48 protein-coding genes and 4 pseudogenes (2 of these 52 only partly in view) are annotated in these 55,970 nt (G+C 72.6%); 15 read left to right on the top strand and 37 right to left on the bottom strand.

Going from position 1 to position 55,970, the window contains the following annotated elements; genetic code table 11:
- A protein-coding gene (locus GSY65_RS20335; protein WP_159770814.1) for an SgcJ/EcaC family oxidoreductase crosses the window boundary here: on the bottom strand, positions 1-398 show its 5' portion. It extends 103 nt beyond the left edge of the window; only the first 398 of its 501 coding nucleotides appear in the window; it begins with the start codon at positions 396-398; its stop codon lies off the left edge, out of view.
- Between the two features lie 253 nt (positions 399-651).
- On the opposite strand from GSY65_RS20335, the gene GSY65_RS20330 reads away from it, so the two are divergent.
- A complete protein-coding gene (locus GSY65_RS20330) occupies positions 652-1,509 on the top strand; it encodes an alpha/beta fold hydrolase (RefSeq protein ID WP_159770811.1) in 858 nt (285 codons plus the stop codon).
- Between the two features lie 215 nt (positions 1,510-1,724).
- Here the strand turns inward: GSY65_RS20330 and GSY65_RS20325 are convergent, their stop codons facing one another.
- The 6 genes from GSY65_RS20325 to GSY65_RS20300 form a co-directional block, all read right to left on the bottom strand.
- Complete coding sequence (locus GSY65_RS20325) at positions 1,725-2,660, bottom strand: M56 family metallopeptidase (protein ID WP_159770808.1); 936 nt, start codon at positions 2,658-2,660, stop codon at positions 1,725-1,727.
- Positions 2,661-2,782: 122 nt separating this feature from the next.
- The gene (locus GSY65_RS20320) at positions 2,783-2,938 is read right to left on the bottom strand and encodes a hypothetical protein (protein WP_159770805.1); all 156 of its coding nucleotides are present in this window, start codon (positions 2,936-2,938) and stop codon (positions 2,783-2,785) included.
- A gap of 27 nt (positions 2,939-2,965) precedes the next feature.
- Entirely contained in the window at positions 2,966-5,326 is a 2,361-nt protein-coding gene (locus GSY65_RS20315; protein ID WP_159770802.1) for a tetratricopeptide repeat protein, read from the bottom strand.
- A gap of 123 nt (positions 5,327-5,449) precedes the next feature.
- Positions 5,450-6,112, bottom strand: a complete 663-nt coding sequence (locus GSY65_RS20310) for a DUF5063 domain-containing protein (protein WP_159770799.1) — start codon at positions 6,110-6,112, stop codon at positions 5,450-5,452.
- Positions 6,105-6,704 carry a recombination mediator RecR gene (gene recR / locus GSY65_RS20305; RefSeq protein WP_055536881.1) on the bottom strand — a complete coding sequence of 200 codons (600 nt, stop codon included), beginning with the start codon at positions 6,702-6,704 and terminating at the stop codon, positions 6,105-6,107. The genes GSY65_RS20310 and recR overlap by 8 nt, the downstream gene beginning before the upstream one ends.
- A 108-nt stretch (positions 6,705-6,812) precedes the next feature.
- Positions 6,813-7,157 carry a YbaB/EbfC family nucleoid-associated protein gene (locus tag GSY65_RS20300; protein WP_159770796.1) on the bottom strand — a complete coding sequence of 115 codons (345 nt, stop codon included), beginning with the start codon at positions 7,155-7,157 and terminating at the stop codon, positions 6,813-6,815.
- 262 nt (positions 7,158-7,419) lie between these two features.
- On the opposite strand from GSY65_RS20300, the gene GSY65_RS20295 reads away from it, so the two are divergent.
- Entirely contained in the window at positions 7,420-8,190 is a 771-nt protein-coding gene (locus tag GSY65_RS20295) for an SLATT domain-containing protein (RefSeq protein ID WP_159770793.1), read from the top strand.
- 182 nt (positions 8,191-8,372) lie between these two features.
- Here the strand turns inward: GSY65_RS20295 and GSY65_RS20290 are convergent, their stop codons facing one another.
- Positions 8,373-10,574: a serine/threonine-protein kinase gene (locus GSY65_RS20290; RefSeq protein ID WP_159776191.1), complete on the bottom strand. Its 2,202-nt coding sequence runs from the start codon at positions 10,572-10,574 to the stop codon at positions 8,373-8,375.
- Between the two features lie 839 nt (positions 10,575-11,413).
- On the opposite strand from GSY65_RS20290, the gene GSY65_RS20285 reads away from it, so the two are divergent.
- The 4 genes from GSY65_RS20285 (at position 11,414) to GSY65_RS20270 (ending at position 16,970) form a co-directional block, all read left to right on the top strand.
- Entirely contained in the window at positions 11,414-12,769 is a 1,356-nt protein-coding gene (locus GSY65_RS20285; protein ID WP_159770790.1) for an aspartate aminotransferase family protein, read from the top strand.
- Between the two features lie 334 nt (positions 12,770-13,103).
- Positions 13,104-13,790 (top strand): GntR family transcriptional regulator, encoded by a 687-nt coding sequence (locus GSY65_RS20280; RefSeq protein WP_159770787.1) that lies wholly within the window; start codon positions 13,104-13,106, stop codon positions 13,788-13,790.
- Positions 13,787-16,264 (top strand): dolichyl-phosphate beta-glucosyltransferase, encoded by a 2,478-nt coding sequence (locus GSY65_RS20275; RefSeq protein ID WP_159770784.1) that lies wholly within the window; start codon positions 13,787-13,789, stop codon positions 16,262-16,264. Before GSY65_RS20280 ends, GSY65_RS20275 begins: the two co-directional genes overlap by 4 nt.
- Positions 16,265-16,319: 55 nt before the next feature.
- Complete coding sequence (locus GSY65_RS20270) at positions 16,320-16,970, top strand: hypothetical protein (protein WP_159770781.1); 651 nt, start codon at positions 16,320-16,322, stop codon at positions 16,968-16,970.
- 228 nt (positions 16,971-17,198) lie between these two features.
- On the opposite strand, the gene GSY65_RS20265 is transcribed toward GSY65_RS20270, so the two are convergent.
- Positions 17,199-18,482 carry an adenylosuccinate synthase gene (locus tag GSY65_RS20265; RefSeq protein ID WP_159770778.1) on the bottom strand — a complete coding sequence of 428 codons (1,284 nt, stop codon included), beginning with the start codon at positions 18,480-18,482 and terminating at the stop codon, positions 17,199-17,201.
- A 199-nt stretch (positions 18,483-18,681) separates the two neighbouring features.
- Here GSY65_RS20265 and GSY65_RS20260 point away from each other — a divergent pair, with 199 nt between their 5' ends.
- Positions 18,682-19,677, top strand: a complete 996-nt coding sequence (locus GSY65_RS20260) for a diacylglycerol kinase family protein (protein WP_159770775.1) — start codon at positions 18,682-18,684, stop codon at positions 19,675-19,677.
- Between the two features lie 444 nt (positions 19,678-20,121).
- On the opposite strand, the gene GSY65_RS20255 is transcribed toward GSY65_RS20260, so the two are convergent.
- Positions 20,122-20,457 carry a hypothetical protein gene (locus tag GSY65_RS20255; protein ID WP_159770772.1) on the bottom strand — a complete coding sequence of 112 codons (336 nt, stop codon included), beginning with the start codon at positions 20,455-20,457 and terminating at the stop codon, positions 20,122-20,124.
- A 253-nt stretch (positions 20,458-20,710) separates the two neighbouring features.
- Between GSY65_RS20255 and GSY65_RS20250 the strand changes: the two genes are divergently transcribed.
- Entirely contained in the window at positions 20,711-21,217 is a 507-nt protein-coding gene (locus tag GSY65_RS20250) for a DNA-binding protein (protein ID WP_159770769.1), read from the top strand.
- A gap of 72 nt (positions 21,218-21,289) precedes the next feature.
- On the opposite strand, the gene GSY65_RS20245 is transcribed toward GSY65_RS20250, so the two are convergent.
- Positions 21,290-21,817 carry a GbsR/MarR family transcriptional regulator gene (locus tag GSY65_RS20245; RefSeq protein WP_159776190.1) on the bottom strand — a complete coding sequence of 176 codons (528 nt, stop codon included), beginning with the start codon at positions 21,815-21,817 and terminating at the stop codon, positions 21,290-21,292.
- Between the two features lie 295 nt (positions 21,818-22,112).
- Between GSY65_RS20245 and GSY65_RS20240 the strand changes: the two genes are divergently transcribed.
- Together GSY65_RS20240 and GSY65_RS20235 are read left to right on the top strand one after the other, a co-directional pair.
- Entirely contained in the window at positions 22,113-23,093 is a 981-nt protein-coding gene (locus GSY65_RS20240; RefSeq protein WP_236579924.1) for an ABC transporter ATP-binding protein, read from the top strand.
- The gene (locus tag GSY65_RS20235) at positions 23,090-24,763 is read left to right on the top strand and encodes an ABC transporter permease (protein ID WP_236579922.1); all 1,674 of its coding nucleotides are present in this window, start codon (positions 23,090-23,092) and stop codon (positions 24,761-24,763) included. Before GSY65_RS20240 ends, GSY65_RS20235 begins: the two co-directional genes overlap by 4 nt.
- Positions 24,764-24,813: 50 nt before the next feature.
- Here the strand turns inward: GSY65_RS20235 and GSY65_RS20230 are convergent, their stop codons facing one another.
- The 14 genes and pseudogenes from GSY65_RS20230 to GSY65_RS20165 form a co-directional block, all read right to left on the bottom strand.
- Complete coding sequence (locus GSY65_RS20230; protein ID WP_159770766.1) at positions 24,814-26,034, bottom strand: cytochrome P450; 1,221 nt, start codon at positions 26,032-26,034, stop codon at positions 24,814-24,816.
- Positions 26,035-26,121: 87 nt separating this feature from the next.
- Positions 26,122-26,253 (bottom strand): annotated as a pseudogene (locus tag GSY65_RS33890) (alpha/beta hydrolase); the annotation flags it as partial.
- Positions 26,254-26,411: 158 nt separating this feature from the next.
- Positions 26,412-27,077 (bottom strand): response regulator, encoded by a 666-nt coding sequence (locus GSY65_RS20220; protein ID WP_159770763.1) that lies wholly within the window; start codon positions 27,075-27,077, stop codon positions 26,412-26,414.
- Positions 27,074-28,435 carry a sensor histidine kinase gene (locus GSY65_RS20215; protein ID WP_159770760.1) on the bottom strand — a complete coding sequence of 454 codons (1,362 nt, stop codon included), beginning with the start codon at positions 28,433-28,435 and terminating at the stop codon, positions 27,074-27,076. The genes GSY65_RS20220 and GSY65_RS20215 overlap by 4 nt, the downstream gene beginning before the upstream one ends.
- A 149-nt stretch (positions 28,436-28,584) precedes the next feature.
- A pseudogene (locus GSY65_RS20210) lies at positions 28,585-29,217 on the bottom strand (acyltransferase family protein); the annotation flags it as partial.
- A pseudogene (locus tag GSY65_RS20205) lies at positions 29,210-29,964 on the bottom strand (alpha/beta hydrolase). The pseudogenes GSY65_RS20205 and GSY65_RS20210, both read right to left, overlap by 8 nt.
- Before the next feature lie 527 nt (positions 29,965-30,491).
- Positions 30,492-31,397: an alpha/beta hydrolase gene (locus tag GSY65_RS20200; protein ID WP_159770754.1), complete on the bottom strand. Its 906-nt coding sequence runs from the start codon at positions 31,395-31,397 to the stop codon at positions 30,492-30,494.
- Between the two features lie 393 nt (positions 31,398-31,790).
- A complete protein-coding gene (locus tag GSY65_RS20195) occupies positions 31,791-33,335 on the bottom strand; it encodes a kynureninase (protein WP_236579921.1) in 1,545 nt (514 codons plus the stop codon).
- Positions 33,328-34,173, bottom strand: a complete 846-nt coding sequence (locus GSY65_RS20190; RefSeq protein ID WP_159770751.1) for a tryptophan 2,3-dioxygenase family protein — start codon at positions 34,171-34,173, stop codon at positions 33,328-33,330. Before GSY65_RS20190 ends, GSY65_RS20195 begins: the two co-directional genes overlap by 8 nt.
- A 170-nt stretch (positions 34,174-34,343) precedes the next feature.
- A complete protein-coding gene (locus GSY65_RS20185; RefSeq protein WP_159770748.1) occupies positions 34,344-34,757 on the bottom strand; it encodes a DUF3151 domain-containing protein in 414 nt (137 codons plus the stop codon).
- Positions 34,758-34,996: 239 nt separating this feature from the next.
- Positions 34,997-36,472, bottom strand: a complete 1,476-nt coding sequence (locus GSY65_RS20180; RefSeq protein WP_159770745.1) for an MFS transporter — start codon at positions 36,470-36,472, stop codon at positions 34,997-34,999.
- A gap of 428 nt (positions 36,473-36,900) precedes the next feature.
- Positions 36,901-37,923: a class II fructose-bisphosphate aldolase gene (fbaA, locus tag GSY65_RS20175; protein ID WP_159770742.1), complete on the bottom strand. Its 1,023-nt coding sequence runs from the start codon at positions 37,921-37,923 to the stop codon at positions 36,901-36,903.
- A gap of 165 nt (positions 37,924-38,088) precedes the next feature.
- Complete coding sequence (pyrE, locus tag GSY65_RS20170) at positions 38,089-38,643, bottom strand: orotate phosphoribosyltransferase (RefSeq protein ID WP_055540402.1); 555 nt, start codon at positions 38,641-38,643, stop codon at positions 38,089-38,091.
- 46 nt (positions 38,644-38,689) lie between these two features.
- Complete coding sequence (locus GSY65_RS20165; protein ID WP_159770739.1) at positions 38,690-39,484, bottom strand: aldose epimerase family protein; 795 nt, start codon at positions 39,482-39,484, stop codon at positions 38,690-38,692.
- 445 nt (positions 39,485-39,929) lie between these two features.
- On the opposite strand from GSY65_RS20165, the gene GSY65_RS20160 reads away from it, so the two are divergent.
- On the top strand, positions 39,930-40,148 hold the full coding sequence (locus GSY65_RS20160; RefSeq protein WP_159770736.1) for a hypothetical protein: 219 nt from the start codon (positions 39,930-39,932) through the stop codon (positions 40,146-40,148).
- 17 nt (positions 40,149-40,165) lie between these two features.
- Here the strand turns inward: GSY65_RS20160 and GSY65_RS20155 are convergent, their stop codons facing one another.
- The 5 genes from GSY65_RS20155 to GSY65_RS20135 form a co-directional block, all read right to left on the bottom strand.
- Positions 40,166-41,251 carry an SRPBCC family protein gene (locus GSY65_RS20155; protein ID WP_201452602.1) on the bottom strand — a complete coding sequence of 362 codons (1,086 nt, stop codon included), beginning with the start codon at positions 41,249-41,251 and terminating at the stop codon, positions 40,166-40,168.
- Positions 41,252-41,362: 111 nt separating this feature from the next.
- A complete protein-coding gene (locus GSY65_RS20150; protein WP_443043241.1) occupies positions 41,363-43,099 on the bottom strand; it encodes a polyamine aminopropyltransferase in 1,737 nt (578 codons plus the stop codon).
- 402 nt (positions 43,100-43,501) lie between these two features.
- On the bottom strand, positions 43,502-44,023 hold the full coding sequence (locus GSY65_RS20145) for a DUF2617 family protein (RefSeq protein ID WP_159770733.1): 522 nt from the start codon (positions 44,021-44,023) through the stop codon (positions 43,502-43,504).
- Between the two features lie 504 nt (positions 44,024-44,527).
- Entirely contained in the window at positions 44,528-44,923 is a 396-nt protein-coding gene (locus GSY65_RS33350; protein ID WP_201452601.1) for a hypothetical protein, read from the bottom strand.
- A 91-nt stretch (positions 44,924-45,014) separates the two neighbouring features.
- Positions 45,015-45,239 carry a hypothetical protein gene (locus GSY65_RS20135; RefSeq protein ID WP_159770730.1) on the bottom strand — a complete coding sequence of 75 codons (225 nt, stop codon included), beginning with the start codon at positions 45,237-45,239 and terminating at the stop codon, positions 45,015-45,017.
- A 496-nt stretch (positions 45,240-45,735) separates the two neighbouring features.
- On the opposite strand from GSY65_RS20135, the gene GSY65_RS20125 reads away from it, so the two are divergent.
- A complete protein-coding gene (locus GSY65_RS20125; protein ID WP_159770727.1) occupies positions 45,736-46,956 on the top strand; it encodes a pyridoxal phosphate-dependent aminotransferase in 1,221 nt (406 codons plus the stop codon).
- 298 nt (positions 46,957-47,254) lie between these two features.
- Here the strand turns inward: GSY65_RS20125 and GSY65_RS20120 are convergent, their stop codons facing one another.
- The 3 genes from GSY65_RS20120 to GSY65_RS33880 form a co-directional block, all read right to left on the bottom strand.
- Positions 47,255-49,342: a hypothetical protein gene (locus tag GSY65_RS20120; RefSeq protein ID WP_159770724.1), complete on the bottom strand. Its 2,088-nt coding sequence runs from the start codon at positions 49,340-49,342 to the stop codon at positions 47,255-47,257.
- A gap of 305 nt (positions 49,343-49,647) precedes the next feature.
- Positions 49,648-49,977, bottom strand: coding sequence for a Uma2 family endonuclease (locus tag GSY65_RS33885; RefSeq protein WP_236580231.1), 330 nt, complete (start codon positions 49,975-49,977; stop codon positions 49,648-49,650).
- A complete protein-coding gene (locus tag GSY65_RS33880; protein ID WP_236579919.1) occupies positions 49,920-50,201 on the bottom strand; it encodes a hypothetical protein in 282 nt (93 codons plus the stop codon). Before GSY65_RS33880 ends, GSY65_RS33885 begins: the two co-directional genes overlap by 58 nt.
- A gap of 126 nt (positions 50,202-50,327) precedes the next feature.
- Between GSY65_RS33880 and GSY65_RS33875 the strand changes: the two are divergent.
- Positions 50,328-50,704 (top strand): annotated as a pseudogene (locus tag GSY65_RS33875) (aminotransferase class I/II-fold pyridoxal phosphate-dependent enzyme); the annotation flags it as partial.
- A gap of 130 nt (positions 50,705-50,834) precedes the next feature.
- Here the strand turns inward: GSY65_RS33875 and GSY65_RS20105 are convergent.
- Together GSY65_RS20105 and clpB are read right to left on the bottom strand one after the other, a co-directional pair.
- A complete protein-coding gene (locus GSY65_RS20105; protein WP_159770721.1) occupies positions 50,835-51,365 on the bottom strand; it encodes a YbjN domain-containing protein in 531 nt (176 codons plus the stop codon).
- A 117-nt stretch (positions 51,366-51,482) separates the two neighbouring features.
- The gene (clpB, locus tag GSY65_RS20100) at positions 51,483-54,080 is read right to left on the bottom strand and encodes an ATP-dependent chaperone ClpB (RefSeq protein WP_159770718.1); all 2,598 of its coding nucleotides are present in this window, start codon (positions 54,078-54,080) and stop codon (positions 51,483-51,485) included.
- 117 nt (positions 54,081-54,197) lie between these two features.
- Between clpB and GSY65_RS20095 the strand changes: the two genes are divergently transcribed.
- Positions 54,198-54,611: a pyridoxamine 5'-phosphate oxidase family protein gene (locus tag GSY65_RS20095; protein WP_159770715.1), complete on the top strand. Its 414-nt coding sequence runs from the start codon at positions 54,198-54,200 to the stop codon at positions 54,609-54,611.
- A 174-nt stretch (positions 54,612-54,785) separates the two neighbouring features.
- Here the strand turns inward: GSY65_RS20095 and GSY65_RS20090 are convergent, their stop codons facing one another.
- Both GSY65_RS20090 and GSY65_RS20085 read right to left on the bottom strand, forming a co-directional pair.
- A complete protein-coding gene (locus GSY65_RS20090; protein WP_159770710.1) occupies positions 54,786-55,121 on the bottom strand; it encodes a hypothetical protein in 336 nt (111 codons plus the stop codon).
- A 21-nt stretch (positions 55,122-55,142) separates the two neighbouring features.
- Positions 55,143-55,295 (bottom strand): hypothetical protein, encoded by a 153-nt coding sequence (locus tag GSY65_RS20085; RefSeq protein WP_201452872.1) that lies wholly within the window; start codon positions 55,293-55,295, stop codon positions 55,143-55,145.
- Positions 55,296-55,423: 128 nt separating this feature from the next.
- Between GSY65_RS20085 and GSY65_RS20080 the strand changes: the two genes are divergently transcribed.
- On the top strand, positions 55,424-55,970 hold the 5' portion of the coding sequence (locus tag GSY65_RS20080) for a helix-turn-helix transcriptional regulator (RefSeq protein ID WP_380967114.1). It continues 470 nt past the right edge of the window; only the first 547 of its 1,017 coding nucleotides appear in the window; it begins with the start codon at positions 55,424-55,426; its stop codon lies beyond the right edge, outside the window.

The raw sequence follows: 55,970 nt of genomic DNA, 5'->3' as shown, positions 1-55,970 counted from the left end.
CCGGTCTTCGGGTCGGTGAGCGTGAACTGGTAGACACCGGTGTCGATCGCGGAGTTGCCGTCCAGGACGTTGATGATCGTCTGGACCTTCTTGCCCCGGGGCTTGTTCTCCAGGAAGTGGTGGAAGTAGTCGACGATGCCCGCGCGGTCCGTGCGGACCTCGTTGGAGACCGTCGGCAGCAGAACCGCGTCCTTCGCGTAGCGGTCGGCCACCTTCTTCGGGTCCCCGGTCCGCAGCGACTTGTTCCAGCCGTCGAAGAGCGCCGCGATCTCCCTCTTGGAGGGCTTCTTCGGGGCGGACTCGGCACCGGCCATGCTGACGCCGGCGGTCACCGTGCCGGCCGTGACGAGGGCGGTGGCGGTGACGACGGCGGCGCGTATGCGGTTCTTGCGGGTCATCGTTGACTCCCGTACGGATGTGGGGTTTTCCTGCCTCCGCCTGGTGTGCGGGGGAAGTGACTCCAGATTCGCGGGGAGCCGGTTAGGGTCCGTGCAACGGAGATGCAGCGGGGGGACAGGGATCGTACAAAGCACGCGCCGCGACGCCGTGATCACCCTCGGTGCGACGCGTGGACATCTGAAAGTCCGTGCGACGGAACGGAGTTGCCGCTCGGCACCGTGACGGCGGCGTCCACCGGGGTAGCAGACAGCCATGAGCGAAGTGCTGCTGACCGAGACCTTCCGTAGTACGTCGGGGGACGTGCGGTGGGGCAGGGTCGGGGAGGACGGGCAGGAGCCGGTCGTGCTCTGCCACGGGACCCCGTTCTCCTCCTACGTCTGGCGCGGCATCGCCCAGGCGCTGGCGGGCACCGGCCGCCACCAGGTGTTCGTGTGGGACATGCCCGGGTACGGCGAGTCGGACATGCACACCGGCCAGGACGTCTCCCTGGCCGCCCAGGGACGGGTCCTCGCCGAGCTGCTGGCCCAGTGGCAGCTCCACGAACCCTCCGTGGTGGCCCACGACTTCGGCGGGGCGGTCTCCCTGCGGGCCCATCTGCTGCACGGGGCCCGCTACCGCGCGCTGGCCCTCGTCGACCCCGTGGCGCTCGCGCCGTGGGGCTCCCCCTCCTTCCGGCTGCTCGGCCGGCACGCCGACGTCTTCGCACAGCTGCCCTCCGCGCTGCACCGAGCCCTCGTCCGGGAGTACGTGAGTTCCGTCGGCGGCCCCGGACTGCACCCGGCGGTCATCGACCGGCTCGTCGAGCCGTGGCTCGGCGAACACGGGCAGCCCGCCTTCTACCGGCAGATCGCCCAGGCGGACCAGGCCCACACCGACGAGATCCAGGACCGGTACGGGGAGATCGGCATCCCGGTGCTGGTGTGCTGGGGCGAGGACGACGGCTGGATCCCCCTGGCGAAGGGGCGGGAGCTGGCCGCCCGCATCCCGGGCGCGCGGTTCGCGCCGATCACGGGCGCGGGACACCTCGTCCAGGAGGACAACCCCGCCGAACTCACCGCCGCACTGATGGACTTCCTGCGCGAGCCGGCGGCCCAGTGCCGCGGCAGGTGACGTTTGCCCGTCGAGGAGCGGCGTCCGGTGCGTGCTCTCGGCGTGCCGGGCACACGTCCTCGTACTGGACTGTACTTGGGCTTGTGCCCGGTGCGGCGAGAGTGCGTGCCGGACGTCGCGACGGGGCGAACGTTGCCTGACGGGGCACCAGACACGGCCCTCACGCCTTGCCCGCCCCGCGTCACCTGCCCGGCGCCGACGAGAGCCTGCCGGCACTACAGCGTGCCCAGCGCCGGTGCGAAAGCGATGAGGAGGGGCAGGAGGGCGAGCAGCGCGGCGGCGGCCGTGGTTCCGGCGCGGCGGAGGCGGTCCAGGCGGGGCGGCGGCGACAGGAGCCGCTCGACGCGGTCGCCGAGCAGGCGCCGGGTGCCGGCGCAGCTCAACACGCCCCGGTGCTGGTTCAGTTCGATCAGCGCGAGCGCGGTCGTGAGGTGGCCGCAGCGGCGGGACGCCGTGTCGTCGGCGGCGAGTTCGACGAGACGGTGGGTCTGGTCGGCGAAGTGCGCGAAGAGCGGGACGCGGGGGAAGCCGGTCGCGAGGGCCGTGGAGAGGTGGAGCAGCCAGTCGTGGCGGGCGCGGGCGTGGCCCAGCTCGTGCGCGAGCACGGCGTCCAGCTGACGGTCGGTGAGTCTGCCCAACGCGCCCGTGGTGACGACCAGTTGGGGAGGCGAGCCGGGCAGCAGCCAGGCGTCCGGGTACTCGTCCTCCAGCACCAGCAGCGGGCCCTGCGCGTCGGGCAGACCGGCCGGCAGCTCGGGCACGCGCTCACGCAGATGGGCGCGGCGCAGGAGGCGACGGCGCCGGGCCTCGACGACCTCCCGGGCGAGCATGGCCCCGCTCCACGCGGCGCCACAGGCCAGCAGCAGCGTGAGGACGGCCGTCCAGGGCGGCGCGGCCGTCAGGTCGTACGCGGCGGTCACGGCCGGCGGCGCGGGCGCGAAGGCATGCGTGCGGACCGTCTCGAACACGGCCGCCGCGCCCAGCACCAGCGCCGCGAGACAGCTGAGCAGCGCCGCCGCGACCAGGCACTGCCACGCCCACAGCGCGACCACGGGTTCGCGCTCCGGCCACCGGGCCCGGAGCAGCGCACGGGGGCCCAGCACGGCGGCGGTCGACGCCACGGCGATGAGAAGGAGCAGGAGGACGGTCACGTCGATGACTCCGGTTCCTTGACGGGGGCGGGGCAACGGTACGGCTAGCGGGGCCGGGGGGACACGCTACCGGGAACGGAACCGATCGGATCCGCCGAAGCGACCCGGCGGCCTGCGAACGCTCAGTCGACGCGCGGGGGCGGGAACGTCCGGAGCAGCTGCGTCATCGCCTCACGCAGGGAGTCGGGGACGCGTGAGTCCCCGACCACGCGACGCCACCGTGCGACCGTGACGAACAGCAGCACACTCTGTTCCGTGTCGGGTTCGCCGTTTCCCATACACGCATTGTGGGGGCAGAGTCGGGCTTAAGGGGCGGAGTCACCCAAGTCCGTACGGTCGGTGCGCGCCGTCTCGTCCTCGAAGAGTCGTGTGAGCCCAGGAGACCGATGCTCTTCGAGGGAGAGGTGTTCCCCGAGGACCGTGCCCAGGACCAGCAACAGGCCCTCCACCATGGTCGTCACATGTTGGTCGTCGCCGAACGCCGACAACACCTCCCCGAGGAGCCGAGCCGCGCGTTCCACCTGACGTTCGTCCTGAGTGGCCGCGTACACCTGGGCGAGCGCCAGCTTCGCGGCGAAGGTGTCCGCGTGGTCCTCACCCAGGACACGCAGGCAGGTCTCGAGGGTTCGCTCTGCGACGGCCACCTCTTCCTCGGTGGCCCTGGGGATGTCGATCGGCCCCCAGGAGTCGAACTCGTCGACCATCCCGCGCACGGCGCCGACCAGGTCCCCGCCGTCCTGCAGGACCGCGAACACCCTGGTGGCCGCTGTCAACGGCGCCACCGGGAAGTCGGCTTGGTGCGCCAGAACCGTGGCCACGGCTCTCGCGGCGAGCGTCTCGGGGTGCTCCTCGCCCAGGACACGGACGCAGTCGGCGAGCAGTTGCGTGATCAGGGCGTGCGCCTCGTGGACGTCGCCGGTCTCCGCCGTGGCGAGAATCACCGCTTGGCGGGCGCCGAACGTCAGGGGATGCGCGTCGCCCAGGGTGCGCACGCGGCCCGCGAACGTCTCCCGCGCGAGCCGCAGCGCCCGCTCGTGGTGGCCTGTCAACGAGGCCACCCGGTAGGCGCTCATCCGGGCCGACGACGTCACCCGGTGGTCGGGGCCCAGTGCCCGTTCGCAGTCGTCCAGGACTTCTTCGACGAGCGACGCGATCTGCCGGGGTTCACGCAACATCCGCTGCGCATCAGCCACATGGACCCGGGCTTCGAGCAACTCCACGGAGTCCGGGGGAAAAAGACGCCCACAGGACGACACCGCTCGCTGGAGCAGGCCGAGGGCACGGGGCGCGAGCCCCACCCCCGCGCCGAGCATGTAGTCCCCGGTGCGGGTCAGGAGGCGTGTCATCGCCTCCGTGTCGTCCTCGGGCCGCGTGCGCCGGGCGAGTTCCTCGACATGGGGCAGCAGTGACCGCATGACGGGCCAGGTCGAGGGGTCGTCGATGTCGTCGGGGACCGCCCGGCACAGCGCCTGGGTCGCCGCCGTGCACGCGTCCGCGACCGCCGTGGGCGTCCGGTGCCGGTCGGAGGTGTCCTTCGTGCGGGAGACCGCCTGCACCAGCCGGTGCACGGACACCGTGTCACCGTCGGGGGACAGAGTGACCATGCTGTGGGCCGCGAGACGGCCGAGCGCCCCGCGGACGGCCGGGCGGGAGCCGAGGGCGCCGAGCAGGGTGCGCGGGATTCCGTCGGGCGCGTACCAGGCGAGCAGCAACAGGATCCGCGCGGTCAGCGGGTCGTCGGCGAGACGGTCCAGGGTGACGTGCCAGACGCGGGCCACGGTCCGTTCGTGGTCCCTGTTCTCGTCCTTCGCCGCGTACATCTCGGCGGGCAGGTCGGCGAGGTCCTCAAGGTACTCGCGGGCCGTGCAGCCGCTCTGCGCGCAGTACGCGGCCACCTGCGCGATCGCGAGCGGCAGGTGGCCCAGTTCCTCGCAGAGTTCGGCGGCGCCCGGGTCCTCGCGGTGGAGCAGCGTGAACAGTCGCACCGCTTCGGAGCCGGGCAGCACGTCCAGGGGCACCGGTTCCGCGACGCCCCGCCAGCCCGTCGACTGCCGGCTCGTGATCAGGAAGCGGCCCGAAGTCGCCCTGGAGAGCAACGGGGTGACGTCCTGGGGGTTGGAGACGTCGTCGAGGACGAGCAGCCATCCACTGTGCGAGGCGAGCCATCTGAGAGCCCACTCGGCCAACTGCTCCTGCGGGAGGAGGGCGAACAGCGACGGCTGCAGGGCGACCGCCAGGTCGGCGAGCCCCGCGTCGATCGCGGAGCGGCTGTCGGCCCTGATCCACCAGGCCGGCGCGTCGGCGTGGCTCTCGCTGCGGCGGGACGCCCAGCGCGCGGCGAGCGTGGACTTGCCGATGCCGCCGAGACCGTGCAGTACGTGGGCGAGCGCCCGGCCGGGGACGGCCGACGCGTCGTCCAGGGCGGCGAGTTCGTCGTCCCGGCCCACGAACATCGTCGCCCGGGAGTGGAGGTTGTCCAGGCCCGGCGGGCAGTCGACCGTCTCCGCCCGGGGACACGCCACCGGCGACATCAGGTGCGCGGTACCGATGTTGAGGCCGACCGCGCCGGGGCCCGTGAACGCCTGGCCGACGTTGCCCCCTGCGGCGACGGCGGACCTGCCGGAGGCGTCCACGCTGACGGGGGGATGGTCGGGCGAGGCACTCATGCGTCCCATGATGGCCGCAGGCGGTGCCGGCCGTCATGCGTACGGCGGGAGTCGGGCGCTCTCTCGCGTCGCGTTCCCGCCGTGGGTTCGCACGTGGGCCCAGGCGGCCCCGCCAGTCCGGTCCTACGTGACCTTCCGCAGCCCCAGCGGTCCGGCGATCTCCTGCGCCATGACCTGGCCCGCCTCGAACTCCAGGGTTTCGTCGCCCATGAGTTCCTGGTCGGTGTCGAGGCCGTCGAGTTCGGCCAGCGGCTGGTTCAGGCGGACGTGGGCGACCAGGGACTGCAGGGCGCGCAGGGTCGCCGAGGCGGTGGAGCCCCAGTTGGAGAAGTACGAGAACTGCCACCACCACAGGGCCTCGGTGGTGCGGCCCGCGCGGTAGTGGGCCATGCCGTGGCGCAGGTCGGCCATGACGTCGACGAGGTCGTCGGAGATCCGGGCCGGGACGGGCGCCTTGCGGGGCTCGTACGGGTCGAAGACCTCGGAGTAGACGTCGACCGGGTCGAGCATCGCGGCCAGGCGTTCCCGCAGCTCGTCGACGTCCTGCTCGGGGCCCGGGTCGGGCTCGTAGCGCTCGTCCGGGACGATGTCCTCGTGCGCGCCGAGGCGGCCGCCCGCCAGGAGGAGCTGGGAGACCTCCAGCAGCAGGAAGGGGACGGCCGAGTCCGGCTCGTCGCCCTTGGCCACCTCGGTGACCGCGACCAGGAAGCTCTCGATCTGGTCCGCGATCTGGACGGCGAAGTCGTCCGGGTTCTGGCCGGTCGCGTGCAGCGTGGCGTCAGACATCCAGCAATCGTCTCCCCTCGAAGGCGCGGCCGAGGGTCACCTCGTCCGCGTATTCCAGGTCGCCGCCCACCGGGAGGCCGCTGGCCAGGCGGGTGACCTTGAGGCCCATGGGTTTGATCATGCGGGCGAGATAAGTGGCCGTGGCCTCGCCCTCCAGGTTGGGGTCGGTGGCCAGGATCAGCTCCGTGACCGTGCCGTCGGCCAACCTGGCGAGAAGTTCCCGTATCCGCAGGTCGTCGGGTCCGACGCCCTCGATGGGGCTGATCGCGCCGCCGAGGACGTGGTACCGGCCCCGGAACTCACGGGTCCGCTCGATGGCGACGACGTCCTTCGGTTCCTCCACGACGCAGATGACCGACGGGTCGCGGCGGGTGTCGCGGCAGATGTTGCACAGCTCCTCCTGCGCGACGTTGCCGCAGGTCGCGCAGAAGCGGACCTTCGCCTTGACCTCCATCAGGGCCTGCGCGAGACGCCGTACGTCCGTCGGCTCCGCCTGGAGGATGTGGAAGGCGATCCGCTGCGCGCTCTTGGGACCGACGCCGGGCAGCCGCCCCAGCTCGTCGATGAGGTCCTGGACCACGCCTTCGTACACGGACTGCCGTCCTTCCTGATGTCTTTCCGTACGTACCGTAGTCGGCCGCCGCCGGTCCGAGGAAGGCGGTACGGGCCACTGATGGGCTCGGTGAGGGGGAGATACGGCTCAGAAGGGCAGACCGGGGATGCCGGAGCCGCCACCGAGACCCTGGGCGAGGGGGCCCAGCTTCTGCTGCTGGAGGCTCTGGGCGTTCTCGTTGGCCGCCTGGACGGCCGCGAGGATCAGGTCGGCGAGGGTCTCGGTGTCCTCCGGGTCCACCGCCTTCGGGTCGATCTTCAGGGCGCGCAGCTCGCCGGAGCCGTTGACCGTGGCCTTCACCAGGCCGCCGCCCGACTGACCGTCGACCTCGGTGTTCGCGAGCTCCTCCTGGGCCCGCGCCAGGTCCTGCTGCATCTTCTGGGCCTGCTGGAGCAGCTGCTGCATGTTGGGCTGGCCACCACCGGGGATCACGTTCAGCTCCCTCGTTTCGCTCTCTTGCGGTCGCCCACGAGCCTACGTGGTCGGCCCGGCCCGCGCGGCGCCACTCTTTCGAGTGAGCGGGCGGGGATTCATATACCTGATCAAGGACCCCTTCCAGGCGGAAAAGCCACGGAACCGGGGTTTTCGCCACCCATTGGGAGGTAGGAAGAGGCCGAGCGCGCGGCCGGTGACGTGGCGGCGTGCGGACGTGTCTCGCACGGTCGTCAGCGGCGTCGTCAGTAGGGAGTACCGGGTGAGCCAGCCGGAGATGCAGCCCGAGGGATCCCCCCAGGACGGGCGGGGTGAGGGGCCGGGGCTGTGGGCCGAGCCGTGGACGGAGGCGGACGGGCCGCGGGCGGGTGATCTGACCGGGCGGCCCTTTCCGCACGGGGACTGGACGGTGCCGGCGGAGCGTCTGGACGAGTTGTACCGGTGGGTGGAGCGGGCGGCGCTGGAGACCGCCGGGTGGTATCTCGCGGACCGGGTGGGCAAACGGCTGGCGGCGCGGGTGCTGCGGGTGGGAGCGGCGGTGGGCGCGTTCGCGGGAGCCGGGCTGCCGCTGCTGGACGTCACCCGGGTGGTCGGCGGCATGGCCCCCTGGGGGTACCTGGCCCTGCTGGGCGGTGTGGCCTGTGTGGCGGTGGATCGGTTCTTCGGGGTGACCTCCGGGTGGATGAGGGACGTCGCGACGGCGCAGGCGGTGCAGCGGCGACTCCAGGCACTCCAGTTCGACTGGGCGACGGAGAGCGCGCGGGAGGTTCTCGGGCCGACGGAGGGGACGGCCGGGGAGGCGGCGGAGCGGTGCCTGTCGGTGCTGCGGCGGTTCTCGGAGGACGTGACGGAGCTGGTGCGCGCGGAGACCGCGGACTGGATGGTCGAGTTCCGTGCGGGGGCGGCGCCGCTGGGCGTCCAGACGGGCGGGTCCGCCGCCCGCCCCACGGAACTCCCGCCCGGCGGGCGGCTGCCCCTGCCACCGGGGGCACGGCCGAACATGCCGCGGCAGCGACCACCGGACACGCGGTGACCGCGGGCCGTCCTCAGGGTGCGGGGGAAGCGCCGCAGGCCGGCTGCGGGTGGGTGGGGGCCGGTCGCCCGTCAGGGGCGCGGGGAACTGCGCGAGCCTCCACGCACCACCCGCGCCCGCCGGCGCACCCACGCCCGCCGACGCACCCGCACGCCCGAGCCACTGGGTGCCCGGCCCCCGTCTCAGCCCTTCGTGTACGTCACCGACTTGCCCGCCGTGTCCACGCGGCGCAGGCGGCCGTCGGGAAGGAGCGTGACCGTGGTGGCGGCGCCCGGTGAGCAGGACGTGGCCGGTTCGCCCTCGGTGACCCGGGAGGGGCCGATCCGCAGGGGGCCGTCGCCGTCCGGCGCCTCGCTCAGCTCCGCCTCGAACACGCAGTGGTACGTGCCGCCCGCGGCCAGCGGGCCGTCCGCCGTCAGGGAGAGCACCGTGTCGCCGACCTCGCCCTGCCGGATGACGAGTTGACGGGTGTCGGACCCGTCGGAGCCGCTGAGGGTCGCGTTCCAGGTGCCGAGGAAGTCCTCGGGGACGGTGCCCGCGTCGGGGGACTCGGTGGTGGGGTCGGGTGAGGTCTCCGGGTCGGTCGGCTCGGGCGTCGTCGGCCCGGGGGTCTCGGGCCCGCTCGTCGTGGGTCCGCCCTTGCCGTCGTTCTCCTTGCCCCTCTCCTCGCCCTTCTTCATCAGCGCGTACACCGAGCCGCCCGCGCCGAGCGCCACCACCAGGGCAACCGCGACGAGGACCACGGAGGAACGCCTGCCGCCGGACCGGTCCGGTCGCGGGCGCCCGCCGGGGCCCTGGAGGGGCGTCGGCCCGTACGGAGGGGTCGCGCCGAGGCCACCCGCGGCACCGGGGGCCGGCTGACCGCCGTACGGCTGCTGCCCCCCGTACGGGGCCGGGGCCTGCCCCCCGTAGGGCTGTGGATCGGCGTACGGGGGCTGCCCGTAGGTCCCGTATCCGGCCTGGCCCTGCGGGGCGCCCTGGGGATAGCCGTAGCCTGGGGCAGTGGCCGGCGGCTGCCCGTAGCCGGCGGGGGACTGCGGATGAGCCGGTTGCCGGTGCGGGAAGCCGTACGGGGCGGGGCCGGGCGGCGAGGCGGGCGGGAGCGGCTGGGAGCCGGGCCGTACGACCTGGGTGGGCAGCCGGTCGAGCGGCGCGGAGCCCGGCGTGCCGGGCGGCGGCGGCACGGCACCGCCCTCGGGCTCGTCGGGGCCATGACCGGGGGTGCCCTCGGCGTGCCCGGCGGCAGCGGCGGACGGCCGCTTGGTGAGGTCGGGCGCCCCCGGCCGACCTCCCTCAGCCGGACCTCCGGTCCCCTCGGCCCCCTCGGGCGCCCCGGCCGCCCCCGGAGACCCCTGGCCGGCCCAGCCCGCTGGTGCCCCGGCCGCGCCCGCGGCTCCCGGCCCGTGCGGCCCCTCGCCTTCCGGCGCGGCCTCCTCCGGGTCCTCGGTGTTCAGCAACTGCACGGCGTGGCGGCCCAGTTGGGCGACGAGGGCGCTCGGCAGCCAGGGGTCGCGGGAGCGGCCCGCGAAGACGGTGTCCTCGGCGCCGGTGCGCTGGAGGATCTGGGCGAGCGTGGGGCGGGCGGCGGGGTCCTTGCGCAGGCAGTCCCGTACGAGGTCGTACAGGCCCTCGGGCAGGCCCGTCAGGTCGGGTTCCTCCTCGGCGATGCGGAACATCAGCGCGTGGACACCGGAGTTGGCGGCGCCGAAGGGGAGGTTGCCGGTGGCGGCGTAGGACAGGACGGAGCCGAGGCAGAAGACGTCGCAGGCGGGGGTGATGCGGTCGCCGCGCACCTGCTCGGGCGCCATGAAGCCGGGCGAGCCGACGAGCGCGCCGGTGCGGGTGAGCCCTCCGTCGGTGACCGTCTCCAGGGCCCGCGCGATACCGAAGTCGATGACGCGAGGCCCGTCGATCGTCACGAGGACGTTGGACGGCTTGAGGTCGCGGTGGATGAGCCCGGCCGCGTGGATGTCCTCCAGCGCGTGGGCGAGCCCGGCGGCGAGGATGCGGACCGTCCGCTCGGGCAGCGCGCCGTGGTCGCTGCCGACCACGGCCTGGAGGGACGGGCCGGCGACGTACCCGGTCGCCACCCACGGGATGTCGGCCTCGGTGTCCGCGTCCAGCACCGGCGCGGTCCAGTAACCGCCGACCTGCCGGGCGGCCTGCACCTCCTGCCGGAACCGGGCCCGGAACTCCTCCTGCTCGGCCAGCTCCTGCCGGACGAGCTTGACGGCGACGGTACGGCCGCGGTCGGACCGCGCCAGATACACGTTGCCCATCCCGCCGGCCCCCAGCCGCGCGAGCAACCGGTACGCCCCGCTCCTCCCCCGGAGTTCCACGCCCGGGGAAACCCCCAGCGGATCCCCCGGCCCGAGCTTCTCCATGGCCACCGCCCCCCGCCTCTCCCCCGTGCGATCCCCTGCGCGTGTCCACACGCGCCGCGTGTCTGCCGCGTACGCACGGATGTGTACGTACGGATGTGTACGCGCTCTGTCGCGTACGTACGGTTACGCCGTGTACATGCTGAACATGCCGAACGTGCGCAACGGACCGATCGTAGTGCGGCGGCAGGAGATGACGGGCGGGGCGGTGTCTACGGTTCCGTAACAGCCTCGCGCCCGGCGGACAGGCCCTCCGGCGCGGGGTCGGCAGGGCCTCCAGGACCCGGACGGTCCCCGCGGCCCCCTCCTCGCCGAGGGTCTCGGCGAGGCGGTCGGCGAGGGCCGCGTGGCCGGGGTCGGACTGCTCGACGGCGGCGCGTCCGGCCGGGGCCGGGGTGAGGAGCCGGGGTGAGGAGCCGGGGTGAGGAACTTGCACGGCGGTGGGCCGGGTCCGGGCCGTACCCGGCGGGCCCCGGTCGACGAGGAGGTCGGCGACCCGCTGCACGCTCCGCCGGGTGATGCCCGTGGCGCGGGCGACCCCGGACACGGCAGCGGCTCGGGGAGCACCGCGCCGAGGACCTGCCACCGGGCCGCCGTGAGCCCCGCCGGACGCGTCAGTTCGTCCGCGTCGGTCGCGGCGTCCGTGTCGACGCAGTGGCCGACGGTACCGGCAGTACCGGCAGTACCGGCAGTACCGGCAGTACCGGCAGTACCGGCAGTCGGGCGCGTACGGCTGCGTGGTGGTTCCTCGCGCCGGGGCGACACACTGTCGTGGTGCGGAGCCCTGCCGCAGACAGGACGCCGATATCGGGGCCGCCCCGCGGGCACCTAACCTCGACACCATGACCCCTCAGCCGAACCCCCAGCTCGGCGCCGCGGTGAAGGCGGCGGACCGTGCGCACGTGTTCCACTCCTGGTCCGCCCAGGAGCTCATCGACCCGCTCGCAGTCGCCGGCGCGGAGGGGTCGTCCTTCTGGGACTACGACGGCAGGCGCTACCTGGACTTCACCAGCGGCCTCGTCTACACGAACATCGGCTACCAGCACCCCAAGGTCGTCGCGGCCATCCAGGAGCAGGCGGCGACGCTCACCACGTTCGCCCCGGCGTTCGCGATCGAGGCCCGCTCGGAGGCGGCCCGGCTGATCGCCGAGCGCACCCCGGGCGACCTGGACAAGATCTTCTTCACCAACGGCGGCGCCGACGCCGTCGAGCACGCCGTCCGCATGGCCCGCCTCCACACCGGCCGCCCCAAGGTGCTGTCCGCGTACCGCTCGTACCACGGTGGCACCCAGCAGGCCGTGAACATCACCGGCGACCCCCGCCGCTGGCCCTCCGACGCCGGCACCGCCGGGGTCGTGCACTTCTGGGCGCCGTTCCTCTACCGCTCCCGCTTCTACGCGGAGAACGAGGAGCAGGAGTGCGCCCGCGCACTGGAGCACCTGGAGACGACGATCGCCTTCGAGGGCCCGTCGACCATCGCCGCGATCATCCTGGAGACCATCCCGGGCACGGCCGGGATCATGGTCCCGCCGCCCGGCTACCTGGCCGGCGTGCGGGAACTGTGCGACAAGTACGGCATCGTCTTCGTCCTCGACGAGGTCATGGCGGGCTTCGGGCGGACCGGCGAGTGGTTCGCGGCCGACCTCTTCGACGTCGTCCCCGACCTGATGACCTTCGCCAAGGGCGTGAACTCCGGTTACGTCCCGCTCGGCGGGGTCGCCATCTCGCCGGCCATCGCGGAGACGTTCGCCCGGCGGCCGTACCCCGGCGGTCTGACGTACTCGGGGCACCCGCTTGCCTGCGCCGCGGCCGTCGCGACGATCAACGTCATGGCGGAGGAGCGTGTGGTCGAGAACGCGGCGACGATCGGCGCGTCCGTCATCGAGCCGGGGCTGCGCGCACTGGCCGAGCGGCACCCCTCGGTCGGCGAGGTGCGCGGTGTCGGCATGTTCTGGGCGCTGGAGCTCGTCCGGAACAAGGAGACCCGCGAGCCCCTGGTCCCCTACAACGCCGCCGGCGAGGCCAACGCCCCCATGCTCGCCTTCGCCAAGGCCGCCAAGGCGCAGGGCCTGTGGCCGTTCGTGAACATGAACCGCACCCATGTCGTCCCCCCGTGCACCATCACGGAGGCCGAGGCCAAGGAGGGCCTCGCCGCCCTCGACACGGCGCTGACGGCGGCGGACGAGTTCACCGTCTGACACCGGCGGAGGAGCGCACCTCGTCCGTCGCCGCACGCCGAGAGCACCGCAGGGCGTCCTCGGGTCCCACGACCCGGGGGCGCCCTCCCGTGTGCGCGTCGTATGCGCGGCGCCTCCTGCCCGCCCTCCTCCGCCGTCTCCTCTCCGTGAGGGAAAACCGCACGCCAGGTGGCCGATTCGTGTCGTTCGGCGCCCGTACGGCGCGGCCGTCGCGGGGGCGGGCCCGAAACAGTCTCCCCGGAACGCGAACGCGTAAGGTGACGTGCTCGTAAGAGAACGCAGAGACCACGCACAGGACTGCGTACGCGTACGCGGACGGGGGGAGCGGACCACGATGCCCGGCACCGGCGGCGGCAATGGCGCCGTGACTCGAAGCACCCTGCGGCAGCAGCTCGCGGACGCGCTCCGTGACGAGGTGCTGGCCGGCCGGCTGAAGCCGGGGCAGGAGTTCACGGTGAAGGAGATCGCCGAGCAGTACGGGGTGTCGGCGACGCCCGTGCGCGAGGCGCTGGTGGACCTGTCCGCGCAGGGGCTGCTGGACGCGGTGCAGCACCGCGGATTCCAGGTGCACGAGTACTCGCTGGGCGACTACCGGCACATGGTCGAGGCCCGCATCCTCATCGGCGACGGCATGTTCCGCCGGCTCGGCGACCGGAAGATGGACACCCGTACCGCCGCGGCGCTCGCCGGGGTCCGGCGGCGCGGCGAGGAGGCCCGGCGGGCCGCGACCGCCGGCGACCTGAACATCCTCATCGGCTACGACCTGCGGTTCTGGCGCGAGCTGATCGTCCTGTTCGGCAACCCCTACCTCTCCGACTTCCTGCACCGGCTGCGGGTGCAGTCGTGGGTGTGCGCGGTGCAGCACCTGCGCCGGGCGGACGACCTCCGGGGCCGGTTGTGGGGCAGCTACACCGACCTCGTCGACGCGCTCACCCGCCGGGACGCCATCACCGCGCAGGAGATCATCGCCGCGTACGACGACCACTCGCTGACCCTGGTGGAACGGCTGGCCGTCGAATGAGCGGGGCCCGCACGGGCGTCGGTCCCCGGGTCGGCGTCGACCTGTCCGTCGTCATCCCCGCCTACAACGAGGAGCGGCGCCTCGGCCCCACCCTCGACGCGGTCGTCTCCCACCTCACCGCCACGGAGGCCGCCGAGACCTGGGAGGTCCTCGTCGTCGACGACGGTTCGACGGACGGCACGCGCGAGGTCGTGGCCGCCGTCACCGAGCGCGACGCGCGGGTGCAGCTCATCAGGGGCGGGCCCCGCAACCGGGGCAAGGGCCACGCCCTGCGCCTCGGGGTCTGCGCCTCCTACGGCCGCCGGGTGCTGCTGACGGACGCCGATCTCGCCGCGCCCATCGACGAGTTGGAGCTGCTCGACAAGGCGCTCAGCGACGGGCACGCGGCGGCGATCGGCTCCCGCGAGGCAGCGGGGGCACGCATCGAGCGGCGGCAGCACCGGCTGCGCGAGAACCTCGGCCGCGCGGGCAACCTGCTGATACGCGGGCTGGTGGTGCCCGGCATCCGGGACACCCAGTGCGGGTTCAAGCTGTTCGACGGCGATCGGGCCCGCGAGGCGTTCGCCGCCTCCCGGCTCGACGGGTTCGGCATAGACGTCGAGATACTGCGGCACTTCCGGCGCGCCGGCTGGTCCGTCGCCGAGGTGCCGATCCGCTGGTCCCATCAGCCCGGTTCGAAGATCCGCGCGCGGGACTACGCCCATGTCCTCGGTGAACTCGCCACCCTGAAGGGCCGTTCGGTGCGGTCGGCGGCCCGGTCCGTCCGCCCCGCCGACGTCCTCGCCGTCACCGTGTTCCTGCTGATGGCGGTGGCCCTCTACGCCGGCCGCTGGATCGACCCGAACGGGCGGTACCTCCCCGACTCCCTCCAGGACCAGAACCAGTGGGAGTGGTTCTTCGCCGTCACCGCCGACAACGTCACCCACCTCAGGAACCCCCTGTTCACCGACTTCCAGGGCTTCCCCGACGGGGTGAACCTCATGGCCAACACGGTCATGCTGGGACTGTCGGTGCCGTTGACCCCGGTGACGCTCGCACTGGGTCCCGCGGTGACGCTCGGCCTCGTGATGACGCTGGGCCTGGCCACCACCGCCGCCGCCTGGTACCGGCTGTTCGTCGGGCGGCTCGTACGGCACCGGGGGGCGGCCTTCACCGGCGCGGCCCTCGCCGCGTTCGCGCCCCCGATGGTCAGCCACGCCAACGCGCACCCGAACTTCATCGTCCTGTTCATGATCCCGCTGATCGTCGAACGGTCCCTCCGGCTGTGCGCGGGCACCCGGACGGTACGGGACGGCGTCGTCCTCGGTCTGATGGCGGCGTACCAGATCTTCCTCGGCGAGGAGCCCCTGCTGCTCGCGGCGATGGGCATGCTGCTGTTCGCCGCCGCGTACGGGGCCGTACGCCCGGACGTGGCCCGCGCGGCCTGGCGGCCCCTCCTGAAGGGCCTCGGCGTCGCGGTCCTCACCACGCTGCCCCTGGTGGCGTTCTTCCTGTCCTGGCAGTTCTTCGGCCCGCAGAGCTACAAGAACATCGAGCACGGCGACAACGCCGGGAACAGCCCCCTCGCCCTGCTCTCGTTCGCCGAGCGCTCCCTCCTCGCGGGCGACGCGAGCCGGGCGGACGCGCTCTCCCTCAACCCCACCGAACAGAACGCCTTCTACGGCTGGCCGCTGGTGCTGCTGGCCCTCGGCATCGTCGTACGCCTGTGGGAGCGCCCCCTGGTGAAGGCGCTCGGCTTCACGGCGGTCGCCGCGGCCGTCCTCTCCCTCGGCCCCGAGATCCGCCTGCCGCAGACGGATCTGGTGGTGCCCGGACCGTGGGCGCTGCTCGCCGACCGGCCGCTGTTCGAGTCGGTCATCGAGGGCCGGGTGGCGATGGTGTGCGCGCCGGTGCTCGGCATGCTGCTGGCGCTCGCCTTCGCGCAGTTGGCGCGGGTGCCGGGCTTCGGCACCCGGTACGTGGGGTTCCTGGCGATCGCCCTGGCGCTGCTGCCGATCGTCCCGGCCCCGCTGAAGTCGCAGGAGCGGCCCGAGGTGCCGGCGTTCATCGCGGACGGCACCTGGCGGAGGTACGTCGACACGGAGGCCGGCGAGACGCTCGTGCCGGTGCCGCTGCCGGACCCCGGCAACGCGGAGGCGCTGCACTGGCAGACCACGGCCCGCTTCGGTTTCCGGATGCCCGGCGGCTACTTCAACGGCCCCTTCGGCGAGGACCGCACCGGCATCTACGGCGCCGTACCGCGCCACACCTCCGCCCTGCTGCGGGAGGTGCGCCACACCGGCCGCACCCCGGTGATCGGGGAGGCCTGGCAGGCGCAGGCCCGCAAGGACTTCGCGTACTGGCACGCGGGGGCGCTGGTGCTGCGACCGCAGTACTACGACGAGCAGTTGCGGGCCACCGTGGACAAGCTGGTCGGGCGTCCCGGTAGGTGGGTGGGCGGTGTGTGGGTATGGGACCTGCACGAAGGGGACTGAAGGCGGCGTTCAGCGACTACGCTTCTTCCCCGCCCACACTGTGAGGAGTGCTCCCTTGGCCTGTGACCTCTGGTTGGTCCCGCTCGTCGACGTGCTCTGCCACACGCCCGACAACCCCTTCGCCGAGGAACTCGCGCTCTACAACCAGGTGCTGGGCGAGGCCGGACTGCCGCCGGTGCCCGTGTTCCAGTACATGCCGGGACTGACCGGGGAGGTCGCCCCGATCGCGGGTTTCGACTACGACGCGCTGCACTTCCTGCGCCGGGTGTACCTGTTGCAGGTGTGCGGGCTGCCGGTGACGCCCGTCGGAGAGCTGGGCGGCGACTACGAGCAACTGCTGGAGATGTTCGAGACGACGGCCCAGCAGTCGCATCTCGTCTGGCACTACGACCACGCCGGCGCGTACGTCCCCGTGGACTTCCCGCACCCGCTGGCCAACGACGAACTCCTCGCCGGCAACGGCCCGCTGGGCTCCTCCCAGGGCCTGCTGCGCGAACTGGAGATCGTGGCCCCGGCGATCGGGATCGACCCGGCGAACCCGCCGCTGGCCCCGGCCCCGCCGCTCGCGCCGACGTCGTTGGAGGAACCCGCCGCTCCCGCGCCGTTCGACTCCAGCCCGTTCGCCCGCGAACGCCACGTCTGGCTGGGCCTGAACGCGGCGGCGACCCGCAGCCTGGCCCAGGGCTCGATGATCATCTTCAGCTGAGGGACGGCGCCCACGGGCCCGCGACAACCGGGGCGGATCTCGCCACCTGCCTCCCTGAACAGCGGCTCGGCGACCGAGGGCAGGTCGGAGAAGTCATCCGCTGAGACGACAGCCGTACCCGGCCACACGTGATGGCCGCGGCGCCTGACGACCGACGGTGCGGCCGGACTCGGGGTGAGTCGGCCGCACCGTCAGGGGGTGGTGCGGGTGCCCTGTCGGGCTCCGGCGCTAGATGAACGAGTTGATCTCGATCGTCTCGTCGCGGCCCGGGCCCACGCCGATGGCGGAGATCGGGGCGCCGGACATGTCCTCCAGGGCCTTGACGTACGCCTGGGCGTTCTTCGGCAGGTCGGAGAACGACTTGGCCTTGGAGATGTCCTCGGACCAGCCGGGGAGCATCTCGTAGACCGGCTTGGCGTGGTGGAAGTCGGTCTGGGAGTAGGGCAGTTCCTCGACGCGCCTGCCGTCGATCTCGTAGGCCACGCAGACCGGGATCTGCTCCCAGCCGGTGAGGACGTCGAGCTTGGTGAGGAAGAAGTCCGTCAGACCGTTCACGCGGGTCGCGTACCGGGCGATGACCGCGTCGAACCAGCCGCAGCGCCGGTCACGGCCGGTGGTCACACCGCGCTCGCCACCGATGCGGCGCAGCGCCTCGCCGTCCTCGTCGAACAGTTCCGTCGGGAACGGGCCCGCGCCGACACGTGTCGTGTACGCCTTGAGGATGCCGATGACGCGGCTGATCTTCGTGGGGCCGACGCCCGCACCCGTGCAGGCACCGCCGGCCGTCGGGTTGGAGGAGGTCACGAAGGGGTACGTGCCGTGGTCGATGTCCAGGAGCGTGCCCTGGCCGCCCTCGAAGAGGACCACCTTGTCGTCGTCGAGGGCCTGGTTGAGGACCAGGACCGTGTCGGCGACGTACGGGGCGAGCTTGTCGGCGTAGCCCAGCAGCTCCTCGACGACCTGCTCGACGGCGATGGCGCGCCGGTTGTAGAGCTTGGTCAGGACCTGGTTCTTGACGTCGAGGGCAGCCTCGACCTTCTGCGTCAGGATCGACTCGTCGTACAGGTCCTGCACCCGGATGCCCACACGGTTGATCTTGTCCGCGTAGGTGGGGCCGATGCCCCGCCCCGTCGTGCCGATCTTGCGCTTGCCGAGGAAGCGCTCGGTGACCTTGTCGACCGTGACGTTGTACGGCGTGATGATGTGAGCGTTGCCGCTGATCAGGAGCTTGGACGTGTCGACGCCGCGCTCGTTCAGACCGCTCAGCTCGGAGAGCAGGACCGACGGGTCGACGACGACGCCGTTGCCGATGACCGGAGTGCACTCCGGAGTGAGGATGCCGGAGGGGAGAAGGTGGAGGGCGTACTTCTGGTCGCCGACGACGACCGTGTGGCCGGCGTTGTTGCCGCCCTGATAGCGGACCACGTAGTCCACGGAACCGCCGAGCAGGTCGGTGGCCTTCCCTTTACCCTCGTCACCCCACTGAGCACCGAGCAGCACAAGTGCGGGCACGCGCGTACACCCCTTCCGGGCGGGGCATGTCCAAGGTCGGGGGCGTACGCGGTGGCTTGAATGCCCGCCGCGTGCACCGCGACCACCGTTGGTCGCAGACTGTGGACCCGGATGCCCCGGAATAGACGAAGCCCCTGGCGCAATAGCGCAAGGGGCTCTTGCACAAAGATGCTACCCGAGGAAGCGAGGCAGGACCGAGGTGGCGACTGGCGACCAGCTCCTCGTGGTCATCGACCCCCTCGCCCGTCACACGGACGGTGAGGCGGTAAGGATCGCGAAAGACGTGCTCAGCGCGGGTGCGGCGAGTACGAAAGTGTGTCTTCCGGAAGGCCCCGAGGAATTCGCCCGGGTGCTGGCACGGCGGGGTTCCCGGCGGCCGGTGGTGGTCGGGGACGACCGTGCGCTGCTGCGCGCGGTGGCCCTTCTGCACCGGCAGCGGGAGCTGACGGCGTGCGCGTTGGCCATGGTTCCGGTGGGGCCGGCGCTGGGCCTGGCCCGGTCGCTCGGGGTGCCGACCGGTGCCGTGGCCGCCGCGCGGGCCGCCCTCGACGGTGTCGAACGGCGGCTGGATCTGCTCGTCGACGACAGCGACGGGGTGGTGCTCGGCACCCTGCGCATCCCGGCGCCCGTAGGGGCGACCGCACTCGGCACGGAAGCCGGGACGGCCGCGGAGGCGGAGGGAGAGGCGGAGACAGAGGCCGAGAGGGCGGGAGACACGGCAGGCGCCGGGGCCGGGGCCGGTTTCCGCGCGCGGCCCGGTGCGGGGGCTGACGGTGACTCCTCCGGGCATCAGTCGTGGCTGCGGCACTGGCCGCAGTCCCTGGTGCGGACGTTGTCCGCGCGCCCGCCCCGGATCGCGCGCGTCGCGCGGCCCGCCCGGATACGGGTCGCCTCCCCCGCCCCGGTGGGCCCCTCCCGGCTGCGGGTGGAGGTGGACGGGGTGACGCTCGTCGACCTCGACCAGCCGGTGCAGGGCGTGTCGATCGCCCCCGGCACGCACGGCGGCGCGGACGTCGAGGTCCGGCCGGTGTCCGTGGGCGCCGAGGCCGCGCCGCTGCGGGCGGTGGGGCAGCGGGTGACGGTGTCCGGCGCGGACTTCCGCTACCGGGCGGACTCCCTGGTGGTGGCCGGACCGGTACGGACCCGGACGTGGACGGTGCGGGAGGGGGCGTGGGGGCTGACGTTGCCCGCGTGAACGCGGCCTGCGGGGCGAGTACCCGTCGGTCGTGAGGGCGAGCGGCCTGCGTTGCGAGTACCCGTCGGTGGTCGGGCACCTTCGTTCACGTGCTCCGCGGCCGGTCACCGGCGCGCGGTGCCCGCCCGGTGAGCGGCGTCAGCAGCCGGTGGCCCACGTGTGGGGCTCGCCGTTGTCGTCGGCGGCGCCGTTGTGCCCGACCTCCTGGCCGGGGGGTGAGGCAGATGGTCGTGCGGCCGCCCAGGTTGCCGCTGGGGTACACCTTCACGTGGTCCTTGATGCCTGCGCCGGAGATGCTGCCGTGGTTTGGCCCAGGAGGAGTCCTCTTCGGCGATGTTGCTCTCCCACCAGTGGTCGTCGCCCGGCCACCGGCGGCGGCGCGGAGGGTCCGGGCACGTCCGCGGGGCGCCGGGCAGGGCGTTTCGGTCACGCCGCCGCGCGGGGTCAGGTGGGGAGGAGGGTCGGCCACCACGGGGGGACGTTGCCCGGGCAGAGGGGCGCGGGGTACGAGTCCGGGATGCCCAGCCAGGTCACCAGGAACCACGTGAACCACAGCGTGAACAGCAGCCCGACCGCCAGCGCCGCCCCTCGGTGACGGCGTCCGAGCGTGCCGTGCAGAACGAGCCAGGGGACCGCCGCGGCGACCCAGACGACCGGGGCTAGGAGGAGCAGCGTGATGCCGTTCCCGCCGCCGCCGACATCGCACGCGGCCCATGCCCTCCCGATGGCGACCACCGACACGACGGCGGCCAGTCCTCCGAAGAGGGCGCCCGCTGCCACGCCTGTGGACCAGGAGCGGGACGGGCTCGAAGGGGCCGGTGGTCGCGCTTCCTTGTCCGATCCCATGATCGCCCCCCGTCGTCACCGTCGTTGACGCGGAGAGTAGCAACGAGCGCGGTCATCGTCGGCGGACCGCCGCTCTCCGGCCAGGCGTCACAGCTCCACAGAGCCTCACAGGCGGCACTAGCTGCACAGCTGCACAGCTGCACAATAAAACGTTGACAACATGTTGTTTGCATCCGAGGCTGAACGCATGACACCGAAGCCCTCGGCCGCGTCGACGCCGGCCCCGGACCCCACCTGCCACTCCGGCTCCCCCGACCCGTTCACTCCGCCGAACGCCGACGAGGCACGGACACAGCGGACGTACACCTCGTTGTTCCGTATCGCCGAGCGGCACGCGGCCACGGACGGGCAGCGCCGCCGGCAGGTGCACCCGCTCGTCCTGAGCCCGCACGAGGCCGTGCGGCTGGTGTCGTTCCTGCTCAGTGGTGGCGCACTGCTGGAGGACGGGGAGCCGGAGGTCGACCGGGCGGACATCACCGCCGCGCTGAGCCTCGTCCCGTCGGCCCGCGCGGAGATGGACGAGCTGGAGGTCGGACTCCTGGAAATGGCCCGGGGCCGGGGCATGACCTGGCCGGAGATCGCGTTCGGCCTGGGCCTCCAGACCCCGCAGGCCGCCCGCCAGCGCTACGAACGCCTGGCGAGCCGTACGGAAAGGGGCACCGAGTCGGCCGAATCCGTCGAGTCGGCCGATTAGCGGGGGCGGCGGGCGCCGGACGGCGGGCGCCAGGCCCTCCGCAGTCGGCTCCGGCCGCTTTCGGACCCGGTGTCAGTCCCGGCCGAACAACTGGTCGCGGTGGATGCGCCAGCGGGCCATGATCGCCTCGACCTCCACCTCGACGAACTCGAAGAACGCGAGGGTCTCGGTGAGGCGGCGGCCCGCAGGGCTGTCGGCGCCGAGGCTCGCGACGCCCTCGCGCAGCGCGTCCTCCCACCGCTTGATGATCGCCTCGCGGTTGGTGAGGGCCTCGTACCACTGGTCGCTGTGGACGCGGTAGCGCTCACGCCGCGAACCGGGCTCACGCTCGCGTGACACCAGGTGCACCTGGGCCAGGTAGCGGACGGCGCCCGATACGGCGGCGGGGCTGATCTGCAGCTGTTCGCCCAGTTGGGCGGAGGTCAGCGCGCCGGTGTCGGAGGCGAGCAGCGCGGCGAAGACGCGGGCCGGCATCCGCGGCACCCCGGCCTCGACGAGCTGCGCGGCGAAGTGCTCGACGAAACGCGAGACCGCCTCGGGATCCCGCTCGGCCCCCTCCGCACCCTCCGCCCTCTCCTCGGCCCCGTCGTCCTCAGCCATGTCACCTGCCGAGCGGCCACCGACGGAGTCGACGTCCCAGGGGCCGGAGGTCGCGGAGTCGGCGCCCGGCACCCCAGGCACCGCGGCCTCGGCCTGGACCTCACCTTCGGCCCGGGGCTCGCCCCCGGACTTCGCTTCCGCCATCGCTGGATCATCTCCCCTGGTCAGGCACCCCGGTCGCGCCACCACGCCACCACGCCACCGTCACGCCACGGCCACCCGCCGAAACAGTCTACTGTCGATTCATACGCTTCCTTAACTTCACAAATTTCTGAAGTAAGCGTACGTTCGGAGCATGACGAAGGCCAACCCAGCCATCGAGGTCGCCGGACTCCACAAGTCCTTCGGGCGGACCCACGCTCTCGCCGGCCTCGACCTGACCGTCGAGACCGGCGAGGTCCACGGCTTCCTCGGCCCCAACGGCGCCGGCAAGTCCACCGCCATCCGCGTCCTCCTCGGCCTGCTCCGCGCCGACTCCGGGTCCACCCGGATCCTGGGCCGCGACCCGTGGAAGGACGCGGTGGAGGCACACCGCCGCATCGCCTACGTACCCGGCGACGTCACCCTCTGGCGGAACCTGTCCGGCGGCGAGGTCATCGACCTCTACGGCCGGCTGCGCGGAGGACTCGACCCCCGCCGCCGCGCCGAACTGACCGACCGCTTCGAGCTGGACCCGACGAAGAAGGGCCGCACCTACTCGAAGGGCAACCGCCAGAAGGTCGCCCTCGTCGCCGCGTTCGCCTCCGACGTCGACCTGCTCATCCTCGACGAGCCGACCTCCGGCCTCGACCCGCTGATGGAGGAGGTCTTCCAGCACTGCGTGCGCGAGGAACGCGACCGGGGCCGCACCGTCCTGCTGTCGTCCCACATCCTCAGCGAGGTCGAGGAGCTGTGCGACCGGGTGAGCATCATCCGCAAGGGCGTCACCGTCGAGAGCGGTTCCCTGGCCGACCTGCGCCACCTGACCCGTACGGCCGTCGCCGCCGAACTCGCCTCCCCGCCGGGCGACCTGTCCCGCCTCCCCGGCGTCCACGACCTCGACGTCCAGGGCAACCGGGTCCGCCTCCAGGTCGACACCGACAAACTCGACGCCGTCCTGCGCTCGCTGACCGAGTCGGGCGTACGGTCCCTGACCTCGACGCCGCCCACCCTGGAAGAACTCTTCCTGCGGCACTACCAGGACGACGTCCGGGACGCGGGCGGCGCCGATGACGAGGGAGCCGCTTCCGGGGGCGGCACCGACGCCCACGCTCAGGAGAGGACGACCACGCGATGACCGCCGTCGGCAACACCCCCGCGTCCACGCCCTCGGCCTCGACTCCGCCGTCGTCACCGCCGTCGCCGCCCTCGGCGTTCGCCAGGCGGGACGGCGGGACGCGCCAACTGGCCGGTACGGGGGTCCTGTTGCGGTTCGCGCTGCGGCGGGACCGGGTGATGGTGCCGGTGTGGGTCGCGGTGACGGGACTGATGGTCCTCTCCATGCCGAACAGCCTGCGCGGCCTGTACGGCACCGCCGCCGAACGCGCCGACCTGATGCGCCAGATGAACGCCAACTCGTCACTGCGCGCCCTGGTCGGGCCCGTCTTCGACGACTCCCTCGGCGCCCTGACCGCGTGGCGCGTCGGTGTCTACGCCGGTCTGCTCGCCGCCGTGATGAGCCTGCTCGTCGTCATCCGCCACACGCGCGACGAGGAGGAGAGCGGCCGTCTGGAGGTGGTCGCGTCGGGGATGGTGGGGCACCGGGCGCCGTTGACGGCGGCGCTGCTCACGGCTGCGCTCGCGAACGGCGCGCTGGCGCTGCTGGTGACGGGCGGACTCGCCGGGCAGGGCGCGGCGGGCGCGCTGGCCTTCGGGCTGGGGATCGCGGGCGTCGGCATGGTGTTCGCGACGACGGCCGCGGTGATCGCTCAGCTGACGGAGAGCGCGCGGCTGGCGCGGGGGCTGACGGCGGGGGTCCTCGGGGCGGCGTTCGTGCTGCGGGCAGCGGGCGACGCTTCCACGAACGACGGTTCGTCTTTTTTGACGTGGCTGTCGCCTCTGGGGTGGCTCGAAAACGAGCGTTCGTTCGCTGATGAGCGGTGGTGGGTGCTGCTGCTGTTCGTCGGGGCCGCCCTCGTCCAGGGCGCGGTGGCGTACGCGCTGGCCGGACGCCGCGACGTCGGCATGAGCTTCCTGCCGACCCGCCCGGGACCGGCCACGGGCCGCCTCGCGACGGCGGGCGCGCTGGCCTGGCGGCTGCAGCGGGGCAGCGTGCTCGGCTGGAGCATCGGGTTCTTCCTCGCCGGGGTCGTCTACGGCGGGCTCACCGAGGGCGCGGCCGACCTGGTCGCCGACAACGAAGGGGCCCGCCAGATCTTCGAACGCATGGGCGGCCGTTCCGGGCTCACGGACGCGTTCCTCGCGTCGATGATCGGCATGCTCGGGCTGATCGCCGCGCTCTACGTCGTCGGTGCCGTCCTGCGGCTGCACGGCGAGGAGACCTCGGGCCGGGCCGAACCCCTCCTCGCCAACGCCGTGGGCCGGCTGCGGTGGGCCGCCGGACATCTGACCGTCGCCTTCGCCGGCTCCGTGTGGATCATGCTGCTCGCCGGTGTGGGCTTCGCCCTCGGCTACGGCAAGGAGGTCGGCCCGATCCTGGGCGCCTGCCTCGTCCAGGTCGCCGGGGTGTGGGTCGTCGGCGGCGTCGCCGTCCTGGTGCACGGCCTCGCCCCCCGGGCGGCCATGGCGGCCTGGGGCCTCGCCGGCGCCGTCCTGCTGATCGGCTGGATCGGCCCGGCGCTCGACGCCCCCCAGGCCGTCCTCGACCTCTCCCCCTTCGGCCACCTGCCGAAGCTGCCGGGCGGGGAGATGCGGTGGACGCCGGTGCTGACCCTGATCGGGCTGGCGGTCGTCCTGGTCGCGACGGGGCTGGCGGGACTGCGACGGCGCGACGTCGTCGTGAGCTGACGCCGGCTGTGGTCGTCGGCCGGGGAGCGGCGTGTGCTCTGCGCCGTGCTCTACGCCACCTCCACCTGAAGTCCCTCCAGCCCCCGGATCACGAAGTTCGGCTTGCGCTTCGGCTCCGTCGCGAGGGACAGGGTGGGGGCCTTCTCCAGCAGGGCCGTCATCGACGCCGCCAGTTCGATCCGGGCGAGGGGCGCGCCGATGCAGTAGTGGATACCGGCGCTGAACGAGATGTGGGGGTTCTCCTGACGGGTGAGGTCCAGTTTCTCCGGGGCGGCGAAGACGGCCGGGTCGTGGTTCGCGGAACCGAACAGCATCGCGATCTCCGCCCCTCGCGGGACGGTCGTGCCGTCGATCTCGATGTCGTCGAGCACCCAGCGTTCGAACAGCTGGAGCGGGGTGTCGTACCGCATCAGCTCCTCCACGGCCGCCGGTACCAGCGAGTGGTCCGCGCGCAGGGCCGCCAGCTGGTCGGGGTTGCGGAACAGCGCCCACCAGCCGTTCACGGTGGCGTTCACCGTCGCCTCGTGGCCCGCGTTCAGCAGCAGCACGCAGGTCGAGATCATCTCCTGCTCGGTGAGCCGGTCGTCCTCGTCGTGCGCCGCGATCAGCCCCGAGATCAGGTCGTCGCCGGGGTTCTCCCGACGGTGCGCGATCAGGTCCCGGAGGTACTCCGAGAACTCGACCGACGCCCGCACCGCGCTCTTCGCCGTCGCCTCCGACGGGCTCAGCTCGTACATCCCGCAGATGTCCGCCGACCAGGGCCGCAGCTGCGCCCGGTCCGCCTCGGGGACACCGAGCATCTCCGCGATCACCGCCACCGGGAGCGGCTCCGCGACGTCCGCCAGCAGATCACCGCCGCCGGCCTCGACCAGCCGGGCCACCAGCTCGCCCGCCAGCCCCTCCACATACGGCTTCAGCCGCTCGACCGTGCGCGGTGTGAACGCCTTCGACACCAGCCGCCTGATGCGGGTGTGGTCCGGCGGCTCCAGGTCCAGCATCCCGTGGTCGTTCAGCGTGTGGAACGGCTCGTGCTCCGGCGGCGGCGCGCTGCGGCCGAACTCCTCGTGCGTGAACCTGTGCTGGTACGTCCGGCCCAGGCGGCGGTCCCGCAGCAGCGTCGAGACATCCGCGTGGTGGGCGACGAGCCACTGGTTCGTGGGCTCGAAGTACCGCACCCGGCCGAGCGCCCGCAGCTCGGCGTACGCCGGGTACGGGTCCGCCAGAAAGCCGGGGTCCCACGGGTCGAAAGCGAGAGGGGAAGCAGGTGCCATGAACGGACGCTAACCCGCGACCCGCCTCCCTGAACAGAGCCGACCCTCCACATGACCTCGGCAAACCGTCCGGGAGGGCCGTCGGCAGCCGTGGCCCATCACGATCAGCGGACGCGTACCGACGGCGCCTTCCGGTGTCCACAGCACGCCAGGGATCTCGTCGAGGGTGAAGAGGTGTTCGCGGACGCCGGCGGACGACGTCCCGGAGTTGAAACGCATGAGCGGTTCAAGCCTTTCGGGATGCCTTCTGCGGGCGGTCCCTGAGCCATGCGAAGGAGGAAGCCCCGGCCTGTCACAGCGTTGATCGGTCTCACCTCCTCGGTTGGCGGCGAAGCACGGCGGCGCCGAACGTACGACGAGGGGATCTTCGGGCCGGTTCAGCCGGGGATGACCAGCCTGGCCTCGTAGGCGAAGACCGCTGCCTGGGTGCGGTCGCGCAGGCCCAGCTTCACCAGGACCCGGCTGACATGGGTCTTGATGGTCGACTCCGCCACGACCAGGCGCTCGGCTATCTCGGAGTTGGAGAGCCCCTGGGCGATGAGGACGAGTACCTCCGTCTCGCGGTCCGTCAGCTCCCCGTACGCCAGTTGGGTGGCCGCCGAGGGACGCGGTGTCTCGGCCAGCTTGGAGAACTCGTTGATCAGACGCTTGGTGACCGACGGCGCGAGCAGCGCCTCCCCCGCCGCCACCACTCGCACGCCTTCGGCGAGTTGGCGGGCGGAGGCGTCCTTGAGCAGGAACCCGGAGGCTCCCGCGCGCAGCGCCTGGTACACGTACTCGTCGAGGTCGAACGTCGTCAGCACCAGCACCTTGGCGCCGCCGTCGGCCGCCACGATCTCCCGTGTGGCCTCGATGCCGTTCATCTCCGGCATGCGGATGTCCATCAGGACGACGTCCGGGGACAGCTCCCGGACCCGGTCGACGGCGTCCCGGCCGTTGACCGCCTCGCCGACCACCTCGATGTCCGGCATCGCGCCGAGCAGCACCGAGAAGCCCTCGCGGACCATCATCTGGTCGTCGGCGATCAGCACGCGGATCGTCATGCGTCGGCCTCGCTCGCGCCGGCCACCGGCAGGAACACCGTCACCTCGTAGCCCCCGTCCTCCGTCTCGCCCGTCGTCATCTCGCCGTTCAGCATGGTGACGCGCTCACGCATGCCCGTGATGCCGTGGCCGGCGCCGTGGGTGGACTTCACCAGGGTCACCTCCGGGGAGGGCCCGTTGACGATGCGCAGGCCCAGCCCGCCCAGAACGTAGCCGATCTCCACGCGGGCCGTCGCGCCGGGCGCGTGCCGCAGGGTGTTGCTGAGGGCCTCCTGGACTATTCGGTACGCCGACAGCTCCACGCCCTGCGGGAGTTCGCGCACCGCTCCGGTGACGGCCTTCTCGACGGTCAGGCCGGCCTCCCGGACATTGGCGAGCAGGCTGTCGAGGTCGGCGAGGGTGGGCTGCGGGGCGTCCGGGGCCTCGTAGTCCTCGGCGCGGACGACACCGAGGACGCGGCGCAGCTCGGTGAGCGCGGCCACCGCGTTCTCCCGGATCGTGGCGAACGCCTGCTCCAGCTCGGGCGGCGGGTTCTCCACGCGGTAGGGCGCGGCCTCGGCCTGGATGGCGACCACCGACATGTGGTGGGCGACCACGTCGTGCAGCTCGCGGGCGATCGTCGTGCGCTCCTCCAGGAGGGTCCGCTTGGAGCGCTCGTGCTCGGTCACCGTCTGCTGGGCGGTCACCTCCCGCTGGGCGGTGCGCCGTATCTGCAGGACGGAGACGGACAGGAGGATGAAGGCGAGGAAGGTCAGCATCGGCCCGGTGTTGGCGCTGTAGTAGCCGTAGTCCAGGTAGCGGGAGGAGAAGAACGTCTCGGCGAGCAGGCTGTAGAGCGCGGTGATGCCCCACATCCACGCGGCGATCCGGGGCCTGGTGCGCAGGGCGACGACCGTGAGGACGATGACATGGGTCACGAAGGCGCCGGGGAACCACGGCCAGTCGTTGAAGTCGCTGCCGATCACGGAGCCGATCAGGGTGGCGCCCATGGAGGCCCAGAAGGCGCCGACGGGCCTGACGAGCGTCAGCAGGACCGCCGTCAGGGAGAGGACGCCCGTGATCAGATGGGTGAGATCACCGCCTCCGTTGCCCTCCGTCGAGGCGTACATCGCTATCAGCGCACCGAGGGTCACCGCCGCGTGGGGGGCCCACACGGCGCGCTCGCGGAGCCGCTGGGGCAGCTTGCGGACGAACGGGCCGTCCAGCCGCCTGCGGGGCAGCGGCCGGTACGCGAAGGCGTCGTGGAACATGTCCTGCCAGAGCCCGTTCAGAGCGTTGACGGCGAGCCTGAACTCCGGGCTGCGTTCCTTGGCATCGCGTCGCGGTGGCCTGGGCTGGGTGTGAGTCGTCTCGGTCACGTTGAGAACGGTAGGCGGGGGCGGGGTCGCCGTCGTCACCAGTGAGGAGGGTCTGTCCGGGTCCGTCTCAGGTACTACGGGTCCCGCGCACCCGCCCGGCACCAGGAGCGTGGGCGCCTCAGTAGCCCGTGGGACGGACCAGGCCGCAACCACAGCGGGGACAGGGCCAGTGCGAGGAGGGTGTGGATCGTGTCCAGGTCCGCGCCGGTGGCCAGGAGGCCGAGCGTCACCGCCGCCCAGAGGACGAGGACCGCCGCGACCGGGGTGAACGGACGGCTCAGTCGGGCGCCCAGCCACTGCGGGTACGTCGTGCCGCGCGCTCGGGCGGAGCTGTAGCTCCTCGTCGCCACGTGGCCGCCCACCAGGAAGAAGACAGCGAGGGTCTGGAAGGCCCAGGAGATCGGAGCCGGCGACGGCATGTGCTGGAGGGGGCTGGTGGTGCGGAAGGTGCCGTCCCCGGCCGGGACGAGGGCGGTGACCAGCCAGTGGCCGAGGACTATCCCGAGGATGGCGAGGGCGCGCAGGGCGTCCACCGCGCGGTCCCGCGTGGGCGGGGTCGCGGTGTGCAGGTGGGCGGCTCGGCGGAGGCGGTTCCGCGCGGGCCGCGCACCGTCGGCGGCCGGCACCTGGGATCCGGTCACCGACGCCTGCGCTCCGGTCACCGGGGGCTTCGTATCCACGCCGGTCCCCGACTTCACCTCCACGCCGGTCCCCGGCCTCGCCTCCGCTCGCGCGTCGTTTCTCACGAGGTCGGTGACCGACCGCGGGGCCGTTTCACGCATGGGTTACCTCCTGAGGGGTGCCGAGGGTGATGTGCGCGAGGTTGTCGAGCGCGAGGGAACCGGGGGTGAAGTAGCCGCTGTGGGTGGCGTCGCCCGCGGCGAAGACATGGGCGCCGAAGGCGGGGGACGTCGGGTCGGTGCCGAAGCCGGCGGTCGTGCCGAAGACGTCGACCCGGGTGTGCGGGACCGCTTCGATCCAGTCGTCCGCGCCTCGGGCAGCCCGTATGCGGGCCGACGTGTGCAGCGCGGACGCGCTGTCGGCGCCCGTGCCCGGACTGCCGATCAGGACCAGGTTGTGCACGTCGTCGAGGTCCGCCGCCGCTCTGCCGCACACGACCGAGCCGTAGGAATGGCAGAGCAGGGAGATGTCGGCCGTCTCGCCGACCAGTCCCCGTAGCCCGTTCACGAACGTGCTCAGGAGCGGGGCCGCCTGTCGGCCCGGGTGTCGGTGAGCACCGTCGTGCTGATCGTGTCCGGTGTCTCGTAGCCGAGCCAGGTGATGACCGCGGCGGTCGGGCCGGTGCGGGCGTGCAGGGCGAGCGCCGTCCCACGGAAGCGGTCGTAGGTGTCGATGCTGGTGTCCGAACCGGGGATCGGTACCGCGATGTGATCGGCCTTCAGCAGGTCCCCCGTGACCTCCACGGCCTGGCCGGGGCCCCGGCCGTCGAACGTCAGGAACTGTCGGGAGGGCTTCGCGATCGAGCGGTCCTTCGCGGCCTGGTCGTGGTCGCCGTGCGCCTCGGCCATGCGGGCCGCCTCCGCCGCGTTCGCGCGGTTGGCCGCGTACACCGCCTGCAGCGATGTCGGGGGGAGGGGCGCGAGGGTGGCCGGTGGCGGGGCCGGGATCCGAGGGTGGGCCGCGGCGGAGACGGGGGCGACGACGGCGGTGGCGATGAGCAGGGCGAGGAGGGTGCGACGGAGACGGGCGGGCCACTGGTACCGGCCGTGCGGCCGCCGGCCGGACCGACTGGACAGACCCGGCCGGCCCGGGTGGCTGTACCCGCCCGGTCGGCTCGTGTCGCTCGAATCACCCGTGCGGATCCGCCGGTCGGGTCGCCGTGGCAGCGCAGCTGCCCTCGGCCGTGTCACGGCCCCCATCTCCGCTGCCCCTCCCCCTCCGCCCGCCCGGCTGTCGGGCGTTCTGGCAAGGAAGTTACGGATCGGAGGCCGTAGTCCGCGTGGTGCCACAGAGCTCAGCTGCGAGGTAGCTCTCAAGTATGACGGGTATCGGCTGGGGCCCCGGACGGGCCGCTCGGCGCTGCGGGCCCGCGGGTTCACCAGGCCAGTTGGGCGATCTCCTCCGCCACCACCGCGCACGCGTCCGCCGCCGGGTCGATCAGCGGGAAGTGGCCGACGTCCTCCAGCAGCGTGAGGCCGACGACCTCGCCCGCCTTGGCCGCCGCGTCCGCGTACGCGTCGGCGACGGGCTGCGGTACGACGATGTCGGTGCGGCCCTGGACGAGGGTCGTGGCGATGCCCGTCGGGAGCAGGAGGGCCGGGTCGGCGTAGGGCCGACGTTCGTCGAACTTGTCCTGACCGCCCAGGAGTTGGGTGGTCGCGCCGCCGCAGACGTCCAGTTTCTCGGCCACGGCGAAGTCGGCGATGGGTGCCAGCGCGACGACGCCGCGCAGCGGGGGCGGGCCCGCCGTGCGCCAGGGCGCGTCCGGCGGGAGGACGTGCCGGGAGGCCGCCCACAGCGCCAGGTGCCCGCCCGCCGAGTGCCCGGTGAGAACCATGCGGCGGGGGTCAGCCTCGGGCACGGCGTCCCGTACGAGGTCGGGCAGGGCGTCGAGGGCGGCGGCCACGTCGTCGAACGTCTCCGGCCAGCGGCCGGCCACCGGGCCCGCGCTGCCACCGGGACCGCCCTGCGCGGGCAGCGCGTTCCCCCTGCGGTACTCGATGTTGGCCACGGCGAAGCCCCGGCGGGCCAGGAAGTCCGCGAACGGGGTGATGTGCCGGCGGTCGTACGGGGCGCGCCAGGCCCCGCCGTGCAGGACCGCCACCAACGGGGCCGCCGAGGAGGCCGGCGTGGTGCCCGGGGTGACCCGGGGGGCGTAGAAGTCGATCACCTGGTCGGGGTGGTCGCCGTAGGCGGTGGTGGCGTCCGGGTCGACCGGGGGGTGCGAGAAGGCGGATGCCTCTTCGGCGGCATCGCGGGCTGCGGCGTCGTCGTCCGGCATGCTCCAACCTCTCAAGGGTGAAACGGATTTGGATGGGTTTGGGGGTGGGCGGGCTCGGGGATACGGACGCCTGCCGTTGGCGGGGACGGTACCAGGCCGGTGACGTGCGCCGACACGCGGATATGACGCCGGGTCAGGGTTGACGGTTCTGGGGGTTTTGGGGGTGCGTCCGCGGGGGGGCGCGCCGTGAAGCGCGCGGGGCGGGAGTGCGCGCCGGTGGGCGATGCGGAGCAGGGCGGGGGGTGCCGTGAACCGGCGCGGACGGTACTCCGGCGGCGCGGACGGTGGCCTGACGGCACGCAGGGTTGCCTGACGGCGCGGACGGTGCCCCGGCGGCGCGGACGACAGCGTCGCGCGCCACCGGGGCGGGCAGGCCACCGGCCGCCCTGTACCTCAGGCGGTGGAACCCAGCGTCTCCGCGAGGACCCGTGCCGCCCGTTCCACGTCGGCGAAGCCCACGTAGAGGGGGGTGAAGCCGAAGCGGAGGACGTCGGGGTGGCGGAAGTCGCCCACGACGCCCCGCTGGATGAGGCGCTTCATGACCTCCCCGGCGTCGTCACAGCGGAGGGCGACCTGGCTGCCGCGCTCGGCGTGGGCGACCGGGGTCAGGCACTCGACGCGCCCCTGGGGAACGTACGCCGCCACGCAGCGCAGGAAGAAGTCCGTCAGCGCGAGGGACTTGGCCCGAACAGCCTCGACCGTCACCCCGGCCTCCGCCCCGGCACCGGAGCCGTTGCCGTTGCCGTTGCGACTGCTGTTGCTACTGCCGTTGCAGTTGCTGTCGCCGGTCTCGGTACCGGTCCCTCCCCCGTCCCACACATCCAGCGCCGCCTCCAGCGCCAGCATCGACAGGATGTCCGGCGTGCCGACGCGGCCGCGCAGGGCGCCGCCCGCCGGTTCGAAGGACGGGCGCATGCCGAAGGGGTCCGTGTGGGAGTTCCAGCCCGGAAGGGGCGAGTCGAAGCGGGGCTGGAGGTCGCGGCGCACGTAGAGGTACGCCGGTGAACCGGGGCCGCCGTTCAGGTACTTGTACGTGCAGCCGACCGCGAGGTCGACGCCGTGCTCGTCGAGGCCGACGGGCAGGGCGCCCGCGCTGTGGCACAGGTCCCAGACGGCGTACGCGCCCGCGTCGTGGATCGCCGCCGTCAGGGACGGCAGGTCGTGGAGGCGGCCGGTGCGGTAGTCGACGTGGTTGAGGAGCACCGCGGCCGTACGGGGGCCGAGAGCGTCCGGCACCTCCGCCGGGGTCACCGGGCGCAGTGTGCGTCCGGTCATCCGCGCGGCCGACTCGGCTATGTAGCCGTCCGTGGGGAAGGTCGTCGCGTCGACCAGGATCTCGTCCCGGACCGGCCGCCCGCCGACTCCGGCCCCGTCCCCGGCCCCGACTCCGTCGCGGGCGCCGTCTCCGGCCCCGTCCCCACCCCGGCGCGCGTCGTCGTCGGCCATCCGGACCGCCGCGACAACCGCCTTGAAGATGTTGACGCTCGTGGAGTCGCCCACCACGATCTGGCCGGGCGCCGCGCCCACCAACGGGGCGATACGGTCGCCGATCCGCTCGGGCGCGGTCCACCAGCCGCTCTCGTCCCAGGAGCGGATGCGCAGGGAGCCCCACTGGCGGCGTACGACGTCGTCGACCCGGCCGGGGACGGCGGCCGGCAGCGCGCCGAGGGAGTTGCCGTCGAGGTACACGGCGTCGTCGAGGACGAAACGGTCGCGGAGACCGGCCAGTTCGTCGGCCTCGTCGAGCTTCGCCGCCTCCACGGCCAGCGCGGAGGGGGACGGGTGCACGGCGCCGCCGGCGTACTCGGCGCCACCGGCGTCCCGGTCAGGCCCCTCGTTCGGCTGAGCCTGAGCCTGTGCCTGTGGATGCGCCTGCGGGTCCACCTGCGGCTGGGACTGGGACTGAGGCGTCGTCTTCGTCTCGGTGAGGTCAGACATGGGAGCGCGCCGTCCACAGCTCGGGGAAGACGTTCTTCCGGGCCCGCTTCTCCAGCCAGGCGACACCGGCGGAGCCGCCGGTGCCGGCCTTGGCGCCCATGGCGCGCCGCGTGGCGACGAGGTGGTCGTTGCGCCAGCGCCAGACCAGCTCGGCCACGTCGGTGAGCGCCTCGCCGAGGCGCGCGAGCTCGTGGTCCGGGTCGCCGGAGTACAGCGCGGTCCACACCGCCTCGACCTCGGGGGACGGCTCGTAGCGCTGGGAGACGTCACGCCGTACGACGGACTCGGGGATCGCGTGTCCGCGGCGGGCCAGGAGCCGCAGGACCTCGTCGTAGAGGCTCGGCTCGTGCAGCGCCTTCTCCAGCTCGGCGTGGACGCGGGGCGCCCCGCGGTGCGGGACGAGCATGGAGGCGGACTTCTCACCGAGCAGGAACTCCATACGGCGGTACATCGCCGACTGGAAGCCGGAGCCCTCGCCGAGGGCGGCGCGGTACGAGTTGAACTGGGCCGGGGTGAGCTGGCCGAGGGGCTTCCAGGAGGCGTTCAGGGCCTCCAGCTCGCGCACGGAACGCTTCAGCGCGTCCCTCGCGGTCGGGACGTCGTCGCTCCGCAGCGCGGCGGTGGCGGTCTCCCACTCGTGCACGATGACGGTGAACCACAGCTCCATGACCTGGGTCGTCACCAGGAAGACCATCTCTCCGGGGTCGTCGGAGAGGGGGTGCTGGAGGTGGGTGAGAACGTCCGCCTGGACGTAGTCCTCGTACGGGGTGGTTCCGTGGAAGTCGAGATGCGGGGTCTCGGGCTCCGAAGCCTCGACGGGCTGAGCCTGCTGGGACATCGCTGTCTCCTGTGGTGTGCTCCGGGTAGCGGTCCGCCCCTGCCGTTACCGACACGGGGGCCCCGGTCCCCACCCGCATATTCGGGGATGTGCCCCCGACATCGCAAGGTCCGCCTGGTCACACCAGGCGGACCTGCGCGAACGTGCCCCAGGGGCATCGGCCGTACGGGTCAGCCGAGGGTCTGGGCCGCCGTCGAGGACGAGTCCTTCAGGAACTGGGTGCAGCGCTCGTACTCCTCCTGCTCACCGATGGTTCCGGCGGCGCGGGCGAGGGCGTGCAGGGCGCGGAGGAAGCCACGGTTCGGCTCGTGCTCCCAAGGGACCGGGCCGTGGCCCTTCCAGCCGTTGCGGCGCAGGGCGTCCAGGCCGCGGTGGTAGCCCGTCCGGGCGTAGGCGTACGACTCCACGACACTGCCCCGCTCGAACGCGTCGTCGGCGAGCTGGGCCCAGGCGAGGGAGGAGGTGGGGTACTGCGCGGCGACGTCGGCGGGGGGCGTGCCGTTCGCGAGGAGTTCGCGGGGCGCCGGGTCGTCGGGGAGGTGCGTCGGGGGCGGACCCCCGAGGAGGTTCTCGTGAATCGTCATGGGTTCCAGTCTGGCCCATCCGGGGAGGCGGGAACGCCGGACGGGGCGACGCTTCCCGGCCGGGACGGGGCCACGGCGCCGGCCCCGCGCACGGGACCGACATGCCGCATCTGCGCACGGACCGCTGCTCGGGACAGTCGGCGTCCAGGACCAACGCACAGGACGGCCGACATCCAGGACCGGCGCACAGGACAGCCGACATCCAGGACCGGCGCACACGGCCGACCGACCGGTGGCGCTCACTCCCCGGAGTGGGCCGTGCCGCCCGGTTCGCCCTCCAGTGGGGGTGCCGTCATCGAGGCGTGGGTGCGGCACTCGGGGTGCTGGCAGTCGGCGGGCGGACGGCGGATCGTGGTGAAGGCGAGGGCCGCCGCGGCCAGGAGCAGCACCGCGCAGACCGGCATGGCGGTGCTGAACGCGTCGTCGAACTGAACCGGGTCCCGGAACGCCTCCGGGCCCATCCCGGCGACGAGCGGGAGCGCGGCCACGGCGACGAGGCCGGCGGCGCGGGCGGCGGCGTTGTTGATGCCGCTGGCGAGGCCCGCGTGCTCGGTGGAGACGGACGCGAGCACGGTGGCCGTCAGCGGCGCCACGAGGGTGACCATGCCCAGGCCGAGGACGAGGAGCGCGGGCAGCACGTCCGTCGGGTACGAGGCGCCGGGGCCCACCCGCAGCATCAGCAGGACGCCCACCGCGCACAGCACGGGGCCGACGGTGAGGGGGATGCGCGGGCCGACGCGTTCGCCGAGGGCGCCCGCGTGGGAGGAGAGCAGCAGCATCAGGACGGTGATGGGGAGCAGGGCCGTGCCGGCGGCGAGCGCCGAGTACCCGGAGACCACCTGGAGCTGGAGCGCGGCGAGGAAGAAGAAGCCGCTGAATGCCGCGTACACGAACAGGGTGACGACGTTGACCGCCGTGAACTGGCGGGACGCGAAGATCTCCGGCGGCATCATCGGGTCGGCGCGGCGGCGCTCGACCCGGACGAAGGCCACGCCCGCGGCGACACCCGCCACGGCCGTGACGGCGACCGGGACCGCGCCCGTCGTCGCCTCGATCAGCGCGTAGGTGACGAACGCCAGGGACAGGGCGCCGAGGGCCGCGCCGAGGACGTCGAAGCCCCGGCCGTGGGCGCGGCCGTCGCCGGACTCCGGTACGTGGCGCAGGGCGATCGGGACACAGAGGAGGGCGAGGGGGACGTTCAGGAGGAAGACCCAGCGCCAGCCGGGGCCGTCCACGAGCCAGCCGCCGAGGAAGGGGCCGACCGCCGCGCCGATGCCGCCGAAGCCGGACCACAGGCCCACGGCCCGCGCCCGGTCGTCCGGGTGGAAGGAGGCCTGGATGAGGGCGAGGGAGCCGGGGGTGAGGAGGGCACCGCCGACCCCCTGGAGGGCACGGGCGGCGATCAGTACGGCCGCGTCGGGGGCGATGCCGCACAGCAGGGACGCGGAGGCGAACCACACCACGCCCAGCACGAAGATCCTGCGGCGGCCGAACCGGTCGCCGAGCGCACCGCCGAGGAGGATCAGACCGGCGAGGGTGAGCATGTACGCGTTGACGGTCCACTGGAGGGCGGCGAGGTCCGTGTCCAGGTCGCGCCCCATCCGGGGAAGGGCGACGTTGACGACCGTCGAGTCCACCATGGCCATGCTCGACCCGAGGACCGTGGTGAGGAGGATCCATCTGCCCTGAGCGGAGGCGAGCCGTACGTCGGCCATGCAGGGATCATCCCGCGCGGGAGCTGTTCGAGCCAGAGGTCGACGACACACGACCACCGCCGGGGCCCCACGCCGGCGCAGAACACGCGGGGCCCCACGCCGGGGCGGAACAGGCGGGTGGGCCTCGCAACGGAGCGGAACACCCGGGCAGGCCCCCGCGACCGAAGCGGGACGGACACGCGTCGGAAACGGGGAGCGGGCGAGCCGGAAGCGCCGGCGAGCCCGGCGACCAGGACGCGACGGACACACGGGCAGACTCCCGCGAACCTGGGCCGGTCAGACACGCCGACGAGCCCGGCGACCAGGACGCGACGGACACACGGGCAGACTCCCACGGACCTGGGCCGGTCGGGCACGCGGGCGGAAACGGCGGCTGCCCGCAGCCGTGCGGGCTGCGGGCAGGCGCGGAGCGACCGTCGGAGGACGGGTTACTTGATCTTCGTGCCCGCGGAGCGGAGGTTGTTGCAGGCCTCGACGATGCGGGCGGCCATGCCGGCCTCGGCGAGCTTGCCCCAGGCGCGCGGGTCGTAGGTCTTCTTGTTGCCGACCTCGCCGTCGACCTTCAGGACGCCGTCGTAGTTCTGGAACATGTGCGCGGCGACCGGGCGCGTGAAGGCGTACTGCGTGTCGGTGTCGATGTTCATCTTGACGACGCCGTTCTCCAGGGCCGTGCGGATCTCGTCCTCCGTGGAGCCGGAGCCGCCGTGGAAGACGAAGTCGAACGGGGACTCCTTGCCGAAGCGGGCGGCGACGCCCTCGTTCAGCTCCTTCAGGAGGTCCGGGCGCAGGACGACGTTGCCCGGCTTGTACACGCCGTGCACGTTGCCGAAGGACGCGGCCAGCAGGTAGCGGCCCTTCTCGCCCAGGCCGAGGGCCTCGGCGGTGCGGATCGCGTCGTCGACCGTCGTGTAGAGGGAGTCGTTGATCTCGTGGGAGACGCCGTCCTCCTCACCGCCGGTCGGGGTGATCTCGACCTCAAGGATGATCTTCGCGGCGGCGGCGCGGGCGAGGAGCTCCTGCGCGATCTCCAGGTTGTCGGCGAGGGTCTCCGCGGAACCGTCCCACATGTGGGACTGGAACAGGGGGTTCTCGCCGCGGGCGACCCGCTCCTCCGACACCGCGAGCAGCGGACGGACGTAGCCGTCGAGCTTGTCCTTCGGGCAGTGGTCCGTGTGCAGCGCGACCGTGATGTCGTACTTCTTGGCGACGATGTGGGCGAACTCGGCCAGGGCGACGGCGCCGGTGACCATGTCCTTGTTGTGCTGGCCGCCCAGGAACTCGGCACCGCCGGTCGAGATCTGGATGATGCCGTCGCTCTCCGCCTCCGCGAAGCCGCGCAGCGCGGCGTGCAAGGTCTGGGACGAGGTCACGTTGATGGCCGGGTAGGCGAACTTTCCTGCCTTCGCCCGGTCGAGCATCTCGTTGTAGACCTCGGGCGTTGCGATGGGCATGGTCCGCTCCTTGTATGTGCGGGTGGCGTTGTGCTTACGAGCCCTGACCTAGGGTTGCGACATCATCGTCGGCCCCATCTTTCCAGACTTGACCGGATGCTCCGGTCAGGGTGTCCGAAACTGTCCGGTAACCCCTGGCCCTGGTGTTCGTACGGCGGACCGGTCTCAGTCGAGACCCAGCTCGTCCTTCGAGAACGCGAACCGGTACGGGACCCCGGCGCCCTGCTCGATCTTCTCGGCGGCGCCGGTCGCGCGGTCCACGATGGTGGCGACGGCGACGACCTCGGCCCCGGCCTCCCGGACGGCCTCGACGGCGGTCAGCGGGGAGCCGCCGGTGGTGGAGGTGTCCTCGACGACGAGCACGCGGCGGCCCGCGATGTCCGGCCCTTCGACCCGGCGCTGCAACCCGTGCGCCTTGGCTGCCTTGCGGACCACGAACGCGTCGAGCCGGCGGCCCCGCGCGGCGGCGGCGTGCAGCATCGCGGCGGCCACCGGGTCGGCGCCCATGGTGAGACCGCCGACCGCGTCGAAGTCGAGGTCGGCGGTGAGGTCGAGCAGCACCTGCCCGACCAGCGGGGCGGCCTCGCCGTCGAGGGTGACGCGGCGCAGGTCGACGTAGTAGTCCGCCTCCAGGCCCGACGACAGGGTCACCTTGCCGTGCACGACGGCCTTGTCCTTGATCTGCCGCAGCAGCGAGCCGCGAACGTCCACGTCAGTCATGGCAGCCAGCTTAAGGGGGCGGCAGGGGGCGCTCCCGCCGGTCCGTTCAGAGCCTGCGCCAGCTCCAGGTGGTGGCCGCCTCCAGCGGGTCGATGGGGGTGACCAGCCGGGGGTGGGTGTTGAGCCCGTTGGGCGGGCCGGTCTGCGGTTCGACGCACACGGCCTCCGCCTGCTCGTCGTAGACCACGACCCACTCCTCCCGCGAGGCCACCTTCAGCTCCAGCAGGCCGGGCCAGGTGAGGGTGACGTCGACGCCGTCGGGCATGCCGAAGCAGTCGTCCCAGGGGCCGGGCCCCGGGTCGATGCGGTTGCCGGTGGGCAGGTGGTCGGCGCCGCGCTCCTCCTGCCAGGCCGGGGCGAAGTCGAGCCGTACGTCGTCGCCGCCGTCGCCCAGGCTCCGGTTGAACCACGGGTGCCAGCCGATCTGGGCCGGGAAGGACGAGTCGTACGTCTCCACGGACATGGTGAGGGTGAGGGCGTCCGGGGTGAGCGTGAACACCTGGGTGACCCGGCCGGGGTACGGCCACGGGTCGACGAGGTCGTACGTGAGGACCGCCTCGGTGTCGGTGTGGCTCGCGACCCGCCAGGGGCTCTCGCGCGTGGTGCCGTGGATGGCGTGGGGCGGGGCGTTGAGGGGCATCTGCTGGACGGCGCCGCCGCTGAGGAAGCGGCCGTCGCGGACCCGGCCGCACCAGGGGACCATCGGGAAGCAGCCGAACCGGTCGCCCTGGCGCAGGAGTTCGCGCCCGTCGATCCGCAGGCCCGCCACACGTCCGCCGTTGGCCGGGGTCAGCACGGCCTGCGCGTCGGCCGCGGTCAACGTGATCTCTTCGCTACTCACGCTGCGAAACCCTACTGGGGGTTGCCGCCACGGGCCCCGCCGACATGGCTGCGCGGACCAAGGGGCGCGGCAGGAAAGGGATTTGACGGGAGAAGGGGAACAACCGCAGGGGAGCGCCGGGGCGGGGAGGAGCGAGCGTCGGGGCCCAGGCCGGGGAGGAGTGCGGACGGGAGAAGTGCGGGGCCGAAGAGGGGCGGGGGCCGGGGAGAAGCGCCGCGGGCAGGGGATGAGTGCGGCCGGGGAAGCACGAGGGCACGGAGGGAAGAGGCCGGGCCCGTACGGGGTTGAGGGAGCGGGGTCCCGCAGACACGGGGGTCCCGCAGACACGGGGCCGCGGGGGCACGGGCCGCCGTGGTTCGGGGCTGCCTCGGAACTCCCTGCCTCACGTGGGCGTCCTACCCGGTGAGGCTCGATGTTCGTGGTACGCGACGAGAGGCGGTTTGCCATGCAGGCGGACGACACGACCAAGCTCGAGACCACCCTGGCGGACGGGCGACGTCTGACGTTGTCGCTGCCGCCGACGGACGCCGGATGGGCCGCCGGGGGCATCAAGGGGCTGCGTCCGGTTCCGCCCACGCACACGGGGCGCGGTGAGGAGCCGCCCGCCCTGCCCGAGCGCCCCGTACTCCCGCTGGAGATGGCCCTGCTCGGCCTGGGCGCGTAGCGCGTAGAGAGAGCGCCTCAGCGGCGTCGGCGCAGGGCTCGGGCCACGACGACGGCGGAGGCCACGGCGAGGGCCGCCGCCGGGGCCGCCCAGCGGAGGGCGACCGTGCCGACGGAGCCGGTCTCCGGGGCAGGGACGGGGGCGTAGCGGCCACGCGGTGGCGCGTGGTCGACCTCTTCCGCGCTGCGGCCGATCATCGTGCGCCGGGCGTGCGCGGCCTCGGCCGGTGGCTCGCCCCCGGCGACGAAGTCGTTCTCGGCGAACGGATCCAGCGAGGGTGGCGGCACCTCGGCCTGGAACACGGAGGCCGGCGGCACCTCCCCGACACCGGCCCCGACATCGGCGTCGTCGCCCTCGTCGACACGGTCGCCGTCGCCCGCATCGGCCCCGGCACCGTCACCCGCAGGGGCACCGGTGCCAGTGTCGGCGTCGGCATCCGCGGGGGCCGTGGCCTCTTCGCGGTCGTCGCCGCGCCCCTCGGCCGGCGCCGGCGCAGGCACCCCGCCGTCCGCGCTGCCGGGGGCGGCTCCCTCCTCGGACGGCTCGGCGGTGGTCTCGTCCTCCGCCTCCGGTCCGTGGCCGCCCCGGTTCGCCTCCTCAGCCGCCGGGCCCCGCTCGCCGCCCCGCTTCTCCTTCCCGGCGGCCCGTTTCTTCCCGCCCCCGCTCCCGTCCGCGTCGGCCTTCGGCGCCTTGCCCAGCTTCTCCGCGAAGCGGGTCAGGAGGCGGCTCATGGCGGCGGCGACCGCGTCGGCGGGGAGTTCGGTGACGCGGCCGTCGGCGGTGGCCGTGCCGGTGAAGTGGAGCATGGTGCCCTCGGGGGCGGAGGTGAGCCGGATGGTGAGGGCGAGTCGTACGGTGCCGCTGCCGCGGACCTCCGCGGCGTCGCCCTCGACGACGTACGAGCCGTCGTCGGCGCCGGACACCCGCAGGGCACCGCGATAGGTGATGGTGTGGCCGGCGGCGCGCACCTTGAGGCGGCCGGCGACGGGTGGGGTGCCCGCGTCGTGCTGGAGCCCGGGGACCGCTCGGGCCACCCGCTGGGGGTCGGACAGCGCCTCCCGGAGGCGGTCGGCAGGTACCGGAACGAACACCTCATGCTCCATGGCAGGGGAGCCTACCCACGAGTCGCCGCACCGCACCCGCACAAACGCGTGATTGCTCGCGTTGCGCCCCCGGCGGACGCACTCCGTGGTACCGGCCGGGCCGGGCCGGGTTCAGCGGGCGTATCGCGGGTGCACCAGGGTCGACGGCGGCAGCCCTTCGGCGCGGGCGGCGTCTGCGAGGGGGGTGCCCGTGCCGCGGACGTCCACCGCACGGTCCCCGCCGGCCGTGCCGCGGGTCGCGATGACGAACCCCCAGTCGTGCGGGACGCGGTCGGTGTGGGCGGTGCGGTCGGGGCGGGTGACGAAACCGGGGGCGCGGGCGGCCACCCGGTAGGGCGTGGTGTGCAGGCCGGCGGCGCGCAGGGTGGCGTCGACCGTCCAGAAGACCTCGCGGCGGGACGCCACGGGGCCCGCGTGCACGACCAGCCGGCCGTCCTCGGCGAGGACGGTGCGGGCGAGGCCGTAGAACTCCTGCGAGTACAGCTTCGCGCTGTCGGTGATGCCGGGGTCGGGGAGGTCGGCGATGACGACGTCGTACGGGGCGGACGGGCGGGTGTGGCGGAGCCAGGTGAAGGAGTCGGCCGTGACGGCGTGGACGCGGGGGTCGTCGTAGGCGTGGCCGTTGAGGGCGGAGAGCGCCGGGTCGGTGCGGGCGAGACGCAGCACGCCCGGGTCGAGTTCGACGACGTCCACCCGCCGTACGCCGTCGTGGCGCAGGACCTCGCGGGCGGCGAGGCCGTCGCCGCCGCCCAGGACGAGGACGCGGGCGTGCGGTCCGGCCTCGATCGCGGGGTGGACGAGGGCCCGGTGGTAGCGGTGCTCGTCGCGGCCGCTGATGCGCAGACGGCCGTCGAGGAAGAGGGAGAGCGGCCGGCCGTGGCGGCCGCCGGTGAGGACGATCTCCTGGACGCCGGTCTGCACCGCGACGCGCACGTCGTTGCCGTACACCGCGCGTCGGGCGGCGCGCTCGAAGTCGTCGACGTTGACGGCGGCCGAGGCGAGCAGCGCGAGGACGACGGCGTTGACGCCGAGCAGCAGCCAGCGGGCGCGGCGGCTCAGGTCGTGGCGGAACAGGCCGAGGACGAGGGCGGCGCCGACCAGGGCGTTGACGGTGCCGGTGAGCAGGGCGCCGGTCAGCTGGCCGAGCCAGGGCAGCAGGAGGAAGGGGAAGGCGAGGCCGCCGACCAGCGCGCCGACGTAGTCCGCGGCGAACAGGTCGGCGACCGCGCCGCCCGCGTCCTGGCGGCGGATGCGCTGGATCAGCTCCATCAGGAGGGGGACCTCGGCGCCGATGAGCAGGCCGATGGCCAGGGAGAAGCCGACGAGGAGACAGCGGGAGCCGGGGGCCCAGACGCCGCCCCAGTCGCCGGTCCACGCGAACACGGCGTACAGCGCGAGGGCGCTGGCGCCGCCGACGAGGGCGAGGGCGGCCTCGATGGCGCCGAACCCGAAGGCCGCGTGGGGGCGGAGGCGTTTGGCGGCCAGGGAGCCGATGCCCATGGCGAAGACCATGACGGAGAGGACGACGGAGGCCTGGGTGACGGAGTCGCCGATCAGGTACGAGGCGAGGGCGACGAGTTCGAGTTCGTAGACGAGTCCGCAGGCCGCGCAGACGAAGACACCGGCGAGCACGAGGAAGCGGCCGACACCGGGGCGGACGGGGAGCCGGGCGGCTCCGCCCGGGAGGCCGGGTCCACCGCTGGGGCCGGGTAAGCCGAGGGTGCTGTCCTGTCCGCCGGGGGTGCCCTCGTACCCGCCGTGGCCGTCACCGGGGCCGCTGCCGGGGGCTCCTCGGTCGCGCCATGCGGCTGGGACGCCTAAGGGTGCGGGGGCGGGCGGCTCGATCACTCCTGGCACGCTACCGTCACGCGTGCGCGGGGCTGGGTCACCCACAAGGGTGGTCTGCGGGTGGGCGCCGGGCGCCTCATGGCTCTGGGGCGCGTGTTTCGTCGACGGGTGCGGGTGGGTGAGGGCTTGCCGCGCGGTTCACCGCACCCCTGAGGAGCGGCCGGGGCTGCGCCCCGTGCACCTCAACGGCGCCGCCTGATGAGGGCCGGGCCGTCAGGCCCACGTCTTCCGGGAGAGGACGGGCTCCACGCCCGGTCCTCCAGGGCCGCATGCCCGTCCCTCCATGGGCGCGGGGAACCGCGCGAGAAACCACGACGCACCGACACCGACACCCGCACACGCACACGCACACGCACACGCGGCACCAACAGCACGCCCCCGAACTACTGGGCGCCCGGCCCCTCACAGCGGCACCGACACCCGCACGCCCACCCTCGTCCTGGTGGCGACCAACTGGCCGTCCTGCGGATACGCGTGCCACGTGCGCCAGTGCACCTGGCCCTCGTAGCGCTGCGCGAGCATCGCCGTGAAGGCGTGCGGGCTGCCGGGGAAGACGCCGGCGAGTCCATGGGGGTGGTCGGAGACGAGCGCGAGGAGTTCCTGGGCGCGGCCCGCGAAGGAGCCGGGCGACAACACCTCCACCCGGGCGGCGAATTCGTACTCCCAGTCGCCCACCCTCTTGGCCACCCCCAGCGGGAGGGGCGTGCTGGAACCCGGGATGCAGGCGACCGTCTCCGAACAGTGGCCGCCCCTCTCCTCCTCCAGGAGCACCTGGTGGGACGCCCCGAGAAGCCTCAACTGGAGCTTCGCGCCCGCGAGTTCGAGGTCGAGCGCGGCGAGGGCGGGCAGCGGTTCGCGGCCCAGGGCCCACGCCAGGTCGGCCGCGCGGGTGTCGGTGTAGGTGGTGTTCAGGATCGTGAGCATGGGTCGGCTCCGCTAGCACGCAAAGAAGATGAAGAGGGGAGGTCCGGCGCACCCCGCTTCGGCACCGGGGATGGGGCCCGGTCAGCCAGGTCGGGGTGGGGACGACGTCCCAGCGGTCCGGTCAGCCAGGACAGGCCTGCCGGGAGGGACGTCCGGGGGCTGCGTTGGCGATTTATAGGGAATCATGAACTGTGGCGCCACCACAGCGTTTTTACCCAACTTGGCGTGCTTTCCATCCCCCCGAGGGCTGTACAGCTCAACTGTTCAACCAGGCGTGCGCCCCTGCCATGGAAGTGCTACGTGTGCGCCCGTCGCGGCGGTCGCACGAACGACGGGGGGCGCTCGCCGGGCAACCGGACCCTCCCGGCGTACCCAGGCGTGCGCATGGGGCACGCGATACGTGGTGCGGGAGGTACGCGTGGGGCGGGGTGGGCGGACGCGCGAGCGCCCGCCGGGAGTTCGATCCCGGCGGGCGCTTCTGGCGTGGAGCTCGGCTGCCCCGTGTCAGCTGCCTCCACCGCATCCGCCCCCGCCACCGCCACAGGAGGAGCCGCACGACGAGCTGCTGCTGCCGCACGACGACGAACTGCTGCCGCAGGACGACGAGCTGCTACCGCACGACGAACCGCCGCTCCCGGACGAGGAGTGCCTGTCGTCGTGCGACGACCCGCTGTCGCCGACGGCGGCGGCGCCGCCGAGCACCCACCAGCTCTGGTCGCTGCCGTGGTGCGAGTCGCTGTGGCCGCTGCCGCGGCGTGCGCTCCCGCCGCCGTGACCGCCCGTTCGGCGGCCGGCCGTTCGCGCGGCTCGGGCGTTGCTCCTGTTGACGGCGACGAAGACCGTCGTCAGCACCACGAAGACGGCCCCCAGGATGATGGCCAGGATCACGATCGCGTTCATGGCGCCCCCCTTCTTTCTCTCAGTCCCCCGAAGCAACCCCCCGTGGGTGCCTCGCCTTGTTCGAGGTGCGGTACCGCCGAGCCCTTCGGGCTCAGCTGCCGCCGCCGCATCCGCCACCACCGCCGCACGAGGAGCCTCCCCCGCACGAGGAGCTGCCCCCGCAGCCCCCGCCGCCGGAGTTCCCGCTGTCGGCCCACCAGCTGCCCCGGCGGCGGCCGCAGGCGCCGGCCCGTACCGACTTCCTGGAGCTGACGATGACGGCGAGGACCACGATCAGTACGAGGCAGGCGATCCCCACCACGATGCCGATGTCCATGGCGTCGTCCCCCTTTCCGGTCCCCCGTTGTTCCCCGTTGCGCCGCGGGACGGCCCCCGTGGGCCTCCCGTCGTCCAGCGTGACGCTGGGATGCCCGCGTGCGCGGGCGTTCAAAGCGGAGTTGAGCAAGTCCAGAGGTACGCGGTCAGTCGCCGCCCCCGCCGCCACCGCAGCCCCCGCCGCCGCAGGAGGAACCACCTCCGCACGAGGAACCACCTCCGCAGGACGAGCCTCCCCCACAGGACGACCCGCCCCCGGACGAGCCTCCGTCCGCCCACCAGCTGCGGCGGCGCCGACGGCGCGAGCCCCCGCTGAGGCTCGACACGATGCCGAGCAGCACGACCGCTCCGAAGACGAGGAAGAACCAGGTCTCCATCTCCGTCACCAGCCTTTCGTTCCCCCGTGCAGACCCCCCGTGGGTCGTGCGTGACCTGGGGATGCCCTGGCGTTCGACGGCCCAAAGCAGAGTTGAGGAACTCCAGAGGTTGGGCGCAGGATGACGGCCATGACCTCCAGCGCACGCCCCGCAGACCCCGCCGGCACCGCTGCCCGGCCCCCGCTCAACCGGCGGCTCGCCGAGTTCGGGACGACGATCTTCGCGGAGATGTCCGCGCTCGCCCTGCGGACCGGCTCGATCAACCTGGGCCAGGGCTTTCCCGACACGGACGGCCCCGAGGAGATCCGCGAGGCCGCCGTGCGGGCGCTGCGGGACGGGCGGGGCAACCAGTACCCGCCGGGCCCGGGCGTGCCGGAGCTGCGCGCCGCGGTCACCGCGCACCAGCTGCGGCGGTACGGGCTGACGTTCGACCCGGACACGGAGGTGCTGGTCACGGCGGGCGCCACGGAGGCCATCGCGGCGGCCCTGCTGGGGCTGCTGGAGCCCGGTGACGAGGTGGTCGCCCTGGAGCCGTACTACGACTCGTACGCGGCCTGTGTGGCGATGGCGGGCGGACGGAGGGTGCCCGTGACGCTGCGGCCGCACGAGGGGCGTTTCCGGCTGGACCTCGACGAGCTGCGGGCCGCCGTCACCGACCGCACCCGGCTGCTGCTGATCAACACCCCGCACAACCCGACCGGCACGGTCCTCACCCGCGCGGAGCTGACGGCGATCGCGGAGCTGGCCGTCGAGCGGGACCTGCTGGTGGTGACGGACGAGGTGTACGAGCACCTCGTCTTCGACGACGCCGAGCACCTGCCGCTGGCGACGTTCCCGGGGATGCGGGACCGCACGGTGACCATCGGCTCGGCCGGCAAGACGTTCTCGTTCACCGGGTGGAAGGTGGGCTGGATCACGGCGCCGCGGGAACTCGTCTCGGCCGTCCGCTCGGCCAAGCAGTACCTCACGTACGTCGCCTCCGGGCCCTTCCAGTACGCCGTGGCCGAGGCCCTGCGCCTGCCCGATTCGTACTTCGACGAGTTCCGCGCCGACATGCGCGCCAAGCGGGACCTGCTCGCAGGCGGCCTGGAGCGGGCGGGCTTCAAGGTCTTCCGCCCGGCCGGCACGTACTTCATCACCACCGACATCCGCCCCCTCGGTGAGAGCGACGGCTTCGCCTTCTGCCGCTCCCTGCCCGAACACTGCGGAGTGGTGGCGATCCCCAACGCGGTCTTCTACGACCACCGCGAGCAGGGCGCGCCCTTCGTACGATTCGCGTTCTGCAAGCGGACAGGCGTACTGGAGGAGGCCGCGCGCCGCCTCAAGACACTGGGCGCATAGGGCCTGGGCCGTCGGGTATGCCGGGTCCGAGGCCCTGCGCCTGCCCGACTCGTACTTCGCGGACTTCCGCGCGGACACGCTGGCCGAACGGGACCTGCTCGCGGGCGGCCTGGAGCGCGGCTCCAGGAACGATCGTCACCAGCGAGGGCGTCCTTCAAGCACCGGAAGGCGCCCCGCCCGCCGATGGCGATCCGCAGCCGATCGGCAAGGGCGGCGTCCCCGGCCTCTTCGACGAACAGCTCTCGTGTCAGTGCCGGCGCACCCGGCGACGCCCGGAGGGCCGGGCGGTGTTGCCCGGTCAGCGGCGCCGCTTGCGGCCGCTCCTGCCCGAGGGGCGCCGAGCCTTCCGGGCGTCGCCGAGGCGGGCGCGGCGGGTGCCCAGTGCCCGGTCGGCCAGCTGCCCGAGCTCGTCGAGTCCGACCCGGTCCGGGTGCGCGGAGTCCAACGCGGCGGCAACCGCGTCCTTGACCTCGGGGCCCTGGGCGCGCAACGTCTCCTCCGCGCCGCCCGCGCCGCCCGCCAACTCCATGAGCTGAAGCAGGCTCTCGGCGAGCACCAGCAGAGACTCCGCCTCGGTCATGTCCTCGGGGGACAGCAACTCACGGTGCGCGAGCGCGTTCAGCGCCAGCGGCGCCAGCTGTGTGTCTCGCCGCAGCAAACGCAGCAGCCCTTCGCCCTCGCCGTCCGGCAAAGCCGTCAGCAGCACGTCGAGCATCGCCTGCGCACGCGTGCGAAAGGGCATGGCCCTTACGGCGTCGGTCAGTTGCCGCAGGGCACCTTCCCGCTCGCCGCGGGCCGTGATCCAGCCGGCCAGCTCCGTGCGAGCGGCGTCCGGGTCGTAGTCCTCGGCCAGCACCCCCAGCAGGCCGGCCGCCGGCGCCTGGGCCAGTTCACCGACCAACGGTGCGTCCCTGCCGGCCGCCAGCAGCCGCTGTCGTACGGCCCGGGTACCGAGTTCGGTGAGACGGATGAGCTCGACCGGCCCGGCGGTCAGCTCCATTCGCCAGGCATCGGCACGCTCCCGCGCCACCGGATCCGTTGCCGCCCCCGCGACGCCCAGCAGCTCCGCGACCTCCGGCGGCATGTCCGCGAGCAGCTCGGGACCGGCATCGGAGAGGTCGATGTCGAGGAACACCGGATCGGCCATCCCGCGGTCACGCTCGATTGCGCCCAGGTCGTCCAGCAGGTCGAGCACCGCGCGCAGGTCCCGGTCGGCGTGCTCGAACCACATTCGGTGCTGCAGGTCCGGCCCGGCGTCGAGCTGGAAGGAGCTCCGGTAGGCCAGGTGTACCGTGTCGCGCAGCCGCGGCCAGGGCATCGGGTACGGCAGGCTGTAGAGCGTGTTCAGCACGTCGTCCAGGACGTCCTCGTAGACGTCGTAGAGCATCGACTCGACGTGCCAGCCGCTGCGTGCCCCGATCAGGGCCTGCCGCAGCTCGAAGCACGCGTCGAAAGCGCGCAGCCACAGCTGGAGCGGGTCGGCCAGCACCGGCCGGGCCTTGGCCACCGCGTACAACCGCCCCTTGACCACCCGGACCAGCCGTGCCTTCTTCGCCCACTCCATCAGCAGTCCCAGCCGCGGCAGGTCGGCCGAAGAGCGCACCCCGTCGGTTGTGTCGCCAGTGCCCAGCAGGTCCACCAACTCACGGGCATCCGCCATCCGCAGGCGTCCCGTCGCCGTCACCGGGCGGCCGCCCTGCCCCGCCCACTCGGCGAGTCCGCGCAACTGCGCCACGGTCGTCGACGCCTCGGCCCGTCGGCGCAGTTCGTCGTCCGGGGGAAGCAACACGGGCAGCTGCGGCTCGGCCCGGGCCACGCCGGACAGCGCGCGGCCGGTCAGCCGCCGTTCCATGATCGCGGCGAGAGCCCGCTGATCGTAGGCGACCTCCCCGCGCTGCGCCCGGTCCGCGAAGCGCTGAAACGCCGCCCCGTCCTGGACGTCCACGCCCTGCTCCGCGGCCGTCATCGCCCAGAACTTCGCCAACCCCCAGCGAGCGCGGTCCGTCATCGCCGCCGGATGCTGTTCCGCGACCCTGTCGACCACGGCAAGGGAATCCTGGAGGGAGGGGCCGCGCGGGTCCGCCAACTGGGCGGCGTGCAGATAGCGCAGCAGCGTGCGCAGTGTGTCCGGGGCGTCGGCGCGTTCCTCCCCGGGAAGCTCCGTGACCTGCTGAGGAAACCAGGAGAGCAGCAGATCCTCCACATGGCGCGGCTCCCACAGCCCCAGCCGACCGTCGGCAGTCGCCCGGTGTCGGTACTCCAGGGCCGCCTCGGCAGTGAATCCGTCCACCGCCAGCCCCTGCTCTCCGGCCCACCGGACCAGCCGGTCGACCAGCAGCCCGCACGCCGTCTCGAACTCCTCATCGGCCTCGGGTTCGAACCGCATCCGCATGAAACTCGTCCAACCTGTCAGCAGCAGTCCTTGCCGTGCCACGCTATCGCCGAACCGGGGTCGGCAACTCGGCCCGAGGACGAGCGACCCGCCACCTCAAGGGCAATACGTGGTGGTTGTCACCCGCAGCAAAACGCGACCTTGAACTTCCTTGCGGCGAACCGGACTTCGCCAACGCCACGCTCCGTGGCCGATCCCGATCGACGAACGGCCAGGCCATCCCAGCTGTCTGCCCCGACCAGCAACGACCAGGTCCGGCCACGGCGGTGCCGACGGGACGGGCCTGGCCAGCGGGCTCGTCAGCGGGCGTCCGCCTCGGGCTCCGGGCGCGGGAGTTCGTCGAGGTCGAGGGTGAAGGTGCGGCCGTCGGCCAGGGGGATGGGGAGCTTGCCCGTGCCGTACTTGTGGGTGTGTGCCGCGAGGTAACCGGTGCCGGTCGGCTGGGTGTGGAGGACGACTTCCTGGGCGTACGGGTCGACGACCAGATAGATCGGGATGCCGTAGCGGCCGTACTTCGCGGTGCAGTCGTCGTAGTCCCTGCGCGCGGAGGAGGTCGAGACGACCTCGGAGATCAGCTGGACGTCCTCGAAACTGTGGCGCTTGCCCTCCCGGCGGGCTTCCTCGCGCAGGATCGCCAGATCGGGGGCGGAGTGTCGTCGGCGGGGAAGTCGATGTAGACGTCGGAGACGGTCTTCGCATGGCGCCCGAGGGACACGATGGTGTCGAACTGCATCGACTTGATCGTGCTGGAGTGCTCGACGCTCTGCGGGGGCATGATCACCTTTCCGTCGGCCCCGAACAGGACCGTGTACCCCTTGGGGAACACGGTGTGCACGATCGCGTCGACGCTCATGGACGGCTCCTTCCCGTGGTGGTCAGGATACGGCGGACAGCACCCTGTCCCGAGCCCGGCGGTACGGCTGTGAGCCCGGTCCGGACAGGTCGCCGCGCGGCATACGAAGAGATGTGCGAAAGCGGAGTCGCCTGGGTGACGGCGGCGCCCGCGCCGGTCTCCGCGGTACGCGCGGCGAAGCAGTACCTGATCCACGTGGCGTCGGGGCCGTTCCAGTACGCCGTCGCCGAGGCGCTCGCGCTGCCCGACGCGTACGGCGAGGCGTTTCCCCGCGGACACGCGGGCCTAGCCGGACGTGCTGACGGCGGGGCTCGCGGACTCCGGGTTCGACGTGTTCACGACCGCCGGGACGTACTTCGTCACCACCGACATCCGCCCCCTCGGCGAGAGCGACGGATTCGCGTTCTGCCGGGGCCCTGCCCGAGCGGGCCGGGGTCGTCGCCCTCCCGAACGCGGTCTTCTCCGACCACCGAGAAGCGGGCGCACCGTTCGTGCGGTCCTGACGAGAGCCCGGCCCCGGCGCCACCGTGGTGGTCGCGGCCCGGGCCGGGCTCTGCTGCGTCTACGGCGCGGACCCGGTGGTCGTGGACCGGGTGCCGTCCAGCCCGCCCGGTGGACGGGGTGGCCGAGGGACTACTCGTCGTCGCTCTCGGGCTTCTCGGACTCGTCGATGTCCTCGGCGAGGCCGAGCTGCTCGACGAGCCACTTGTCGAACTCGATGGCGGCGCGGACCCAGCTGACGGTCGAGGAGACGAAGTGCTCCAGGCTGACGCCGGTGCCGATCAGGAGCTGGGCCTCACCGATGAGACGGACCGTTCCGTCGTCGTGGGTGTGGCTGTACACCTTGGGCCACAGGGTGCGGCGGTTCCAGTCGTCGATGGTCTCCAGCAGGGCCGGCTTCTCGGTGATCTGGTGCGGACGGTCGTAGAACGTGCGCACCGAGAAGACCTGCTGGTCGCCTTCGCCCCGGAACATGAAGTAGGTGCGGAACTCCTCCCACGGCGCCGCGAGGTCACCCTCGTCGTCGACGACGTACTTGAGCTCCATCTGGTCGAGGAGCTGCTTCACGAGGTCCTGATCCGGCACCACGGGGCCCGGCGGGGGGCCGGGCTGCGGCTCGGGCTGGCCCCCGAAGTTCGGAATCGAGGACGGGTCGATGGACATACTTGGACACTCCAACTGTCGTCTGGCTCGTCCGGCCGTCGCTGAGACCAGACGTCACGACCCACCCTCTCTCCCTTGCCCCCCACCCGGCAACCTGCCCCCTCGGGCACTCCGGAACTACAGGGCCTTTCCGGTCGCCGGACCCACGATCAGCCCATCGCCGAAGGCGTCGACGCGGACCGTGTCGCCGTCCTTGACCTCGCCGGCGAGGATCTCCTTGGCGAGGCGGTCGCCGATCGCGGTCTGCACGAGACGGCGCAGCGGGCGGGCGCCGTACGCCGGGTCGTTGCCCTCGTCGGCGAGCCACGCGAGGGCCGCCGGGGTCACCTCCAGGGTGAGGCGGCGCTCGGCGAGACGCCGGGCGAGGCGGTCGATCTGGAGGCCCGCGATCCGCTCCAGCTCGGCCTTGTTCAGGGCGGAGAAGACCACGAGGTCGTCGAGGCGGTTGAGGAACTCCGGCTTGAAGGACGCCCGGACCACCTCCAGGACCTGCTCCTTCTTCTCCGTCTCGGTGGTGATCGGGTCGACCAGGAACTGGCTGCCCAGGTTGGAGGTGAGGATCAGGATGGTGTTACGGAAGTCGACCGTCCGGCCCTGTCCGTCGGTGAGGCGGCCGTCGTCCAGCACCTGGAGCAGGATGTCGAAGACCTCGGGGTGGGCCTTCTCCACCTCGTCCAGCAGCACGACGCTGTACGGGCGGCGGCGGACGGCCTCGGTGAGCTGGCCGCCCTCCTCGTAGCCGACGTAGCCGGGCGGGGCGCCGACCAGGCGGGCCACGCTGTGCTTCTCGCTGTACTCCGACATGTCGATGCGGACCATGGCCCGCTCGTCGTCGAAGAGGAAGTCGGCGAGCGCCTTCGCCAGCTCGGTCTTGCCGACGCCGGTCGGACCGAGGAAGAGGAACGAGCCGGTCGGGCGGTCGGGGTCGGCGATGCCCGCGCGGGAGCGCCGTACGGCGTCGGACACGGCGCGCACGGCCTCGGTCTGGCCGATGAGGCGGCGGCCCAGCTCCTCCTCCATGCGGAGCAGCTTCTGGGTCTCGCCCTCCAGGAGGCGCCCGGCGGGGATGCCGGTCCAGGAGGCGACGACGTCGGCGATGTCGTCGGCGCCGACCTCGTCCTTGACCATGGTGCCCTTGGCGACCTCTTCCTCCGCCTCGGAGGCGGCCTCCAGGGCCTTCTCCAGGGTGGGGATCTCGCCGTAGAGGAGCTTGGAGGCGGTGTCGAAGTCGCCGTCGCGCTGGGCCCGTTCCGCCTGGCCGCGCAGGTCGTCGAGCTTCTCCTTCAGCTCGCCGACGCGGTTGAGGGACTGCTTCTCCTTCTCCCAGCGGGCGTTCAGGCCGCGCAGCTCCTCCTCCTTGTCGGCGAGGTCGCGGCGGAGCCGTTCGAGGCGCTCGCGGGAGGCGGCGTCGGTCTCCTTGTCGAGGGCCAGCTCCTCCATCTTCAGCCGGTCGACGGCGCGCTGGAGCTCGTCGATCTCGACGGGCGAGGAGTCGATCTCCATGCGCAGACGGGAGGCGGACTCGTCGACGAGGTCGATGGCCTTGTCGGGCAGGAAGCGGGAGGTGATGTAGCGGTCGGAGAGGGTGGCGGCGGCGACCAGGGCCGCGTCGGCGATCTGGACCTTGTGGTGGGCCTCGTAGCGGCCCTTGAGCCCGCGCAGGATCGCGATGGTGTCCTCGACGGTGGGCTCGGAGACGAGGACCTGCTGGAAGCGGCGCTCCAGCGCCGGGTCCTTCTCGATGCGCTCGCGGTACTCGTCGAGGGTGGTGGCGCCGACCATACGCAGCTCGCCGCGGGCCAGCATCGGCTTCAGCATGTTGCCGGCGTCCATCGCGGAGTCACCGCCGGCGCCCGCGCCGACGACGGTGTGCAGCTCGTCGATGAAGGTGATGATCTGCCCGTCGGAGTCCTTGATCTCGGCGAGGACGGTCTTCAGGCGCTCCTCGAACTCGCCGCGGTACTTCGCGCCGGCGACCATGGCGCCGAGGTCGAGCGCGACGAGCCGCTTGTCCTTCAGGGACTCGGGCACGTCGCCCTTGACGATCCGCTGGGCGAGGCCCTCGACGACGGCGGTCTTGCCGACGCCGGGCTCACCGATGAGGACCGGGTTGTTCTTCGTGCGGCGGGACAGGACCTGGACGACCCGGCGGATCTCCTGGTCCCGGCCGATGACGGGGTCGAGCTTGCCCTCCCGCGCGGCGGCGGTGAAGTCCGTACCGAACTTCTCCAGGGCCTTGTACTGCCCCTCCGGATCGGCTGTGGTCACCCGGCGTCCTCCCCTGGCCTTCTGGAACGCCTCCAGAAGCTTCTCGGCGTTCGCACCCTGCCGGGAGAGTACGTCCCCGGCCTGGCCGCCCTTCGCGGCGATCCCGATCAGGAGATGCTCGGTGGAGACGTACTCGTCGCCCAGGTCCTTGGCCCGGTTCTGGGCGTCGGCGACCACGGCGAGCAGCTCGCGGTTGGGCTGGGGCGGCGACACGGTCGACCCGGTCACGCTGGGCAGGCCCGCGAGGGCCTTCTCCGCGCCGGCGCGGACGGCCGCCTGGTCGGCGTCGACGGCGGCGAGCAGGTCGGTGATGTTCTCGTTGTCCTGGCCCTGGAGCAGAGCCAGCAGCAGGTGTGCGGGGGTGAAGTCGGGGTGCCCCTCGGACACGGCCCGGTTGCTGGCCGCGTTGATCGCGTCCCGGCTCCTGTTGGTCAGCTCGGCGTCCACGTTCGCGTTCTCCTCCTTGTGTCAGCCCTCATCCACGCTGACTTGAGCAACGTACACAAAGTTGAGTCTATTCCACTCAAGGCGGTGAGGGGGAGGCGACTCGTAAGGTTGCGGGCCATGGCGAAGTACTCCGTGGACCCGGGTGCCCCCGACGAGACCTATCTGCGCTTCTGGCGCGAACGGCATCTGTGCACCCTGACGACCCTCCGCCCGGACGGCACACCCCATGTGGTGCCCGTCGGGGTGACATACGACCCGGAGGCCCGACTGGCTCGGGTGATCACCGGCAGACAGAGCAAGAAGGCGCGGAACGTCCTGGCCGCCGGCCCGGACGGGGCCCTGGCGGCGGTGTGCCAGCTGGAGGGGCGCCGCTGGGCCACCCTGGAGGGCCGGGCCTTCGTCCGCACAGACCCCGAGCGGGTCGCGGAGGCGGTGCGGCGGTACACGGAGCGGTACGACAAGGTCCCGCGCCCCAACCCGGACCGGGTGGTCATCGAGATCGAGCTGACGGCGGCACTGGGCCACGGCTGACCGGTCACCCGGGGCGGCGGTTGATCATTTTCAGCTACGACGGCCGCGGGGCGAAACCTGCGGACATCCCGAAATATCCCCGGAAACCTGCAGCGGCGTCACCGTGTTCAGGTCACGGTGACGCCGCTGCTGGGGGGAAGCGCCTGAGCGATTTGAAACGACGGGGGAATCGCTTCAGGCACTGCGGGGGGTGGCTGATACGCCCGAGGAGGCCGGGGTCTCCGGTTCGGTGAGCTGATGGTCGCGCTGGTCGAGGTTGACGAAGATCATCCCGTACCGGACGGCACACCGTACGGGCTGCGGCGCGCCGCGCGGTCGCCGCAGACATCGGTACGCCCGGATGTCCTCGTCCTCGTCCCGGGTCACCACCACCGGCTCACCGAACACGGTCACCATCAACGAGTCACCGCTGTGGGGGATGGCGGTGGCCAGGTCGATGAAGTGCCAACCGGATCGGTAGGCGGTAGCCATCTCTCGGCGGAAGGAACGGTCGTCGGGTGGAGTCGTCATGTCAGGCCCAGACGCTTCCACTCACGGCCAGTAGCTGTCGGCGGGAGCCGCGACGACGAGATCGCCGGACCCCTTCGACGGCCAGTAGCTGTCCGCCTCGTTGCCGCTGTCCGCGCCGGAGAAGCCGCCCAGCGCTCCGAAGGTCAGCACGACGGAGAAGGCGGCGACAAGCACCGAGCAAAGCATCCTCTTACGCATAGTCGGCTTCGTCCTCACTTGAAGGTCCCCTCTTCCCCCGTCGCATACGACGATGGCTCATTCGGGCACGTCATGGCCACATAATCGATGCATCATGTTCCTGCATGTTCAGGACCCTGGGGGGTGGAGATTTGCCATCAAATCGAACTAAAGCGACACATCCCCATGGCGTGACCGAGATGTGCGAGGAAGGCAGCCGCCTCTACGCCCACGCCCTGCGCACCGGGCGCATCGCCCGCACGGACGCCGACGCGGCGCCCTGCCTCATGGAGTTCGCCCTCGTCCACCCCGACCCGGATGACGCGGACTGGCTGCGCCCGGTTCCCCCGTCGATCGCGCTGGCCCAGCGACTGAACCCCATAGAACGCGAGATCACCGAGCGCAGGCGGCTGTCGATCGAACTCGCGGACACCTTCGAGCCGTTCATGGCGCTCAGCCTCCAGGAGACGGGGAGCACCCACTCCATCACGGTCCTGGAGGGCAGCGACCGCATCAACGCCGCGCTCAACCTGGCCACGGCGCAGTGCCGGAGCCAGATGCTCACGGTCCAGCCGAGCGGCCGCCGGCTGGAGAGCAGGATCGTGCAGGGCCTGGAGCGCGACCGTCCGCTGATCGAACGCGGGGTGAGCATCAGGACGCTGTACCAACACA

This window comes from Streptomyces sp. HM190 (assembly GCF_009857135.1).
GTDB classification, from domain to species: Bacteria; Actinomycetota; Actinomycetes; order Streptomycetales; family Streptomycetaceae; genus Streptomyces; species Streptomyces heilongjiangensis.
This window is presented reverse-complemented; position numbering and strand designations above follow the sequence as displayed.

What these genes read in the sequence shown, in the direction of transcription:
- GSY65_RS20235 (WP_236579922.1), top strand. Translation starts at nt 23,090, where the DNA reads ATGACCGCCGTCGGCAACACCCCCGCGTCCACGCCCTCGGCCTCGACT.
- GSY65_RS20245 (WP_159776190.1), bottom strand. Translation starts at nt 21,817, where the DNA reads ATGGCTGAGGACGACGGGGCCGAGGAGAGGGCGGAGGGTGCGGAGGGG.
- GSY65_RS20220 (WP_159770763.1), bottom strand. Translation starts at nt 27,077, where the DNA reads ATGACGATCCGCGTGCTGATCGCCGACGACCAGATGATGGTCCGCGAG.
- GSY65_RS20120 (WP_159770724.1), bottom strand. Translation starts at nt 49,342, where the DNA reads ATGCGGTTCGAACCCGAGGCCGATGAGGAGTTCGAGACGGCGTGCGGG.
- GSY65_RS33880 (WP_236579919.1), bottom strand. Translation starts at nt 50,201, where the DNA reads ATGAGCGTCGACGCGATCGTGCACACCGTGTTCCCCAAGGGGTACACG.
- GSY65_RS20190 (WP_159770751.1), bottom strand. Translation starts at nt 34,173, where the DNA reads ATGTCCCAGCAGGCTCAGCCCGTCGAGGCTTCGGAGCCCGAGACCCCG.
- GSY65_RS20240 (WP_236579924.1), top strand. Translation starts at nt 22,113, where the DNA reads ATGACGAAGGCCAACCCAGCCATCGAGGTCGCCGGACTCCACAAGTCC.
- GSY65_RS20195 (WP_236579921.1), bottom strand. Translation starts at nt 33,335, where the DNA reads ATGTCTGACCTCACCGAGACGAAGACGACGCCTCAGTCCCAGTCCCAG.
- GSY65_RS20250 (WP_159770769.1), top strand. Translation starts at nt 20,711, where the DNA reads ATGACACCGAAGCCCTCGGCCGCGTCGACGCCGGCCCCGGACCCCACC.
- GSY65_RS20285 (WP_159770790.1), top strand. Translation starts at nt 11,414, where the DNA reads ATGACCCCTCAGCCGAACCCCCAGCTCGGCGCCGCGGTGAAGGCGGCG.
- GSY65_RS20095 (WP_159770715.1), top strand. Translation starts at nt 54,198, where the DNA reads ATGGCGAAGTACTCCGTGGACCCGGGTGCCCCCGACGAGACCTATCTG.
- GSY65_RS20185 (WP_159770748.1), bottom strand. Translation starts at nt 34,757, where the DNA reads ATGACGATTCACGAGAACCTCCTCGGGGGTCCGCCCCCGACGCACCTC.
- GSY65_RS20200 (WP_159770754.1), bottom strand. Translation starts at nt 31,397, where the DNA reads ATGCCGGACGACGACGCCGCAGCCCGCGATGCCGCCGAAGAGGCATCC.
- pyrE (WP_055540402.1), bottom strand. Translation starts at nt 38,643, where the DNA reads ATGACTGACGTGGACGTTCGCGGCTCGCTGCTGCGGCAGATCAAGGAC.
- GSY65_RS20290 (WP_159776191.1), bottom strand. Translation starts at nt 10,574, where the DNA reads ATGGAGAAGCTCGGGCCGGGGGATCCGCTGGGGGTTTCCCCGGGCGTG.
- GSY65_RS33350 (WP_201452601.1), bottom strand. Translation starts at nt 44,923, where the DNA reads ATGAACGCGATCGTGATCCTGGCCATCATCCTGGGGGCCGTCTTCGTG.
- GSY65_RS20160 (WP_159770736.1), top strand. Translation starts at nt 39,930, where the DNA reads ATGCAGGCGGACGACACGACCAAGCTCGAGACCACCCTGGCGGACGGG.
- GSY65_RS20275 (WP_159770784.1), top strand. Translation starts at nt 13,787, where the DNA reads ATGAGCGGGGCCCGCACGGGCGTCGGTCCCCGGGTCGGCGTCGACCTG.
- GSY65_RS20135 (WP_159770730.1), bottom strand. Translation starts at nt 45,239, where the DNA reads ATGGACATCGGCATCGTGGTGGGGATCGCCTGCCTCGTACTGATCGTG.
- GSY65_RS20105 (WP_159770721.1), bottom strand. Translation starts at nt 51,365, where the DNA reads ATGTCCATCGACCCGTCCTCGATTCCGAACTTCGGGGGCCAGCCCGAG.
- GSY65_RS20315 (WP_159770802.1), bottom strand. Translation starts at nt 5,326, where the DNA reads ATGAGTGCCTCGCCCGACCATCCCCCCGTCAGCGTGGACGCCTCCGGC.
- GSY65_RS20230 (WP_159770766.1), bottom strand. Translation starts at nt 26,034, where the DNA reads ATGGCACCTGCTTCCCCTCTCGCTTTCGACCCGTGGGACCCCGGCTTT.
- GSY65_RS20310 (WP_159770799.1), bottom strand. Translation starts at nt 6,112, where the DNA reads ATGTCTGACGCCACGCTGCACGCGACCGGCCAGAACCCGGACGACTTC.
- GSY65_RS20155 (WP_201452602.1), bottom strand. Translation starts at nt 41,251, where the DNA reads ATGGAGCATGAGGTGTTCGTTCCGGTACCTGCCGACCGCCTCCGGGAG.
- GSY65_RS20280 (WP_159770787.1), top strand. Translation starts at nt 13,104, where the DNA reads ATGCCCGGCACCGGCGGCGGCAATGGCGCCGTGACTCGAAGCACCCTG.
- GSY65_RS20090 (WP_159770710.1), bottom strand. Translation starts at nt 55,121, where the DNA reads ATGACGACTCCACCCGACGACCGTTCCTTCCGCCGAGAGATGGCTACC.
- fbaA (WP_159770742.1), bottom strand. Translation starts at nt 37,923, where the DNA reads ATGCCCATCGCAACGCCCGAGGTCTACAACGAGATGCTCGACCGGGCG.
- GSY65_RS20145 (WP_159770733.1), bottom strand. Translation starts at nt 44,023, where the DNA reads ATGCTCACGATCCTGAACACCACCTACACCGACACCCGCGCGGCCGAC.
- GSY65_RS20320 (WP_159770805.1), bottom strand. Translation starts at nt 2,938, where the DNA reads ATGGGAAACGGCGAACCCGACACGGAACAGAGTGTGCTGCTGTTCGTC.
- GSY65_RS20125 (WP_159770727.1), top strand. Translation starts at nt 45,736, where the DNA reads ATGACGGCCATGACCTCCAGCGCACGCCCCGCAGACCCCGCCGGCACC.
- GSY65_RS20330 (WP_159770811.1), top strand. Translation starts at nt 652, where the DNA reads ATGAGCGAAGTGCTGCTGACCGAGACCTTCCGTAGTACGTCGGGGGAC.
- GSY65_RS20180 (WP_159770745.1), bottom strand. Translation starts at nt 36,472, where the DNA reads ATGGCCGACGTACGGCTCGCCTCCGCTCAGGGCAGATGGATCCTCCTC.